The organism is Streptomyces sp. NPDC055506, from assembly GCF_053643595.1.
The window spans coordinates 55,082-112,274 of the sequence record NZ_JBSHKH010000002.1; the positions used below are offsets into that span (position 1 = coordinate 55,082).

Here is a 57,193-nt window from a genome sequence, read left to right on the forward strand (position 1 = left end):
CAGTAGGCCGAGGCCGCCGGCGCGGACGTGGCCGGTGACGCGGGCGACGACGGGCTTGGGCAGTTCGATGATCTGCCGCAGCAGGGCGACGAGTGCGTCGGGGGGCGGGGGGTCCTTGAGGTCGGCTCCGGCGCTGAAGGTGTTGCCGGTGTGGGTGAGTGCGATCGCGCGGACGTCGGTGTCCTTGCCGGCGTCGGTGAGGGCGTCGGACAGTTCGGCGACGAGGGCCGCCGACAGGGCGTTGCGGTTGTGGGGTGAGTCGAGGGTGAGGGTCTCGATCGCACGCGCGCGGGTGCGGGTGACCAGGCTCATGTGCGCTCCCTGAGCTGTCGGCGGAGGATCTTGCCGGAGGCCGCGCGGGGTACGCCGACGATGAAGGTGACGTGCCGGATCCGCTTGTAGGGGGCGACGCGTTCGGCGACGAACATCATGATCTCCGTCTCCGAGAGGCCGGCGGCGGCCGGCTGGCGGACCACGTAGGCGTGCGGGACCTCGTTGCCGTCGTCGTCGTAGCGGCCGATGACGGCGGCGTCGGCGATGCCCGGGTGGGTGAGGAGGAGGGCCTCCAGTTCGGCGGGGGCCACCTGGAAGCCCTTGTACTTGATGAGTTCCTTGACGCGGTCGACGACGAAGAGCCAGCCGTCGTCGTCGACGTGGCCTACGTCTCCGGTGTGCAGCCAGCCGTCGGGGTCGATCATCGCGGCGGTGGCGTCGGGGCGGTCGAGGTAGCCCTTCATGACCTGGGGGCCGCGGATGAGGATCTCGCCGGATTCGCCGGCGGGCAGGTCCGAGTCGGGGTCGTCCAGGGAGACGATGCGCATCTCGGTGCCGGCGATGAGCTTGCCGACGGTTCCGGGCGGTGCGTCGCGCATCGCGTCGAGGGGGACGACGTGGGTGCCGGGCGACAGTTCCGTCATGCCGTAGGCCTGGCCGACGGGCGGCAGGCCGAGCCGCTCGGAGCAGGCGGCGGCGAGGCGGGCGTCCAGGGGTGCGGCCGCGCTGAGGATGTACTTCAGGGACGACAGGTCGTACTGGGCGACGGCCGGGTGCTTGGCGAGGGCCAGGACGATCGGCGGGGCCACGTAGAGGCCGGTGATGCGGTGGTTCTGGATGGCCGCGAGGAACTGTTCCAGGTCGAAGCGGGGCAGGACGACGACGGTGGCGCCCTTTCTGAGGGGCGCGTTCATCAGTGCCGTGAGCCCGTAGATGTGGAAGAACGGCAGGACGGCGAGGATGCGGTCGCCGGGGCCCGCGGGTATCGCCCCGTCGAGCTGGGCGAGGTTGGTGGCGATCTGCCGGTGGGTGAGCAGCACGCCCTTGGGTGTGCCGGTGGTCCCGGAGGAGTACGGGAGGGCCGCCACGTCCTCGGCGGGGTCGATGTCGATCACCGGCTCGGGGGCGGTGGAGGCCAGCATGTCGATGAGGGAGCGGTGGCCGGTGGCGCTGTCGCACACGAAGATCTCGTGTACGCCGCCGGCGAGTTCGGCTGCCCGGCGGGCGATGTCGAGCAGCGGTGAGACGGTGACGATCCAGCGGGCCGCCGAGTCCGTGAGCTGCTTGGCGAACTCCTGGGCGGTGGCGAGCGGGTGCACGGTGGTGACGGTGGCGCCCGCGCGGGTGGCGGCGTAGAAGGCGGTGGGGAAGGCGATGGTGTTGGGGCTGTGCAGGGCGAGGACGTCGCCCTTGCGCACTCCGGCCTCGGCGAGCCCGGCGGCGACGCGCCGGTGGAAGCGGTCGACCTGCTCGTAGGAGAGGGTGGTGCCGTCGGTGCCGTCGATCAGCGCCGGGGTGCCGCCGAACTCCGTGGCTCTGGCGAGGACCGCCTCGTGGATGGGCAGGTCGACGGGCGGGACGTCTGCGTACTCGCTGCGGAACATGGTTCCTCCTCGCGCGCGGGGCGTCTCTGCCCGTCTCAGTACGACTTGGGCAGGCCCAGGGTCTGGTGGGAGACGTAGTTGAGAATCATCTCCCGGCTCACCGGTGCGATACGAGCCACGCGCGCGGCCGTTATCAGCCGCGCCAGGCCGTACTCGCGGGTGAGGCCGTTGCCGCCGAGGGTGTGCACGGCCTGGTCCACGGCCTTCACACAGGCCTCGCCGGCCGCGTACTTGGCCATGTTGGCGGCCTCTCCGGCGCCCGTGTCGTCGCCCGCGTCGTACAGGTGGGAGGCCTTCTGCATCATCAGGCGGGCGAGTTCGAGCTCGATGTGCGCCTGGGCCAGGGGGTGGGCGATGGCCTGGTGGGCGCCGATGGGGGTCTTCCAGACCTGCCGGTCGCGGGCGTACTCGATGGCTCGCGCGAGCGCGTAGCGGCCCATGCCGATCGCGAAGGCGGCCGTCATGATGCGCTCGGGGTTGAGGCCGGCGAAGAGTTGCAGCAGGCCCGCGTCCTCGTCGCCGACGAGGGCGTCGGCGGGCAGCCGTACGTCGTCGAGGGTCAGCTCGAACTGCTTCTCGGCGGCGTTGAGTTCCATGTCGATGGGGCGGCGGCCGAACCCGGGGGTGTCGCGCGGGACGATGAACAGGCAGGGCTTGAGACTGCCGGTGCGGGCGTCTTCGGTGCGGCCGACGATGAGGGTCGCGTCCGCGATGTCCACGCCGGAGATGAAGACCTTGCGGCCGGTGAGGATCCAGTCGCCGGTGTCCTGGTCGCGGCGGGCGGTGGTGGTGATGCGGTGGCTGTTGGAGCCGGCGTCGGGTTCGGTGATGCCGAAGGCCATGAGGCGGGAGCCGTCGGCGAGGGCGGGGAGCCATGCTTGTTTTTGGGCGGCTGTGCCGAAGCGGGCGATGACTGTGCCGCAGATTGCCGGTGAGACCACCATCATGAGGAGGGGGCAGCCGGCTGCGCCGAGCTCTTCCAGGACGAGGGAGAGTTCTGTGATGCCGCCGCCTCCTCCTCCGTAGGCCTCGGGGAGGTTGACGCCCAGGTAGCCCAGTTTGCCTGCTTCTGACCAGAGTTGGGTGGGGTCGGATCCTTGGCCGTGGCGTTTGCCCAGGGTTGAGACGGCTTGTCGTAGGGACTTGTGGTCTTCGGTGTCCATGAGGAGTCCTTTCGGGTGCGGGTGCGTTGTGGCTTGTCGCGCAGTTCCCCGCGCCCCTAAAAGCCTTCTGTTACCACTGCCAGCAACATGCCCGGCTCTACCTGTTGGCCTGGTACGGCGTGCAGCTCGCTCAGCGTTCCTGTGACCGGTGCTGTGATCTTGTGCTGCATCTTCATCGCCTCCAGCCAGAGGAGGGGGTCGCCGGCCTTGACGGGGGCTCCTGCGGTGAGGCCGTCGGCTACTCGGACGACCGTGCCCGGCATGGGGGCCAGGAGGGAGCCGGGGGCGTGCTGGGCCATTGGGTCGGGGAAGCGGGGCAGGGCCGTGAGGGCGGTGGTGTTGACGTAGACGTGGTCGTCGTAGCGGGCCACCTCGAACTTGCGCTGTACGCCGTCGACTTCCAGGAGTACGAGGTGCTTCTCGGCGTGCACCACCCGCACTCCGTCCGCCTCCAGGCCCGTGCGGGTGTGGTGGTAGCGGACCTCGTGCTCCTCCCCTGCCATCGCATAACGCTTGACCTGCGGCTGTGAAGGAACGTTGCGCCAGCCGCCGAAGCGGGAGCGCGGGCCGGTGTGGGCGTCGGCGAGGGCCGCGGCCAAGGGGGCGTGCGGGTCGGTGGCGGGGGTGGTCAGTTCCGGCAGGTGGCGGTCGTAGAAGCCGGTGTCCATGCGGGCCGCGGTGAACTCGGGGTGGCGCAGGGAGCGGACCAGGAGGTCGCGGTTGGTGACGGGGCCGTGGAGCACGGCCCGTTCCAGGGCGGAGGAGAGTTTGCGGAGGGCCTCCGCGCGTGTGGGGGCGTGTGCCACGACCTTGGCGAGCATGGGGTCGTAGTGGACGCCGATGTCGTCGCCGTCGGTGTAGCCGGTGTCCAGGCGAACGCGCTCCGGCAGGGACAGACGGTGCAGGCGGCCGGTCTGCGGGGCCCAGTGGCGGGACGGGTCCTCTGCGTACAGGCGGGCTTCGACGGCGTGGCCACGCGCGCGTGGCGGCTCGTCGTCGAGGGGGTGGCCTTCGGCGATCCGGAGCTGTTCGGCGACCAGGTCGAGGCCGAACACGGCTTCCGTCACCGGGTGTTCGACCTGGAGCCGGGTGTTCATCTCAAGGAAGTGGGCCCTGCCGTGGGCCACGAGGAACTCGACCGTGCCGGCGCCCACGTAGTCGACGGCTCGGGCGGCCCGTACGGCGAGGGTGCTCAGCTCCTCCTGGAGTTCCTCGGGGAGTCCGGGTGCCGGGGCCTCCTCGACGACCTTCTGGTGGCGGCGCTGGAGGGAGCAGTCGCGGGTGCCGAACGGCAGGATCGTGCCGTGGGTGTCGGCGAGGATCTGGACCTCGACGTGGCGGCCGTTCTCGACGTACGGCTCGACGAAGACCTCGCCGTCTCCGAAGGCGCTCGCGGCTTCGGCGCGTGCGGAGGCCAGTTCGGCTTCCAGGTCCGCGAGTCGTCGTACGACGCGCATGCCGCGTCCGCCGCCGCCCGCCGCCGCCTTCACCAGCACGGGCAGGTCGGCTTCGGTGACGTGGGTGAGGGGCTGGATGCCCATGAGCTGCTTGGCGCGGGTCTTGGACGCCATGGCCTCGATGGCCTCGGGGGGCGGGCCGATCCAGGTCAGGCCCGCGTCCTGGACGGCCCGGGCGAAGTCGGCGTTCTCGGAGAGGAAGCCGTATCCGGGGTGGACGGCGTCCGCTCCGGCCGCGACGGCGGCCTTCACGATCAGGTCGCCGCGCAGATAGGTGTCGGCGGGCGTCTCCCCCGGAAGTCGTACGCTCGCGTCGGCCACGCGCGCGTGGAGGGCGCCCTCGTCCGCGTCCGAGTGGACGGCGATGGTGCGGATGCCCAGTTCGCGGCAGGTGCGGAAGACACGGCAGGCGATCTCGCCGCGGTTCGCCACCAGTACAGAAGTGATCATCATCAGCCTCACATCCGGAAGACGCCGAAGCCACCGCGGGCGCCCTCGTACGCCGCCGTGTGGATGGCCGACAGGCACAGGCCGAGGACGGTGCGGGTGTCGCGCGGGTCGATGACGCCGTCGTCGTACAGCCGCCCGGACAGGAACATCGGCAGCGACTCGGACTCGATCTGCTGCTCCACCATGGCGCGCAGCGCCGCGTCCGCCTCCTCGTCGTACGGCTGTCCCTTCGCCGCCGCCGACTGCCGGGCGACGATGGAGAGGACACCCGCGAGCTGCTGGGGGCCCATGACGGCCGACTTGGCGCTGGGCCAGGCGAAGAGGAAGCGGGGGTCGTAGGCCCGTCCGCACATGCCGTAGTGGCCGGCGCCGTAGGAGGCGCCCAGCAGGACGGACAGATGGGGGACGCGGCTGTTGCTGACGGCGTTGATCATCATCGCGCCGTGCTTGATGATGCCGCCCTGCTCGTACTCCTTGCCGACCATGTAGCCGGTGGTGTTGTGCAGGAAGAGCAGCGGGATGTCGCGCTGGTTGGCGAGCTGGATGAACTGGGCGGCCTTCTGGGACTCCTCACTGAAGAGGACCCCTTGGGCGTTGGCGAGAACGCCGACCGGGTAGCCGTGCAGGGTGGCCCAGCCGGTGGTCAGGCTCGTGCCGTAGAGCGGTTTGAACTCGTCGAAGTCGGAGGCGTCGACGATGCGGGCGATGACCTCGCGCGGGTCGAAGGGGCTCTTCAGGTCACCGGGGACGATGCCGAGCAGTTCGTCGGCGGAGTACTTGGGGGGTTCGGCCGGGCCCGGATCGTCGTAGGCCTTGCGGTGGTTGAGGCGGGCGACCACGCGCCGGGCCTGGCGGAGCGCGTCGGGCTCGTCGACGGCGAAGTAGTCGGCGAGGCCGGACACACGCGCGTGCATCTCGGCGCCGCCCAGGGACTCGTCGTCGCTCTCCTCGCCGGTTGCCATCTTCACCAGCGGCGGGCCGCCGAGGAACACCTTCGCCCGCTCCTTGACCATGATCACGTGGTCGGACATGCCGGGGATGTAGGCGCCTCCGGCGGTGGAGTTGCCGAAGACGACGGCGACGGTCGGGATGCCGGCCGCCGAGAGCCGGGTCAGGTCCCGGAAGATCGCGCCGCCCGGGATGAAGATCTCCTTCTGGGACGGCAGATCGGCTCCCCCGGACTCCACCAGGCTGATGCAGGGGAGCCGGTTGGCGAGGGCGATGTCGTTCGCGCGCAGGGCCTTCTTCAGCGACCAGGGGTTGCTCGCTCCGCCGCGCACGGTCGGGTCGTTGGCGGTGATCAGGCACTCCACTCCCTCGACGACACCGATGCCGGTGACGAGGGAGGCGCCGACGGTGTAGTCGCTGCCCCAGGCGGCCAGCGGGGACAGCTCCAGGAAGGGCGTGTCGGGGTCGAGGAGCAGCTCGATGCGTTCGCGGGCGAGGAGTTTGCCGCGCTTGCGGTGCCGCGCCACGTACTTCTCGCCGCCGCCCGCGAGGGCCTTGGCGTGTTCGGCGGTCAGCTCGTCCAGCTTGGCGAGCATCGCCTCGCGGTTGTCCCGGTAGTCGGGGCTCTTGGGGTCGAGCGCGGAGGTCAGGACGGTCACAGCAGGGCCTCCGGTATGTCCAGGTGGCGGGAGCGCAGCCATTCGCCGAGGGCCTTGGCCTGCGGGTCGAAGCGGTGCTGGGCGGCGACGCCCGCGCCGAGGATGCCCTCGACGACGAAGTTGAGGGCGCGGAGCCGGGGCAGGACGTGCCGGGTGACGTTCAGCTCGCGGCTCTCGGGGATGAGCTGCTGGAATCTGTCGGTCGTCAGCTCGTGGGCGAGCCAGCGCCAGGCCTCGTCCGTGCGGGCCCACACACCGACGTTGGCGTTGCCGCCCTTGTCTCCGCTGCGGGCGCCCGCGACGAGGCCGAGGGGGGCGTGCCGGGTGGGGCCGGGTGGCAGGGGGGCCGGGAGCGGGGGGTCGGGCAGCCGGTCGAGTACGAGGGTGTCGTGGGGCGGCGGCACATGGACTCTGCGCCCACCATCCAGGACGGCCACGTGGTCGACGGCCCCATGGGGGACGTACACATCCTCGAAGACCCCATAGGGCGCGCCCTTCCCCGGTGGTGCCAGCACGTGGAAGCCGGGATAGCTGGCGAGCGCCAGCTCTACAGCCGCCCCGCTCAGCGCCCGCCCGACGGTCTCCTGGTCCGGGTCCCGTACGACGAGCCGCAGCAACGCGCTCGCCGACTCTTCGCTCGGAGCGTCCGGCCGGTCGGTGCGGGCCAGCTCCCAGCGCGCGTCGGCGACCTTGCCGAGGGCGGGTTCCAGTTGCTCCCGCACCAGGGCGGCCTTGGCCTCGATGTCGAGGCCGGTGAGCACGAAGACGACCTCGTTGCGGAAGCCGCCGAGCTTGTTGAGCCCGACCTTGAGGGTGGGCGGGGGCGCCTCTCCGCGCACGCCGTCGATCCGGACCCGGTCGGGCCCGTCCTGGCCGAGCCGTACGGTGTCCAGGCGGGTGGTGACGTCGGGCCCGGCGTACCGGGCGCCTGCCGTCTCGTACAGCAACTGGGCGGTGACCGTGCCGACGTCGACGAAGCCGCCGGTGCCGGGGTGCTTGGTGATGACGCAGCTGCCGTCCTCGTGCAGCTCGGCGAGCGGGAAGCCGGGGCGCCGGACGTCGCCGTCCCGGAAGAAGGCGTAGTTGCCGCCCGTGGCCTGCGCCCCGCACTCCAGGACGTGCCCGGCGACGACGGCCCCCGCGAGCCGGTCGTAGTCCGTTTCCCCCCACCCGAAGTGCGCGGCGGCGGGCCCGGTGACGAGGGCCGCGTCCGTCACCCGCCCCGTGACGACGATGTCCGCGCCCTCCCGCAGACACGCCGCGATGCCGAACCCGCCGAGGTAGGCGTGGGCGGCGAGGCTGCCGGGGTGGTCGGCGGTGAGATCATCGCCCTCGACATGGGCGACGCGTACGGGGATGCCGAGCCGGTCGGCCAAGTTCCGCACGGTGTCGGCGAGTCCGGCCGGGTTGAGCCCGCCGGCGTTGGTGACGATCCGGACGCCCCGCTCATGGGCGATGCCCAGGGAGTCCTCCAACTGCCGCAGGAACGTGCGGGCGTACCCGGCGGCCGGGTCCTTCAGCCGATCGCGACCGAGGATCAGCATGGTGAGCTCGGCGAGGTAGTCGCCGGTGAGGACGTCGAGTTCGCCGCCGGTGAGCATCTCGCGCAGGGCGTCGAAGCGGTCGCCGTAGAAGCCGGAGGCGTTGCCGATGCGCAGGGTGGTCACCCGGGCTCTCCCTTCTGCTTCGGCATACGGCCGCTGCCCGGCGGTCCCGCGAAGGCCTGCGCGAGGTCCAGCCAGCGGTCGGCGTCGGGTCCTTCGGCGCGCAGGGCGAGGTCGGCGCGGTGGGCGCGCTGGGTGACCAGGAGGCAGAAGTCGAGGGCGGGGCCGGTGACGCGCTGCGGGGCGTCCTCGGGGCCGTACGTCCACAAGTCGCCTGAGGGCGCGCGCAGTTCGACGCGGAAGGTGTCGGCCGGCGGAGTCAGCCCGTGCACGCCGTAGGCGAAGTCGCGGGTCCGTACCCCGAGCCAGGCCACATGCCGCAGCCGGTCGGTGGGTGGGCGCACCACACCCAGGGCGTCAGCCACGTCCTGCCCATGGGCCCAGGTCTCCATAAGACGGGCCGTCGCCATGGATGCGGCCGACATGGGCGGGCCGTACCAGGGGAAGCGCGCCTTGGGCGGGGCTGCCCGCAGCGCCTTGTCCAGTGCCGTACGGCCGTCACGCCACCGTGCGAGCAGCGCGGCGGGCGGGAGTCCGACGTCCTCCTCGGCTCCCTCGTCGACGAAGGAGCCCGGTGCCGCGAGCGCCTTCTCGACCAGGGCGCGGAAGCCGTCGGCGTCCGTGACGGCGAGCAGGGCCGAGCGGTCGGTCCAGGCGAGGTGGGCGATCTGGTGGGCGACGGTCCAGCCGGGGGCGGGGGTGGCCAGCGCCCAGGGCGGCGCGCTCGATCCGGCCACGAGGCGGTCGAGTTCCTCGCTCTCCTCGCGCAGGTCGTCGATCACGGGCGTCGGATCGGACACGGGCGCTCCCCTCGGGGCACGGCGGTGTGCGGGTGATGCGGGGTGGTGCGGCGTGCTGAGGAGCATGGCAGTGGGGTCAGAAACAATCAAGCATGCTTGCATGAAAATGTGCGATGGCTGAAAGCGTGCTCATTGGCGGCGCGATCAATACACTCCCAGTCGCGCTCGTTCCATTGGTCGGTCATCGGGGGAGAAGCAGTGGGCGGGATCCTGGTGCGCTGAGGCGGCTCGCGGACCCGGTCGATCTAGCCGGTGATTCGGTCTATCCGGCGATGTCGAGCGCGGTCCCGTACAGCCGGTCCACATTCAGCCGGACGACCACCCGGCGTTCGGCGACCAGTTCCTCCAGGAACGCGTCTTCGTCCTCCGGCTTCGCGCCCTGCGGGATCATCCCGAGCAGTTCCCGCCCGACCGCGTCACCGGGAACCGTCGTGACATCGGAGACCTCGGCCTCGCCTTCCGCGACGGCGAACGACCAGACGTCACCGCCCTGCACATGCAGTGCCGCGCGCGGGTCGCGTCTCAGATGCTTGACCTTGACGCGCTCGGCCGTCGTCGAGAACCGCACGATACGAGCCTCGGGGTCCCAGCTGTAGACCATGGTCGTCAGATGGGGACGGCCATCACGCTTGACACTGGCGAGCGTGCCGAACTGCTGCTTGCCGAGAAGGCCGGAGAGGGCTTCGTCGGACAGGGGGCGGGGGCCGGGGCGTTGAGTCATGGACGGGTCAACTTCGGTGTCGGCTTGGATATTTCATGGCGGACGTCAATAGGCTTACCTCACAGGGGGGTTGGTGTGAGCGTGGAGAACGGGTTGGTCGCCGTCCCGGCCGGGGCGGTCACGCTGTCCGACCGGCGGACGCAGCGGAGTTGGACGACCGAGGTCGAGGACTTCTGGATGTCGGCGTTCCCCGTCACCCAGGAGTGGTACGCCCAGGTCACCGGCGAGCGGCCCAGTACCGCTCGTGGGGAGCGGCTGCCCGTCGAGGGTGTGTCGTGGTGGGACGCGGTCGCCTTCTGCAACGCCCTCTCGGTGGCGGAGGGTTTGGCACCCGCGTATCGCACGGGTGTCGAGGCCGAGGCCGTCGAGTGGGACGCCTCCGCCGACGGGTACCGGCTGCCGACCGAGGCCGAGTGGGAGTACGCCTGCCGTGCCGGCAGTGCCGGGCCGCGTTACGGCCCGCTCGACGAGGTCGCCTGGTACCGGGGGAACTCGGACGAGCGGATCCATACCGTGGGCGGCAAGCAGGCCAACGCATGGGGCCTGTACGACATGCTGGGCAACGCCTGGGACTGGTGCTGGGACCTCTACGACGCCGAGGTCTACGGCACGTACCGGGTGTTGCGGGGCGGCGGCTGGTCCGACGAGCACTGGAGCTGCCGGGCCTCGGTGCGGCGCCGTAGCCATCCGACGTTCCGGATCGACGACGTGGGGTTCCGCGTCGCGCGCTCGGCGGTGTCGGTGAGCCGTGGGCGATAGGTTGCCGCCATGACCGAGTTAGGACCCGGCGCCTGGCCGCCCGCCCCGATGAAGACCGAACGGCTCCTGCTTCGCGAGTCCGAGGGCCGGGAACGTGCGGCGTTCATCGAGCTGTTCGCCTCGCCGGAGGTGGGCACTTACATCGGCGGGTCTCGGCCGCGTGCGGAGCTCGAACGCGCGGTGCCCGAGGTGCCCGGGCGGCGGCCCGGCCTTTTCGTGGTCGAGCTCGACGGAGTGATGGTCGGCATGATCACGCTCGACCGGCGCGACGCGGAGCGTCCGGGCCATGTGCGTCCGGACGGCGGGGAGAGCGAACTCGGTTATCTGTTCCTGCCGGAGGCGTGGGGACGCGGGTACGCCGCCGAGGCGTGCGCGGCGGTACTCGACTGGTTCGCCGGCGTGCTTCCCGGCGAGCCGGTGGTGCTCTGCACCCGGACCGCCAATGACCGCGCGATGCGTCTCGCGGCGAAGCTGGGGTTCACCGAGGTGGAGCGGTTCGAGGAGTACGGCGCCGAGCAGTGGTTCGGCGTGTGGTCCTCGGCCGCGCCGTCCGACTGAAGGAGAGAGGGGCCGGCGAGGATGCAGGCGTCAGAGATCCGGCGTGCGGTGGCCGCGGCCATGTCGACCGCCTCAGACCTTGGACTAGCGGCCGACGACGCGATCGTTCTTCATGACTCGAACAAGCTCACTCTGCGTCTGCTGCCCTGTGACGTCCTGGCCCGGGTGGCTCCGGCAGCGGATCAGATCGCCGAGTTCGAGGTCGAGCTGGCGCGGCGGCTCGCCGAAGCCGGGTGCCCGGTCGCCGCTCTCGAGCCACGAGTGGAGCCACGCCCGTATGAGCGTGCCGGCTTCGTCATCACGCTGTGGACCTACTACGAGCCCGTATCCCTTCGCGAGGTCTCGCCGGCCGACTACGCCCACGCGCTCAAGCGACTGCATACGGGCATGCGCGGGCTCGACGTCCCGACGCCGCACTTCACGGACCGGGTCGAGCAGGCCCGACGGCTCGTGGCGGACCGCGACCGCACCCCGGCGCTCGCCGACGCGGACCGGGAACTGCTCGGCGACACGTTGCGACGCATGAGGCAGGTAATCGGCGAGCGCGGCGGCGCCGAGCAGTTGCTGCACGGCGAGCCGCACCCCGGCAATCTGCTCAGCACGGGGAAAGGGCTGCTGTTCATCGACCTCGAGACGTGCTGCCGTGGGCCCGTCGAATGGGACCTCGCCCATGCGCCCGAGGAAGTCGGCGAGCACTACCCGGGTGTCGACCAGGACCTGCTGCGCCAGTGCCGGATCCTCGTGCTCGCGGTGATCACGACGTGGCGCTGGGATCGGGGCGACCAGCTTCCGGACGGGCGCCGACTGGGTGTCGAGTGGCTCGGCCAGATCCGGGCTGCACTCGATGACGAGGTCTCGCCCTAGCCCTCCAGCCCCGTGCTCTCCAGCGCCGCCGTCTTCTTGCGCCCCCGGCCCCGGCCCACCTGCGTACGCACCGCGCCCATGCTCGCCGCGACGACGAGGGCGATCGCGGCGGCCTCCATGGCGGAGAGGGCCTGGTCGAGGATGAGGAAGCCGGCCGTCGCTGCGATGGCCGGCTCCAGGCTCATCAGGATCGCGAAGGTGGAGGCGGGCAGGCGGCGCAGGGCGAGGAGTTCGAGGGTGTAGGGCAGGACCGAGGAGAGCAGGGCCACCGCCGCGCCCAGGCCCAGCGTCACCGGGTCGGCCAGCTTCGTCCCCGACTCGGCGATGCCCAGGGGCAGGAACAGCACAGCGCCGACCGCCATCGCCAGGGCCAGTCCGTCCGCCTGCGGGAAGCGGCGGCCCGTGCGGGCGCTGAAGACGATGTACGCCGCCCACATGGCGCCGGCGCCCAGGGCGAAGGCCGCTCCCGTGGGGTCGAGGCCGCTGAAGCCTCCGCCGCCGAGGAGGAAGACACCGGCGAGGGCGAGTGCCGCCCACACCAGGTTGATCGCGCGGCGGGAGGCGAGGACCGAGAGGGCGAGCGGGCCGAGGACCTCCAGGGTGACCGCGGGGCCCAGTGGGATGCGGGCGACGGCCTGGTAGAAGAGGCCGTTCATCGCGGCCATGGTGATGCCGAAGACGACGACCGTGCCCCAGTCGGTGCGCGAGTGGCCACGCAGTCGCGGACGGCAGACCAGCAGCAGGACGACCGCCGCCACGAGCAGGCGCAGCGCCACCACCCCGAGGGCGCCCGCCCTCGGCATCAGGGTCACCGCCAGCGCGCCGCCGAACTGCACGGAGATGCCGCCCGCGAGCACCAGGCCCACGGGCCCGAGGGATCCGAGACGGCCGGGGCCGCCGGACGGGGAGGGCGTGGCGGCCGTCGCGGACTGGGGTGTGGTGGCGCTGGCAGGGGTGGCTGGCGTGGTCACGGGCGGTCCTGTGCTGGTCGGGCTCCGGGTGCGGGCTGTGCGTACACCGGCCTGCACTCCACGTACATCCCGATGTACTCCTCAGTCCACAGTAATGGACTCAGTCAGGTGCGTGAAGCCCTTTTGCCTCTGTCTCGGGCTCTGAGACGTCAGCGCCGGGACAGGTAGAGGCTGAACGCCTTGTACAGCAGCCGGTTGAGGGGGTACTCCCATTCGCCGAGATACTCGACGGCCTCGCCGCCGGTGCCCACCTTGAAGCGGAGCAGGCCCAGCAGATCGCTGGACTCCTCCAGGGTGTCGGTGATGCCGCGCAGGTCGTAGACGGCGGCGCCGAGTGCGTGGGCGTCGGTCATCATGCGCCACTGCACGGCGTTGCTCGGCTGGACCTCGCGCCTGCGGCTGGTGGAGGCGCCGTAGGAGTACCAGACGTGGGCGCCGACGGTCAGCATGGTCGCGGCGGCGAGCACCTCGCCGTCGTGGTACGCGAGGTAGAGCCGCATACGGTCGGGGTGTTCGGCGGTGAGCGCCCTCCACATGCCCTGGAAGTAGGACAGCGGGCGTGGGATGAACCCGTCCCGCTCGGCGGTCTCGCCGTACAGCTCGTGGAAGGCCGGCAGATCCTCGAGGTCGCCGCGTACGACCTTCACACCGGCCTTCTCCGCCTTCTTGATGTTGCGCCGCCACTGCTGGTTCAGGCCGCGCTCGATGTCGTCGAGCGACCGGCCCGCGAACGGCACCTGGAAGACGTACCGGGGCTGCCCCGCGGCGAAGCCGCTCTCGCCGCCGGCCTCGGTCCGCTGCCAGCCCATGCGGCGCAGGTCCTCCGCGATCCGGCCGGCCCGCGGGTCGTACGACGTCGCCCGCACGTCCCGCAGCCGCCCGGCGGCCGGGTCCGCGATCCCCGCCTTGACCGCCTCGGCGCTCCAGCGGCGCACCGCGACCGGCGGGCCCATCCGCACGGCGAAGGCGCCCCGGCGTCTCAGGTGCGCGAGCATCGGCTCCAGCAGCAGCTCCAGGCCGGGCTCGTGCCAGTCGAGGAGCGGGCCCTCGGGCAGATAGGCGAGGTATCTCCGCAGCCCGGGCAGCTGCGGCCCCGGCAGCGGGCGCAGCAGGACCAGCCCCGCGCCGACGAGCCGCCCGACCGCGTCGAACCAACCCAGGCTCTCAGCCCGCCAGTCGGGCTTCACCTCGCCCCAGGACGGGACCTGTGTGTGGCTGGCGGAGGGGCGGGCCGCGACGAACGCGAGGTGCTCCTCACGGGTGATCGGCTTGACGCGGACGCTCATACGCGGGCTCCTTCGAGTGGCTGGTCCAGCGAGCCTAGGAGCGCCCCCGGCCCTCCTCCGGCTCAGACACTCGGGTCCGCCCGCCGCGTGGTCCGAACGCCTCAAGCGCGTCCGCGTTCGTCCGTGGGGGCGACTCCCCCTCCGGTCTCGTCCCCCGCCCCCTCCAGCCCCGCCGCCAGCACCTCCGCCAGATGGCTCCCCCGCACCCCCGCGAGCTGCTCCAGCTGCGTGCGGCAGGAGAAGCCGTCCGCCAGGACCACCGTGCCGTCCGGGGCGTCGCGCACCGAGGGCAGGAGCTGTTCCTCCGCACAGGCCGTGGACACCTCGTAGTGGCCCTTCTCGAAGCCGAAGTTTCCCGCCAGGCCGCAGCAGCCGCCGCTCAGTTCGCCGGAGAGCCCGGCGGCCGCACGCAGCCGGCGGTCGGCGGTGTCGCCCAGTACCGCGTGCTGGTGGCAGTGGGTCTGCCCGGCCACCGGGCGGTCGACGCGCGGCGGCGTCCAGCCGGGGGCGTGGCGTTCCAGTGTCTCCGCGAAGGTGAGGACCTTCGCGGCGAGGCGGGCCGCGCGCGGGTCGTCGTGCAGCAGCTCGGGGACGTCGGTGCGCAGGGCGGCGGCGCAGCTCGGCTCCAGGACCATGACCGGGGCGTCGGTGTCCAGCACCGGTTCCATCAGGTCGAGCGTGCGGCGCATGACGGTACGGGCGCGGTCCAGCTGGCCCGTCGACACATACGTCAGCCCGCAGCAGACGCGGCCCCGGCCCCGCAGCACCGACAGCGGATCCATCGCCACCGTCCGCCCGTCGCCCACCGGCGGTTTCACCAGCCGCAGCGTGGGCGGCAGCCCCACGCGCAGCCCGGCCGCCTCCAGCACCCGTACGGCGGCCTGTCCGACGGCGGGCGAGAGGTGCTCGGTGAAGGTGTCGGGCCACAGGATGACCAGGTCGCCCGAAGCGGGGGCCGCCTTGCCCCGGCGCCGCTCCCACCACCGGCTGAACGGCTCCCTCGCCACCCTCGGGATGTCCCGCTCGGGCGCGATACCGCCCAGCCGTTTCGCCGCCCACACGAGGGGCCGTACCCCCGAGAGCGCGTTGACCAGCCATGCCGTGCGCGTGCGGGACACCGCCCGGAGCCACACCGGGAGCCGTCCCATCGAGTGGTGCGCGGCCGGCCGGCGCCGGCCGGCGTAGTGGTGGTGGAGGAACTCCGCCTTGTACGTGGCCATGTCCACCTCGACCGGGCAGTCCGAGCGGCAGCCCTTGCAGGACAGGCACAGGTCCAGCGCGTCCCGTACCTCGGTGGAGCGCCAGCCGTCGGTCACGACCTCACCCGCGAGCATCTCGTGCAGCAGCCGGGCCCGCCCGCGCGTGGAGTGCTCCTCCGCGCCGGTCGCCCGGAAGGACGGGCACATCACGGCGGAGCCGGACACCGATGTCGTACGGCACTTGGCGACGCCCACGCAGCGTCGTACCGCCGCCGAGAAGTCACCGCCGTCGGAGGGGTAGCCGAAGGCGACGTCGACCGGTTCGCGGGGCAGGACGGCGAAGCGCAGGTCGGCGTCGAGGGGCGCGGGGCGTACGAGCATCCCGGGGTTGAGCAGGTCGTCGGGGTCCCAGACGCCCTTCGTCCGCTCGAAGAGGCCCACCATCTCCTGGCCGTACATCTTCGGCAGCAGCTCCGCCCGTGCCTGCCCGTCGCCGTGCTCCCCGGACAGCGAACCGCCGTGCGCCACCACCAGTTCCGCGAGCTCCTCCGAGAAGCGGCGGAAACGGGCGACACCCGCCTCCGTCAGCAGGTCGAAGTCGATACGGACGTGGATGCAGCCGTCCCCGAAGTGCCCGTACGGCGTGCCGCGCAGCCCGTGCCCGGTGAGCAGCGCCCGGAAGTCCCGCAGATACGCCCCGAGCCGGGCGGGCGGCACCGCGCAGTCCTCCCACCCCGGCCAGGCCTCACTGCCGTCCGGCATCCGCGTCGCCGTACCGCTCGCGTCCTCCCGGATCCGCCACAGCGCCCGCTGCCCCGCCGGGTCGGTGACCACCAGGGCGTCCACGACATCGGCCGCCCGCACGATCGCCTCCGCACGCGCGCGTGCCTCCCCCGCCGACTCCCCGCCGGTCTCCACGAAGAGCCAGGCCGCGCCCTTCGGCAGGGCCGCGGCGGACGGCACCAGGTCCGCCGACATCCCCTCCACCGTCAGCGGCCCGAGCGGCAGCAGCCCGGCAGCGGCCTCGGCCGCCGCGCTCTCGTCGGTGTAGCCCAGCACGGCCAGCGCACGCGCGCGTGGCGCCTCGACCAGTGCTACGACCGCCTCCGTCAGCACCCCCAGCGTGCCCTCGGAACCGCAGAAGGAGCGGGCGACGTCGGCGCCCCGCTCGGGCAGCAGGGCGTCCAGCGCGTACCCGGAGATGCGGCGGGGCAGCTCCGGGAAGCCCGTGCGCAACCGGGACAGCTCGCCGTCCACCAGGGCCCGCAGCCCGTCCGGCGCCCCCGCCCAGTGCTGCCCGAGCCGCAGCCGCCGCCCCCGTGCGGTGACCACGTCCAGCTCGCGCACGCTGTCCGCGGTGGTCCCCCACGCCACCGAGTGGGAACCGCACGAGTTGTTGCCGATCATGCCGCCGAGCGTGCACCGGCTGTGCGTGGACGGATCAGGGCCGAACCGCAGCCCGTGCGGAGCGGCGGCCTCCTGGAGCCGGTCCAGCACCAGCCCCGGCTGGACGACGGCGGTACGGGTCACCGGGTCGAGTGACAGGAGCCGGTTCATGTGCCGGGTGAAGTCCAGGACGACACCGGTGCCGGTGGCCTGCCCGGCGATGGACGTGCCCCCGCCGCGGGCGACCACGGGCACGCCGTGCTCCCGGCACACGGCCAGGGCGGCGGCCACGTCGTCGGCGTCCACGGGGGCGACGACCCCGCGGGGGACCCGCCGGTAGTTGGACGCGTCCATCGTGACCAGCGCGCGGTCCGTCACGCCGAACCCCACGTCACCGCGGACCGCGCCGCGAAGCTCCGCCTCAAGTTCCGACATGGGTCCATCCCATACCCACCGCCACCCCGTCTCACCCGACGGACGACGTTTCGCCCAGGTTTCTGGAAACGGCTACGCTCCCCCTCGTGGCTGAGATCCAGATTCCCGCTGACATCAAGCCCGCCGACGGACGTTTCGGCGCGGGCCCCTCCAAGGTGCGGACGGAAGCGCTGGACGCGCTGGCCGCGACCGGCACCTCCCTCATGGGCACCTCCCACCGGCAGGCCCCGGTCAAGAACCTGGTCGGCAAGGTGCGCGAGGGCGTACGTGAGCTGTTCCAGCTCCCCGACGGCTACGAGGTGGTCCTCGGCAACGGCGGCTCCACCGCGTTCTGGGACGTCGCGACGCACGGCCTGATCGAGAACAAGTCGCAGCACCTCAGCTTCGGCGAGTTCTCCTCCAAGTTCGCCAAGGCCGCCAAGCTCGCCCCCTGGCTCGCCGACCCGGACATCATCTCCAGCGACCCGGGCACGCACCCCGAGCCGGTCGCCGAGGCGGGCGTCGACGTGTACGCGTTCACGCACAACGAGACCTCCACCGGTGTCGCCGCCCCGATCAAGCGGGTGCCGGGTGCCGACGAGGGTTCCCTCGTCCTGGTCGACGCCACCTCCGGCGCCGGCGGCCTGCCCGTCGACATCGCCGAGACGGACGTCTACTACTTCGCCCCGCAGAAGTCCTTCGCCTCCGACGGCGGCCTGTGGATCGCCGTCTTCTCCCCGGCGGCGATCGAGCGCGCGGAGCGTATCCACGCGTCCGGCCGCCATGTCCCGGAGTTCTTCTCCCTGCCGACGGCGATCGACAACTCCCGCAAGAACCAGACGTACAACACCCCGGGCCTCGCCACGCTGTTCCTCCTCAACGACCAGCTGGAGTGGATCAACGGCCAGGGCGGCCTGGACTGGTCGGTCCGCCGCACGGCCACGTCCGCGCGGACGCTGTACGGCTGGGCCGAGGACGTCAAGTTCGCCAACCCGTTCGTCACCGACCCGGCCAAGCGCTCGCAGGTCATCGGCACGATCGACTTCAGCGACGAGGTCGACGCCGCCGCCGTCGCCAAGGTCCTGCGCGCCAACGGCATCGTCGACACCGAGCCGTACCGCAAGCTCGGCCGCAACCAGCTGCGCGTCGCGATGTTCCCGGCGATCGACCCGGCGGACGTCGAGGCGCTCACGAAGTGCATCGACTACGTGATCGAGAAGCTCTGACCTTCTCCCTTACGTGACGGAGGGCGCCCCGCGTGTGCGGGGCGCCCTCTCTCGTGCTCAGGCGGGCGCGCCCCTGCCGAACACCTCGAACAGCCGGGTCAGGCTGTCCTCTTCGTAGCCTGCCGCCGCCCCGCGCCGGAACGTCTCCAGCACCGCGGCGGGCAGCGCCGGGTCCACGCCCGAGTCACGCGTCGTGTGCACGACGTGGTCCAGGCTCGCCACGGCCATCGAGATCCGCTCGACGTCACCGGAGTGCCGCCCCGCCTCGATCCGCGGCGTGTAGAAGTCGAGGAACTGGCTCATCCCGCCCAGCGTCCCGGCCGCGTACGGCGTGATCTCCGAGGCCCTGATGCCGTTCGCGTCCGCCAGCGCCAGCATGTGCAGCCAGGCCGTCAGGGTCGTCCAGAACAGGTCCATCTGGAGCTGGTAGTAGAGCGCGGCCAGGCCCGGGTCCGCCCCGCGGTAGTCGGTGCCCGTGATGACCTTCAGGACGTCCTCGTACTGCTCGAAGAGGTCCCGGGGGCCGCTGTAGAAGGTGTCGAACTCCTGCGACCCGATGCCGGACGGCGGTGTCTGCACGCCGCCGGTGAGATGGCGTGCGCCGTGCTTCGCCGCCCAGGCGGCCCCCTCGCGGGCCTCTTCCGGAGTGTCCGAGCTGAGGTTGACCAGGACGCGGCCCTCCAGTGCCGCGGTGGCGGGTTCCAGGACGGCGTACATCGCGGCGTAGTCGGTGAGGCTCAGCAGGACGACCTCGTTGGCCGCCAGCGCATCCTCGACCGTGGCGGCGCGCACCGCTCCCCTGGCCACCAGTTCGTCGGCGCGGCTCGCGGTGCGGTTCCAGACGGTGACCCGGTAACCGGCGTCGAGATAGGCGGCGGCCATCGCGCGGCCCATGGGGCCGAGACCGATGACAGTGACGGAAGTGCTCACAGATGTCTCCCCGAAGATCACTGAAGCGAGGACTAGAACGAACGCTCTATCCATCGAGGAACCTAGCACAGTGACTAGAGCGATCGCTCTAGCCCGGTAAAGTGGCGGCGTGAAGACGAAGGCCCCGCACGACCTCGAGACCGCCGGCACCCGTGAGCGGATCGTCCGTACGGCCTCACGCCTGATGCAGCGCCAGGGCTACGAGGGCACGGGCATCAAGCAGATCTCCCGCGAGGCCGGGGCGACGCTCGGCTCCGTCTACCACTTCTTCCCGGGCGGGAAGCAGGAGCTCGGCACGGCCGCCGTACGGCTCGGCGACGAGGAGTTCACCGAGCTGCTGCGCGAGTCGCTCGGCGCGGAGCCGGAACCGGAGAAGGCCCTGCCGGCCCTCACCGCGTCTCTGGCCCAGGGGCTGCGTGACTCCGAATGGCTCGACGGCTGCCCGGTCACCTCCACCGTCGTGGGCACGGCGACCAGCGCCCCCGGCATCCAGCAGGCGGCCGCCGAGGCGTTCGCGCGCTGGCGGACGGTGGTCGCCGAGAACCTGGTCGCGGCGGGCTTCGCCGAGACGGACGCCGGGGACCTGGCCCACACGGTGATCGCCACCCTGGAGGGCGCCGAACTGGCGTCCCAGGTCTCCCGCAGCGAGGCGCCCCTGGAGGCGGCGGGGCGTCATCTGGCGCGTTTGATCGCGTCGTACAGATGACCTTCGGGCGTCCCGGGATCCCGGCATCCCGCCTCACCCTGACCGCGAAGGGCGCCCGGCGACGAGCACCGGGCGCCCTTCTTCTCACACAGTCCGAGGCTCAGGCGGGCATGTTCAGCCGCCGTGGCCCAGGACCCCGCTCAGGGTCTTGCCGACCGTCGTGACGGTCGACTCGGCCGTGCCCGGGGTCTTCTCCGCCGTGGCCTGCGGCTTGGGGTCGGGCAGCTTCTTGCAGACGGCGTCGGCGGTGCCGCTGCCGTGCGGCACCTTGCCGTTGGTGAGGTAGGTCGCCAGGTGCTTGTCGAGGCAGGTGTTGCCGCCCAGCGTGATGCCGTGGTTGCCGCCGCCCTGCTCCACCACCAGGCTGGAGCCCTTCAGCAGACGGTGCATGGTGACACCGCCCTGGTACGGGGTGGCCGCGTCGTCCGTCGCCTGGAACAGCAGGACCGGCGGGAGCTTGGAGTTGGCGACGTTCACGGGCTTCAGCGACTTCGTCGGCCAGAACGCGCACGGGGCGTTGTACCAGGCGTTGTTCCAGGCCATGAACGGGGCCTGCTCGTACACGGCCCAGTTGTCCTTGCGCCACTGCTTCCAGTCGCGCGGCCAGGAGGCGTCACGGCACTGCACGGAGGTGTAGACGCTGTAGCCGTTGTCGCCGGAGGCGTCGATGGCGGCGATGTCGTCGTACGCCTTGACCAGCGCGGCGGTGTCGTGCTTGTTGACGTAGGCCGCGAACGTCTGGGCGAGGGTGGGCCAGTAGGCGTTGTTGTAGCCGCCGGGTATGAAGATGTCCTCCAGTTCGGAGGCGCCGACCTTGCCGCCGGCCGGCTTCTTGGCGAGGGCCGCCCGCATGGCGTACCACTTGGCCTCGATCTTCTTCGGATCGGTGCCGAGCTTGTACGTGGAGTCGTACTTGGCCATCCACGCCATCAGCGCCTTGTGGCGCTTGTCGAAGGCGTAGTCCTGCTTGATGTTGGCGTCGTACCAGACTCCGGTCGGGTCGACGATCGAGTCCAGCACCAGGCGCCGCACCCGCTCGGGGTACGACTTGGCGTAGACCGCGCCGAGGTAGGTGCCGTACGAGTAGCCGAAGTAGTTGATCTTCTTCGCGCCGAGGGCCTTGCGGATGGAGTCCATGTCCTTCACGGCGCTGACCGTGTTGATGTACGGCAGGACGTCCTTGTACTTCGTGCCGCAGGCCTTGGCGAAGGACTTGGCGCGATCGAGGTTGGCCTTCTCGAGCGCGGGCGTGCTGGGCACGGAGTCGGGGCGCACCGGGTCGAAGTGACCCGGCTTGCAGTCCAGGGCGGGCTGGCTCTTGCCCACGCCGCGCGGGTCGAAGCCGATGACGTCGTACTGGGCCGCGACCTCCTTGGGCAGGGAGGAGGCGACGAAACCGGCCAGCGACAGGCCGCTGCCGCCGGGGCCGCCGGGGTTGACCAGCAGCGGGCCCTGGTACGTCGAGGCGGTGTGCGGCACGCGGGAGAGCGCCAGCGTGATCTGCTTCCCCTGCGGCTTCGCGTAGTCGAGCGGCACCTTCACCGACGCGCACTGCATCGTCGGGGAGTCGTCCGTGGCGCACTTCTTCCAAGTGACCTTCGCGGCCTGGGCGGTGGTCGCGGAGTGCGGCGCGTCGGCGCTGGCGGGAGCGGCGGTGAGGGTCCCGGCCAGGACGACGGTCGCGCCGCACAGTACGGCTGCGCTTCTTCTCATGGAGTTCTCTCAGAACGGTGAGGGGGGTCAGGCCCGCGTGTCACACGGGCCGTGCCGCATCGTTTCGGAAGAGCACGCCATGCAAATACGTATTCGACCAAGACTTGACCGAATCGAGTCATCCCATGCGAGCAAACCCTTTTAAAAGAGGGGTATTTGGGCCATCGGCACCCAAACACCCCTCCCCGTCGCGTGGACCAGGGAACTCACAAGGAACGGTTCAGGAGCCCGGGAAGGGCTGAAGGAAGCCACGGGCCCCTTCCTGGTCCTCCTTCGCGTCGTCGCCGCCGTCGTCGCACTGGGTCTGCGTCGTGTTGGTCTGGGGCCCGAACAGGACGGACCAGACGATGCTCTCGAGGCCCTGCCGCTGGGTGTTGGACGTGTAGCACGAGGAACTCTGGCCCTTGCCGCCGTCGGACGGCGCGGCACTCTGGGCCGCTACGGGCGCGGCGGAGGTCAGGGCCGCTCCGAGGATGATGACCGCCGCACCGGCCGAGTGCGCGAGGGATCGGGGCATATAGTGCAATCGCGGAGTTTTCATGATCACACCTTGAGCGGAAAAGTGCCCGGGAGGAAGACTCACGCCCCCTCGGCCGGGCAACTCAACCCGAACGGCCGCCCGGCCGTAGGACGCCGCCGGGGCCCGCTCAGGTCCGGCGCGTGGAGGGCTGCGGAGGCAGCATCACGTCTCCGCTGCGCTTGAGCCGCTGCCAGGGCAGCCGGTAGCCGTTGATCGCGGTCAGACAGGCCTGGGTGAGGACCAGATACATCACCTGGCGGTAGACGACCTGCTGAAGAGGGAGCGCCCACAGGGGCCACAGCCGCTCGCCGTCGAGGTGGAAGGCGTACGCGGCACAGACGGCCTGCACCGCCAGCACACCGCACCACGCGAGCACGGTGGTGAGCGGGTTCCCGAACACCAGGCCGTAGAGGGCCAGGATGTCGATCAGCGGGGCGAGCAGCGGGGTGAAGATCTGGAAGACGGCCAGCAGGGGCAGGCCGAGGCGGCCGAAGCGGCCCGCGGGGCCGCGCTCGAGCAGGGCGTGCCGGTGCTTCCACGCGGCCTGCATCGTGCCGTAGCTCCACCGGTAGCGCTGGCGCCACAGTTCCCGCAGCGAGGACGGCGCCTCGGTCCAGGCGAGCGCGTCCGGAACGTAGCGGATCTCCCACCCGGCCCGGTGCAGGGCCATGGTGAGGTCGGTGTCCTCGGCGAGGGTGTCCGCGCTGACCATCCCGGCGTCCCGCAGGGCTTCGGCGCGGAACGCCCCGACGGCACCGGGGATGGTGGGCATGCAGTGCAGCAGGTCGTACATGCGGCGGTCGAGGTTGAAGCCCATGACGTACTCGATGTGCTGCCACCGGCCGAGCAGCCGCCGCCGGTTGCCGACCTTGGCGTTGCCGGCGACCGCGCCGACGCGGGGGTCGGCGAACGGCTGGACGAGGCGGCCGACGGTCGAGGGCGCGAAGACGGTGTCGGCGTCCAGCATGACGACGAGGTCGTGGGAGGCCCGCAGGACACCGGCGTTGAGGGCGGCGGGCTTGCCGCTGTTGGGCTGCCGGACGACGGTGACGTTCTTCAGGGCGAGCGACTCCGCGAGGTCGGCGGTGCCGTCGCGGGAACCGTCGTCCACGACGATGATCTCGACGGGGTGGTCGCTCGCGGCGAGGGAGCGGAGCGTCTTGGGGATGCACAGCCTCTCGTTGTAGGCGGGGATGACGACGCTGACGGGCCGGGTGACGGGCCCGGGCCCGCCCGTGCCGGGGCGCCGTCGGTGGCGGCGGGCGTGGTGACGGGCCAGGAAGAGCAGCAGCACACACCGGGCCAGGACGAGCGAACCGACCACCAGCAGCAGCGCGCTGACGGCCGTCATCGCCGTCGCCGACACGGTGACGGCGGCCACGAAGACACGGCCGCTCCACCGGTCCGCCGTGTCGACGGGGCTGGTGAGGGTGTCGGCGCCGACGAGTTCGGCGAGCGTGGTGAAGCGATAGCCCTGGGCCTGCAGCCGGGGGATCAGGGTCTTGAGGGCCTCGACCGTCTGCGACCTGTCCCCGCCCGCGTCGTGCAGGAGGACGACCGCGCCCCTGCCCGCGGCCGGGGTGGCCGCGTCGGCGATCGCCCGGGCGCCCGGCCGCCGCCAGTCATTGGTGTCCTGGTCGATGAACGCCAGGACGTAGCCCTTCTCGCCCAGGCGGCGGACCAGGGACCACTCCGGGGCGTCGAGGGCGGCGGGGGTCGAGGAGTAGGGAATCCGCATCAGCGAGGTGTGGATGCCCGCGGCCCCGGCGAGGGCGAGCTGGGTCAGCGACAGCTCACGGTCGATGTCGCTCGCGGACCGGGTGGTGAGGTCCGGGTGGGAGAAGGTGTGCACGCCGATCTCGTGGCCAGAGCGGACCACCCGGCGCAGCACGTCCGGGTACCGGGCGGTCTGCTGCCCGGTGACGAAGAAGGTGCCGGGCGTTCCGTAGCGGTCGAGCACGGCCCGGATGCGGGGCGTCCAGGTGGGGTCGGGGCCGTCGTCGAAGGTCAGGACGACGGTCTTGTCCGGCGTGCGATAGGTGCGCGGACGGTCGTCGGTGGTGTCGACGACCGGGCCGCCGCCCGAGATCGAGCGGGGGACGCCGGTGGCCGGTCGTCCGCCGCGCCCTTCCTGGTCACCGGCGAAGCCTCTGGTGGTGTAGCCCTCGACCAGGAGGACCGAGGCGACGAAGGCCAGCAGGACCAAGGGGACGACGACACGGAAGCGGTGCCGCGGCGCCAGGGGCGCTCGGGTCCGGCGCGGACCGGGCGACCTCGATGAGCGGTCGGGTGACCGGTCGGGGCGCCGCCGCATCAGGGGGCCTCGGCCACCGTGGGGTCGGCGGGCGGGGGCGTCTCCGCGACACCGGACGGTGCCGACGGGCTGGGCGCCGGCGCTGTGGGCTCAGGTGCCGGTGGGGTGGGTGGGGCCGGTGGGGCGGGTGGGGCCGGTGGGGCGGGTGGGGCGGTGGTGGGCGGAGCGGGTGAGGGCGGGGCCGGGGGCGAGGGCTCGGTGGTGTCCGGGTCCGGTTCGGGGGCGGGCTCGTCGGGGTCGGCGGGCTGCTCCGGTGAGGGGGGCTCCTGCGTCGGTGCCTCCTGCGGTTCCGGGTTGTCGGAAGGTTCCGGTGCGCCGGGCGGCACGCTCCCGGCCACCAGGGGCGGGTCCAGGGAGGGACCGGGCCCGGTGAGCCCCGGGACGAGCAGGGCGCTGGGGCCGGCCGCGTCCGAGGCGTCGACGGGCGGTGCCAGGGGCGTCCCGCCCGGGGTCCGGTCGTTCGGCGCGGCGGGCGCCGCCACATCGCCGGGGAGCAGCGCCCCCGGCGCGAAGGGCGTCGCTCCCATCAGGCTCAGCCCCAGCACCGCCATATAGGCCGCCGCGCAGCCTGCCAGTCCGTAGCCGGCGCGGCGGAGATTGCGCGCACGCCTGCCGGAGGAGTCGACGAACACCGGGAGGCTCGGATCGCTCGACGGTTCCTGCCCTGTTTGCCCTCCATTGGCACGGTCAGGCGCCATAAATGTCAGCGTACGCCGCCGCCGGGCCGCCGGTCAGCCGAGGCGCCCGGCGAGCACCGGGCGCCCCGCTCACCCCGACGTCAGGTCGCCGTGCAGCTCACCGTCGGCACCGCTCCGCCCCCGGGCGCGCCCCCGAGGCCGAGACTCGCCGAAGCCCCCACCGGCACGCTCCCGTTGTGCGCGGCGTTCACCGCCGTCACGCTCGCCCCGCTCTGTGTGTACGAGGCGTTCCACATGCTGGTGACCTGCTGTGCGCCACTCCAGGTCCAGGCGACCTTCCACGAGGTCAGTGGCGTGCTGCCCGTGTTGGTCACCTTCACCTCGGCGTTGAAGCCGCCGCCCCAGTCGCTGCTCACCGTGTAGGCGGCGGTGCAGGCGGCCGGGCCGCCGGGGTCACCCGGCCCGCCCGGGTCCGGCCCGGAACCGCCGCCCGCGAAACCCGGCGCCTTGATCGCCTTGAGGTATCCGTCCTTCGCGGTGTCCACGGTCTGCCAGTCGTCCTTCAGGATGCCTCCCGTGTCGCCGGAGTTGGGGTTCCAGGACCAGAACGTCCAGTGGAAGCTGTCGGCGCCGTTCGCCGACGTCGACCGCAGGTACGTCACCAGCGCGGACAGCCACCTCTGGTCCACCGTCGACTGGAGCGTCGTACCGAACTCGCCGAGCCACACCGGGGCGATGTTCTGCTTGAAGATGTAGCCCCAGTACTTGTCCCAGATCCCCGGCATGTTGGCGGGGAACGACGGGTCACTGAACCAGGGCTGCTGGGCCACCGACGTGGCGTAGTCGTGGGCCGAGTACACCAGCCGGTTCGGCACGTCGAGCTGGACCGGGTACTGGGCCACGCCCATGAGGTTGCCGCCCCACCAGCCGTTCGTGCCGTTGTACGACTGCACGCCCTCGACCATGATCAGCAGCTCGGGGTTGGCCGACAGCACGGCGTTGCCCGCGCGCTGGGCGGCCAGGCGCCAGTCGCGGGAGGTGTCGCCGCAGCCCCAGCAGGCCGGGTCGTGGGGCTCGTTGTGCAGGTCGATGCCGACGACGGTGGAGTTGCCCTTGTAGCGCGTTGCGAGGGCCTTGAGGTTGGCGATCCAGGTCGACTCGGGGACCGACGCCGTGTACCAGAGGGCGGACTGGCCGGCCGCGTCCGGCCGGTGCCGGTCGAGGACGATCTTGAGTCCGGCCTGTCCGGCGTACGCCACGATCTTGTCCAGGACCTGGAGCGAGGTCAGGCCCCGCAGGTCGGTGTTCTTGCCGTCGTGATTGACGCTGTCGGGCATGGTGCCCGGCTTGAGGATGTCGTCGCTGTAGGGCATCCGGATGGTGTTGTAGCCCAGCGACTTCATCTGGTCGATCATGCTCTTGTAGTCGCGGGCCCACAGGCCGTGGACGACGTGGTTGGCGGTCTCGAAGCCGAACCAGTTGACGCCGGCGATCCGGACGGGCGCTCCGGCCGCGTCCAGGATCTGGCGCCCGCTGGTGTGCCAGTAGCCGGCTCCGGCCTTCACCTCGACGTCGGCGTCGGCGCGGGCCGACTCCATGCCGGCCAGCGGTAACAGGAGCGCCGCCGCAACACACAGCGCTCTACGCAGAGTGCGGAACATGTGGCTGCTTCCTCTCGGGGAGGCGCGGCCCCGGAATCGAATGGGAGCGCTCCCATAACGCCGCGCACCTCCCAGGAAACTGACGCACCATGAGCACGTCAAGACTCCGGGAGGTGTGCGGCGCTCGGGTCTAACGGCTCAGCTTCTTGAACCGCCGCACCGCCAGCGGCAGGAAGATCGCCGTCAGGATCACCGGCCACACCCCGGACATCAGCAGCGCGTGCTGCTCGACCCAGGTGTCACCGCCCACCGGCGTGCCGAACAGCTCGCGGGTCGCCGCCGCCGTGGAGGAGATCGGGTTCCAGACCGCCACCCAGCCCAGCCAGTCGGGCATCAGCTGCGGCGCGACGAAGATGCTGGAGATCATCGTCAGCGGGAAGGCCACCGCGAACAGGCCGCCCGCCGCCTCCGGGTTGGGCACGATCAGGCCGAGCCACACGCCGATCCAGATCAGCGAGAAGCGCAGCCACAGCAGCAGCCCGAACGCGCCGAGGAAGCCCAGTCCGCCATCCGGCCGCCAGCCCATGGCGAGCGCGGTGAGCATCATGATCGCCAACTCGGCGCAGGCGACGATCAGATCGGTGACGCCCCGCCCGGCCACCACCGCCGAGGAAGACATCGGCATCGAGCGGAAGCGGTCGATGACGCCCTTGGTGGAGTCGTAGACCACGACGGTCGCCGTGTTGATGAAGCCGAACGCCATGGTCATCGCGAACATGCCCGGCATCAGGAAGTCCTGGTAGTTCCCGCCGCCCGGGACCTTCATCGCGCTGCCGAAGACATAGCCGTAGAGCAGCACGGACAGGATCGGGAAGCCCAGCTGCCAGGCGATGTTGACGGGCTGGCGCTGGTAGTGGGTCAGGCCGCGGCGGACGATGTTCCAGCAGTCGGCGAGCAGCCAGTACGTGCCGCCGCGCGCGCTCGGCGTGCTCAGGTCGATGGCGCTCACGCCGTGGCCTCCTTCTCGGTCCGGTGTCCGGTCAGGCGCAGGAACACATCGTCGAGGCTCGGCCTGCGCAGCCCGATGTCCTCGACGCGGACACCCTCGTCCTGAAGGGTCCGCGCCACCTCGGTGAGCGCCGTGACCCGGTCTGCGACCGGGGCGTGCACCCGCAACTCGGTCTCGTCCGCCTCGGGTTCGCCGTCGGTGACCCGGGCGACCACCTTCACCACCCGCGGGATCTCGGCCCGCTCGGCGACCACGACCTCGATCCGGTCGCCGCCGACCAGGTTCTTCAGCCCGTCCGGGGTGTCGTCGGCGATGGCCCGCCCCTGGTCGATGACGGTGATGTGCGAGGCCAGCTTGTCGGCCTCCTCGAGGTACTGCGTGGTCAGCAGCACGGTGGTACCGCCCGCCACCAACGCCCGCAAGGATTCCCAGACCTCGCCACGGCTGCGGGGGTCGAGACCGGTCGTCGGCTCGTCGAGAAAGAGGACCGCGGGGGCGAGGATCATCGACGCGGCGAGGTCGAGGCGGCGCCGCATGCCGCCGCTGTACTTGCCCACGCCCTTGTCGGCGGCGTCGGCCAGGTCGAACTGCTCCAGCAGTTCACCGGCCCGGACCCTGGCCCGCTTGCCGCCCAGATGGAACAGCCGGCCGAACATCTCCAGGTTCTGCCGGCCCGTGAGCACCTCGTCCACCGCCGCGTACTGCCCGGTGAGCCCGATCCGGGCCCGGACCTCGCGCGGCTGCCGGGCCACGTCGAGACCGGCGACCGTGGCGCTGCCGCCGTCCAGCCGGATCAGCGTGGACAGGATGCGCACGGCGGTGGTCTTGCCCGCCCCGTTCGGCCCGAGCAGGCCGTGCACCGTGCCCTCGCGCACGGCCAGGTCGAAGCCGTCGAGGGCGCGTTTCTCGCCGTACCGCTTCTCCAGCGCCTCGGCCCGTACCGCGTATCCGTCCATGCCGCCCCTCCCGTGCCCGCACTTCACCGGTCTCTGAACTGAGTACAGCGTACCCGATTACGCGTACGGCGTACCCAGTTTTTGTGGCGGCCTCTAAGCTGGGCCCATGACGAGTGGTGCGGGCAGTACGGAGACCAGCGGCAGCGGCGATATCGCCCGCACCCTCGAACTGCTGTGGGACACCGGCCGCCGCCCCAGCCGGGGCCCCAAGCCGACGCTGACCTTGGACCGGATCGTGGAAGCCGCCGTCCAGGTGGCGGACACCGAGGGACTGGACGGGCTGTCCATGCGCCGCGTCGCCGCCGAACTCGGCACCGGCACCATGTCGCTGTACCGGTACGTCCCCGGCAAGGGCGAGCTGCTCGACCTCATGCTGGACCGGGTGCAGCGCCGCTCCGACAACCCGTCCGACCTCGGCGACGGCGGCTGGCGCGCCGCCCTGGAGGCACTGGGCCGCACGACCCTCGCCCTCTACCGCCGCCACCCCTGGCTGCTCCACGTCAACCAGTCCCGCCCGGTTCTCGGCCCGAGCGCCGTCGACGGCATGGAGAAGATCCTCACCCGGATCCGCCCGATGGGGCTGACCGATCCCGAGCTGGTCTCCGCGGTCATCATGATCGACGGGTACGTCGTCGGAGCCGCGCGCACACAGCTGTACGAGCGGGAGGCGGAGCGCCGGACGGGCCTGACGGACGCCGAGTTCTGGCAGGCACAGGTGCCGGTCCTGGAGAAGGCCATGGCCTCCGGCCGCTACCCGGTGATGGCCTCACTCTCCGAGGACAGCTTCGGGTCCGACTTCGACCACTTCGAGTTCGGGCTGCAGCGGATCCTGGACGGCCTCGAGGTCCTGGTGGAACGACGCGGCCGGTCGGCCACCTAGGGCCTGTCGTTTGGATCACGCCGCAGACGCGGAGCTTGGCACGCACATCTGCCGCGTTGTCGTCACTCGCCGACGCTCCGCGTCGACTCCCTCCTCCGCCTTGCAGCTGCACGCGCCAAGCCCCGCTCACCGGCGCCGAACAGCACCGTCTCTTTCCTGCGACCTGATCCAAACGACAGGCCCTAGGACTGCCGGGCTCCCCCTACCGCCGCCGTCGCCTCAGCCCCCGCAGCACGAACAGCGCGGCACCGGCCACGGCGACGGCGATGGCGCCGTTCTTGAGATTCCCGCTCAGCCCGTCACCGTCGCCACCGTCCGAGGCGGCCGAACTGCCGCTGCCGGAGGGCGAGCCGGACCCACCGGACCCGGGAGCGTCCTGCGGCTCCACGGGACTGTCGGCCCCCTCGGCGCCGTACATGAGCTTCTTCCCGTCGGCGGTGTAGGTGACGGACTCCCCCTGCCCGAGGAACGGCACCCCGAGCCGCTCTCTCTTCTTGATCTTCCCGCCGTTCCAGTCGTACGCGATCGCTCCGAAGTAGCTGCGTACGACGAGCTGTTCGGCGTCCGGGGAGAGCGTGGCGTCGGTGGCCTCCAGGTCGGGGACGGCCGCGACGGGCCGGAAGATGTTCGACCCGGAGGGGGAGAGTTCGGCCGGCCCCTCGTAGAGGTGCCCGCCCTTCTCGTTCTTGTCGACGATGTAGACGCGGCCGGTCTTCGGGTGCACGACCAGCGACTCGGCGTCCCGCGCGCCGTCGGAGTACTTCACGACGTACTGCGTGGCCCGGACGGTCTGGTCGCGCAGGTTCTTCGGCTCGGGCAGCCGGTAGATCCACACATACGGCCAGCTGCCCCCGAGGTTGTCGCCGATGTCGCCCACGTAGATCTGGTTGTCGGGCCCGATGGAGATGGCCTCGACATCGCGCGGGCTGCCCACACCGGCCATGGTGATCGTGGCGACGGTCTCGCCCGTCGCGCTGTCCACGGCGTAGAGATACGCCCCGTCGTCGCTGTCGTTGTGCGTCCAGTAGATGCCGGGGTGCTGACGGGAGGCAGCCAGGCCGCTGGACTCGGTGATGCGCGGATCCTTGATCGTGAACTCCTCGTCACCGTCGGCTGCGGAGGCGGGCACGGCGAAGGCGCCCACGAGGAGAGCCGCGGCGAGGAAGGCGAACGGTCTGCGCATGCCCCAAGACTGCCATCCCGCTCCGCGGTTCATCGGCACAACGGATCACGGGCGAGACGCATCACGGGCGAGAGGCTTCACGGACGGCCGCCGGGTCAGCCCCCGGTCCGCCGCCGTCCCGCGTGGCCCGACTCACACCCCGTCCGGCGGCCCGAGCCTCCCGTGATCCTCCATGATGAGCGGATGCTCAGGTTCATGCCCGTAGGTGACTCCATGACGATCGGAAGCACGGGCGAACACACGTGGCGCTACCGGATCTGGCAGCACCTGTGCCGTTCCTACGGCGGCCCCTTCACCCTCGTCGGCCCGCGCGAGACGCTCTACGACAAGCTCGACGAGGCCCCGACGTCGTACGCCTACGCCGAACCGGACTTCCCGCGCGCCCATCTGGCCGGCTGGGGCGAGGGCTGGCTGCACATGGCCCCGCTGATCGGCGAGGCGGTGCGCAAGCACCGCGCCGACGTTCTCCTGGTCTCCCTGGGCCTCATCGACCTGGGCTTCTACACGAACGCGGAGCAGACCGCCGAGAACGTCCGGGCCTTCGCGGCCGAGGCACGGGCGGCGAACCGGCGGGTGCGGATGGTGTGGCTGCCGGTGACCCCGAACGTACGGGCCCAGACGGACACGGCGTTCGCCACCGAGGTCGCCCGCTTCAACGAACTGCTGGCGAAGACGGCCGCGGACCTCGACGAGCCCGGCTCCCCCATCCTCCTGGCCTCGACCCCGCCGTCGTACGACATCCCCACCGACACCTACGACGGCACGCACCCGGGCTCGAGCGGCGAGCACAAGATCGCGGCGGCGTTCGCGGAGGCGATGTACCAGGCGTGGGACCTGGGCGAGCCCTACGAGGAGTAACTCCCGGTGATCGCCCGGACCAGGAACTCCGCGCAGGCCCGGGGCGCAAGGTCGTCCCAACGCTCGTCCTCCTGCCCGAGATAGACGGCTCGGGCACGGGCGAGCACGGGCCGGTGCTCGGCGGGCAGCCGCTCGAGCGCCCACACGGCCGCCGCGTCCTTGGAGCGGATGTCCCCGGTGATGAGGGTGGACCAGATCCTGGCGAGGGTGAGCAGCACGTTGCGGGTGTCGGAGTCCAGCTCGGCCATCAGATCCGGCACACCGGCGACGACGGCCCGCCTGAGGTCGGCGTGCGGCACGGGATCGAGGAGCTCGGCGGGCGGCGGCCCGTGGAGCGGGGCATCGGCGAGCAGCACCATGGTGAGGAGAGGCGCGAGGTCGGGGCTGGGCTCGCGCCCCGGGACCACCCCACGCTCGTACTCCTCCCGCAGCCAGTCGCCGTAGAGAAAGTCGCAGATGGGCGGGTAACGCCAGGGCCGCACATCGTCCCGCACGACGACGATCAACTCGACGTACCGCCGCCCGTCCACACCGGACACCTTGAGCAACTCCCCTACCACCTCCCGGCGTTGGGCGTACGTCATGGGCTCCTTCACGACGGCCAGGACGTCGATGTCACTGTGCGGGCGCAGTCCGCCGAGGGTGGCGGAGCCGTGGAGGTAGATGCCGAGGAGGGTGTCGGGGAGGGTGCGGTGGAGGAGCCGTTCGACGAGGTGCTGGGTGTCGGGCCGTTCTGGCATGTGCGCGCATCCCCTTGTCGTGGTCACCGTGCGGATCGTTGTACTGCGCGGTCCGGCGTCGCCACAGCGCCGGCCCCGACGAGACAGCACGCTGACCTACACGCGTGCTTGCCTCGAGCGCACTTCAAGACGTTGGCTTGGGCAGCATGAAGTACACGCAGCTCGGACGCACGGGACTCAAGGTCAGCCGGCTCGTCCTCGGCACCATGAACTTCGGCCCGCAGACCGACGAGGCCGACAGCCACGCCATCATGGACGCGGCGCTGGACGCGGGCATCAACTTCTTCGACACCGCCAACGTGTACGGCTGGGCCGAGAACAAGGGCCGTACCGAGAGCATCATCGGCAACTGGTTCGCCAAGGGCGAGGGACGGCGCGACAAGGTCGTCCTCGCCACGAAGGTGTACGGCAACATGGGCGCCGACGGCCCGGCCTGGCCCAACCACGACAAGCTCTCCGCCGTCAACATCCGGCGGGCCGTGGACGCCAGCCTCAAGCGGCTCCAGACCGACCACATCGACGTCTACCAGTTCCACCACATCGACCGGGACACCCCCTTCGACGAGATCTGGCAGGCGATCGACGTCCTGATCCAGCAGGGCAAGATCCTCTATGTCGGGTCCTCGAACTTCCCCGGCTACAAGATCGCCCAGGCCAACGAGATCGCCGCCCGGCGCGGCGGGACCATCGGGCTGGTCAGCGAGCAGTGCCTGTACAACCTCGCCGAGCGACGTGCCGAGATGGAGGTCATCCCGGCCGCTCAGGACTACGGTCTCGGCGTCATCCCGTGGTCGCCGCTGCACGGCGGTCTGCTGGGCGGCGTGCTCAAGAAGGAGGTCGAGGGCGGACGACGTGCCTCCGGCCGCGCGGCCGACGCCCTCGCCGACCCCGCCACCCGCGCGCAGATCCAGTCCTACGAGGACCTGCTCGACAAGCACGGTCTGGAGCCCGGCGAGGCCGCCCTGGCCTGGCTGCTCACCCGCCCGGGCGTGACCGGCCCGATCGTCGGCCCGCGCACGGCCGAGCAGCTCGCCTCCGCCCTGCGAGCGGCCGACCTCGAGCTGTCCGAGGAGCTCCTGACCGGCCTCGACGAGATCTTCCCGGGCCCGGGCCCGTCACCGGAGGCCTTCGCCTGGTAGCGCCCCTGAAAGGGGCGCGGGGAACTGCGCAACCAGCCCCCCACCGGCCCGCAGCCGGAAGGCGACCGCAGTTCCCCCCGGCGCGCCCTCCTACCTCCCCAGCGCGGAAGCCAGGGCGACAACGAGAAACATCAGCACGAGCACACCGGCCATGATCCGGTTACGGGTTTTCGGGTCCACGGCACCGAGCCTAACCGGCACCCCCGAGCGCCCACCGACCGACCGCCTCATACCGGGGCTGCTCACCCGGAACCCCCGAGGTCGGCAGATTGCTCCGCACCAGCGCCAGCTCGCCCACCGTCCAGGTCCGGCTCGTGAACCCGGCCAGGGCGTCCAGATACGCTCGTACGTCCCGCGCCTCCCGGCTCCTGGCGATCGTCAGGTGGGCCTTGTACCGCCGGTGCTCCCCCATCGGCACCCCCGCCTTCCGCGCCGCCGCCTCGGCCCGGTCGGCCAGCAGCCGCAGGGTCGCCAGATCGCCCTCGGCCCCGGCCCACAGCGCCCGGCCGTGCCCGAACTGACCGCCGCCCCGCATGGCCAGCGCAAAGGCGTCAGTACGGCGGGCGGCCTTCTCCAGCCGAGCCGACAGCTCCGGGACCAGCCCGTCGTCGACCTCGCCGTAGAAGGCGAGCGTGAAGTGCCAGCCGGCCCTCCCGGTCCAACGCATCCCGTCCGCTCCGGGGAGCTTTCGCAACCCGTCCACGACGACACCGAGTTCACGGATCACCTCATCGGGGGGCAGCACGGCGGCGAAGAGTCTCATGGCCCCAGCCTGGCACCATGAGGCCATGGAGATCAGCATCAGAGAAGGCGGTCCCGACGACATTCCCGCGATACTCGGCATGCTCGACAGCTGTGTGGAGTGGCTGGTCTCACAGGGGCGCACGGGGCAGTGGGGGACGAAGCCCCTGTCCCAGAGCCCGAAGACGGTGGAGTCGGTCGGCCGGTACATGGGCGAAGGCAGCGTGTACCTCGCCGAGGCCGACGGCGTTCCGGCCGCCACCCTCACCCTCACCGACTCGCCCGGCGCCTACCTGGCCCGTCTCGCGCCGCCCGGCGAACCCGAGCGGTACATCCACTGGCTGGCCTCCGACCGCCGTTTCAAGGGCCACGGCCTGGGCAGCGCGCTCCTCGCGCACGCCGCCGAGGAGACCCGCCGCGCCGGGGTGGGCCTCCTCCGGGTGGACTGCTACGCAGGCGACGACGGCAAGCTCGTCCGCTACTACGAGGCCAACGGCTTCACCCGCGCCGAGGCCTTCACGGTCGGCGAGAACGACTGGCCCGGGCAACTACTGGCCCGCAGGGTGTAGCCCCCGGCCCGCACGCGCCGGAGCCGGGCGTGTCCCGGTCACCGTGCGTATCGTTGTACCGCGCGGCCGGATTCATCCGCGGATGCGGCCGGGGAGGAGCGCCACGATGACCGTCCTTGACGACAGGATCGAGATGGCCGACAGCAGCGGCGAACTCACCCTCGACATGATGTTCGAGTGGGTGGAGACGATGCCGGTCCCCGAGGGCTACAAGGTCGAGATCGTCGGGGGGAACATCTTCATGGCGCCTCAGCGGGACACCCACTGGGACATCATTCTGGACATCGTCGAGCAGCTGCGGGCCAAGTATCCGCGCAAGCGCGTGAAGTCCGACGTCCGCGTCGACTACCCGGGCCACCTCAACGGCTTCGCCTCCGACGTGACCGTGATGGCGGAGGGAGCGGTGAAGAACGAGAAGGGCCTGTGGCGCTACCAGGACGTCGAGTTCGTCGCCGAGATCATCTCCAGGAAGACCGCCGCCAACGACTACGGCCCCAAGAAGGACGCCTACGCCACGGCCGGCGTGCCGGTGTACCTGATCGTGGACCCGTACACCGGCCGCTGGCATCTGCACACCAAGCCCAAGGACGGCGAGTACCGGGGCGAGCTGAGCCTGGACTTCGGGGACGAGATCGACCTGACGGGCACCGTGGTCGGGCTCGTCCTCGAGACCGGCGAGTTCCCCCGGGACTGAGGCCGGGACTACTCCGCCCTACGCCCCTACGCCGCCGGAGCCAGTGCCTCCGGCTGCTCCCGGGGGACGAACCGCACCCGCGGGTGGCCGTGGTGCCAGCCCACCGACAGGCGCAGATTGCCGACGCGGGCCAGGATCAGGCCGATCACGGCCGCGGCGGCGACCGCCATCGCACCACCGGCCGCCAGGCCGACCCGGGCGCCGTAGGTGTCGGTGATCCAGCCGACTATCGGGGCGCCGACCGGGGAGCCGCCGAGGAAGACCATCATGTAGAGGGCCATGACACGGCCGCGCATGGCCGGGTCCGTGGACATCTGGATGCTGGTGTTCGTCGTGACGTTGACCGTCATGCCGAACAGGCCCAGCGGGACCATGAGCAGGGCGAACAGCCACAATGTCGGCGTCGTCGCCGCCACGATCTCCAGCGCACCGAAGACCATGGCGGCGGCGATCAGCAGCCGCAGCCGGGCCGTACCGCGCCGCGCCGCGAGCAGGGCGCCCGCGACGGAGCCGACCGCCATCAGCGTGTTGAACATGCTGTAGGCGCCCGCGCCCGCGTGGAACACGTCGTCCGCGAAGGCCGAGAGGTAGACGGGGAAGTTGAAGGCGAAGGTGCCGACGAAGCCGACCAGGACGATCGGCCAGATCAGCTCGGGCCGGCCGGTGACATAGCGCACGCCCTCCCTCAGCTGTCCCTTGCCGCGTGGGGCGCGCTCCACGGCATGCAGCTCACGGGCGCGCATCAGCAGCAGACCGGCGAGCGGCGCGACGAAGGACAGTCCGTTGAAGAGGAAGGCGAAGCCGGTGCCGACGCCGGTGATGAGTATGCCCGCGACGGCGGGGCCGACCAGGCGGGCGGACTGGAAGTTGGCGGAGTTCAGGCTGACCGCGTTCTGCAGCTGCCCGGGGCCGACCAGCTCGGAGACGAAGGACTGCCGGGCCGGGTTGTCGACGACCGTGGCCAGACCCATCGCGAAGGCGGCGACGTACACGTGCCACACCTGGACATGGCCGGTGAGGGTGAGGACCGCGAGGGCGAGGGCGGTGAGGCCCATCGACGACTGGGTGACGAGCAGGGTGGGCCGCTTGCGCAGCCGGTCGACGAGGACACCGCCGTAGAGGCCGAAGAGCAGCATCGGCAGGAACTGCAGCGCGGTCGTTATGCCGACGGCGGCGGAGGAGCCGGTGAGGCTGAGGACCAGCCAGTCCTGGGCGATGCGCTGCATCCAGGTGCCGATGTTGGAGACGACCTGCCCCAGGAAGAACAGGCGGTAGTTCCTGACCTTCAGGGAGGAGAACATCGAGGACTTGCGCGGGAGCGGGCCGGAGGGAGGCGGGTCGGAGGCGGGCGGGGAATCGTGGGGATCAGGTGCGGGGACGGAAGCTGCTCCGGGTCCCGAACTCAAAGGGTTCGCCTCCTTGCGACATACGGCTTACAGATGCGCGAGCTTCTCCAGCACGGGGGCGGCGGCGCGGAGTTTCGCCCACTCGTCCTCGTCGAGGTCCTCGACCAGGGTGGCCAGGAACGCGTTCCGCTTGCGGCGGCTCTCCTCGAGCATCGTTTCCGCCTGCTCGGTGCGCGTCACGACCTTCTGGCGCCGGTCCTCGGGGTGCGGCTCCAGACGGACCAGCCCCTTCGCCTCCAGCAGCGCCACGATGCGGGTCATCGACGGCGGCTGGACGTGTTCCTTGCGGGCGAGCTCGCCCGGCGTGGCCCTGCCGCAGAGGGACAGGGTGCCGAGCACCGACATCTCGGTGGGGCTGAGCGACTCGTCGACACGCTGGTGCTTGAGCCGACGGGACAGCCGCATCACGGCGGATCGGAGGGAGTTCACGGCGGCTACATCGTCGCCATGGCTGAGGTCCGGCATGTTCTTTAGCGTAACTCATTACTCTCGCTAAAGACTACCGGGGACACGCGAAAACACCCGTGACCCTGGCCACTTACCCGTGACATCACTCATATGGGTGATGCGATGGCGGAACGCGACCCACCGCACCGAACGATGCCGCGACCCTCATGCCCATGGGGACCAGCGTGCTCAGCCTGCGAATAGACCACGACCTGCTCGACCGGCTCCGGCACCATGCCGCGAAAAGGGGAATGAGCGTCCAGGACTATGTCGTCCGGACGCTCATTCGAGATGACTTCGACGAACGGTTCGAGGCCGCCGTCGAGGAGACGGAGAAGTTCTACGGAGTCACCTGAGGACCCCGTCCGGTCAGGTCAGCCCCAGCGCGGGCATCAGGTAGTAGAACCCGAACACCGCCGCCACCACGTACATCGCCGTCGGGACCTCCCGGCCCCGGCCGGCCGCCAGGCGCAGCACCGCGAAGGTGATGAAGCCCATGCCGATGCCGTTGGTGATCGAGTACGTGAACGGCATCATCAGCATCGTCACGAAGGCCGGGACGGCGATCGTGTAGTCCGCCCAGTCGATCTCCTTGACCGAGCCGGAAAGGATCAGGAAGCCGACCGCGACCAGGGCCGGAGTGGCCGCCTGGGACGGCACCATCGTGGCGACCGGCGTCAGGAAGAGGGCGAGGGCGAAGAGGCCGCCGGTGACGACGTTGGCGAGGCCGGTGCGGGCACCCTCGCCGACCCCGGCGGTGGACTCGACGAAGGCGGTCGTGGCCGAGGAGGAACTGGCACCACCGGCGGCGACGGCGAAGCCGTCCACCAGCAGCACCTTGTTGATGCCGGGCATCTGCCCCTGCGCGTCCGTCAGCTTCGCCTCGTCGGAGACGCCCATGATCGTGCCCATCGCGTCGAAGAAGCACGACAGCAGCACGGTGAAGACGAACAGCACGCCGGTCAGCATGCCGACCTTCTCGAAACCGCCGAACAGACTGACCTGCCCCACCAGCCCGAAGTCAGGACTGGCAACGGGATTCCCGGGCCACTTCGGAGTGGTCAGCCCCCAGCTCGGCACATCGACCACGGCCTCGATCACCACCGCCACCACCGTCATGGCGACGATAGAGATCAGGATCGCCCCGGACACCTTGCGCACGATCAGCGCGAGCGTCAGCAGCACCCCCAGCACGAAGACCAGCACAGGCCACCCGTTGAGATGCCCGTCGCCACCCAGCTGCAGCGGCACAGTGGTCTGCGCGACATCCGGGATACGCGAGACGAACCCGGCGTCGACCAGCCCGATCAGCATGATGAACAGGCCGATACCGATGGAGATGGCCTTGCGCAGCCCGAAGGGCACGGCGTTCATGACCCGCTCGCGCAGCCCCGTGGCGACCAGCAGCATGACGACGAACCCGGCGAGAACCACCATGCCCATCGCATCCGGCCAGGACATACGCGGAGCCAGCTGAAGCGCGACAACCGAATTCACACCCAGCCCGGCGGCGAGCGCGATCGGCACATTGCCGATGACACCCATCAGCAGGGTGGTGAAGGCCGCCGTGAGGGCCGTGGCGGTGACCAGCTGGCCGTTGTCCAGCTGGTGGCCGTACATGTCCTTCGCGCTGCCGAGGATGATCGGATTCAGCACGATGATGTAGGCCATCGCGAAGAAGGTGGCGAGACCGCCCCGGACCTCGCGGGACAGGCTGCTGCCCCGCTCGGAGATCCGGAAGAAGCGGTCGAGTGCGCGGTACGTGGGCCCGGCTCCCGGCTGTTCAGGGGCGGGGACCTGGGCGGGAGCCGAGGACGACATGTGTTTGGTGGTTCCTACGAAGAGAAGTGGTCAGACACAAACCGTTTCAGTATGAACATATAAACCCCCGAACGACCATCTCCGCGCGTAGACCTGATCGCCTCGTAAGCTGTCCCCATGGCGAAGTGGACCCCCAGGCACGAGGCGCCGGAGCCCCTGGAGGGCCCCGTGGTCGCCACCATCATCGGCGGCACGATTCTGTGGTTCCTCCTCTTCCTGGTTCAGCTCCCCTTCTATGGCTGGTTCGACGACCACGGCCACACCTGGTGGCTCTGGACCTGCCTGGCCGGAGGCGGCCTAGGCCTGCTGGGCGTCTGGTACGTCCGCAAGCGCGACGCCGCGATCAAGCGGGCCGCAACGCAGGACACCCCGGAAACCCGCCCGACTCCTTCGGCCCCGTAGGCCCAAACGGGGGTCAGCGGGTACGCACCCGCACCCGCGCACGGCGAGAAGGGGCCGTGTCGGGGGGTGTCCGCCCGCAGCGGTTGTCGCGTCAACGCACAGCCAGTCGGCGTCCCACCCCATCGCGACGTTCCGAGGACGGACACCCCCCGGCGCGGCCCCGACCCACCACCACCGCGCAGGCGCGGACGCGCACCCCCACGCTCCGGCGAGACACATCCCCGCCCCCTCCCTACTCTCAAGAGGAGACGGCGAACGCCCGGAACCGGTGAGGAGCGCAGCCATGACGACGCAGAACAGCGAGGTAGAGGCCGACCGGACTCTGAAGGCCAAGCACCGGGCGATGTGGGCCCAGGGCGACTACCCGTCCCTGGCCGCCGAGGTCATCCCCGGACTGGGAGCGGTCCTGGTCGAGGCATGCGGCGTGCGCCCCGGCCAACGCGTACTGGACGTGGGCGCCGGCAGCGGCAACGCCGCGATCCCCGCGGCCCTGGCCGGTGCGGACGTCATCGCCTCCGACCTGACCCCGGAGCTGTTCGCGGCCGGCCGGCTCGCCGCCGAGAAGCAGGGCGCGGACCTCACCTGGCAGGAGGCCGACGCCGAGGCACTGCCCTTCGCCGACGCGGCATTCGACACCGTGCTGTCCTGCGTCGGCGTCATGTTCGCCCCGCACCACCAGCAGTCCGCCGACGAACTCGTCCGGGTCTGCCGGCCGGGCGGCACCATCGGCCTGCTGAGCTGGACACCCCAGGGCTTCATCGGCCGGATGTTCGCCACGATGAAGCCGTACGCGCCCCCGCCCCCGCCGGGCGCCCAGCCGCCCCCGCTGTGGGGAGACGAGAACCACGTACGCGCACTCCTCGGCGACCGGGTCACCGACGTCCGCACCGAGCGCGGGACCGCCCGGGTAGACCGCTTCGCGACGCCGGAGGCGTTCCGGGACTACTTCAAGGAGCGCTACGGCCCGACGATCGCCGTCTACAAGAACATCGCCGACGACCCCGACCGCGTCGCCGCGCTGGACCGCGACCTGGTGGAGCTCGCCCGCGACGGCGGCCTGGGAACGGACCCGAGCGGGACGGCCCTGGAGTGGGAGTACCTGCTGTTCACCGCCCGCCGGACAGGCTGACGGACGCATACAACTGCCGTACGACCAGGGCACGACGCCCATCCTCCCCAGGTCGGATCTTCCCCGCATTCAGCAGGTGAAGCGGCAAATCCGCACGTACCGTCGAATGCATGACGCATCTCGACGCGGGTGCCCGGCTCGACTCCGTCCGGCCGGCGACGGTCACCTCGCCCGTGACCGGCCTGACCGGTGCTCAGGTCGCCGAGCGCGTGGAGCGCGGGCAGATCAACGACGTGCCGGTGCGCAGCAGCCGCTCCACCGTCGACATCGTCCGCGCGAACGTCTTCACCCGCTTCAACGCGATCATCGGCGTGCTCTGGCTGATCATGCTGGTCGTCGCGCCGATCCAGGACAGCCTGTTCGGCTTCGTGATCCTCGCCAACACCGGCATCGGGATCGTCCAGGAATGGCGGGCGAAGAAGACCCTGGACTCGCTCGCGCTGATCGGCGAGGCGCGCCCAACCGTCCGCCGGGACGGAGTCGCCGCCCAGGTCAGCACCTCCGAGATCGTCCTCGACGACCTGATCGAGATCGCCCCCGGCGACAAGGTCGTCGTCGACGGTGTCTGCGCGGAGGCCGACAACCTGGAGATCGACGAGTCACTGCTCACCGGCGAGGCCGACCCGGTGGTCAAGAGCCCCGGCGACCAGGTGATGTCGGGCAGTTTCGTGGTCGCGGGCGGCGGGGCGTTCCAGGCGACGAAGGTCGGGCGTGAGGCGTACGCCGCCCAGCTCGCCGAGGAGGCCTCGCGGTTCACCCTCGTCCAGTCCGAGCTGCGCTCCGGCATCTCCACGATCCTCAAGTACGTGACGTGGATGATGGTCCCGACCGCGATCGGCCTGATCATCAGCCAGCTGTTCGTGAAGGACAACCCCTTCAAGGACTCCGTGGCGCGCACGGTCGGCGGCATCGTCCCGATGGTCCCCGAGGGGCTGGTCCTGCTCACCTCCGTCGCCTTCGCCATCGGCGTCATCCGGCTGGGCCGCAAGCAGTGCCTGGTCCAGGAGCTGCCCGCGATCGAGGGACTGGCCCGGGTCGACACCGTCTGCCTCGACAAGACCGGCACCCTCACCGAGGGCGGCATGGACGTCACCGAGTTGCGGCCGCTGGGGGACGCCGACGAGACGTACGTACGACAGGTCCTCGGCGCCCTCGGCGAGTCGGACCCGCGGCCGAACGCCTCCCTGATGGCGATCATCGACGCCTACCCGGACGGCGAGCAGTGGCGCTGCACCCAGGCGCTGCCCTTCTCCTCGGCGCGCAAGTACAGCGGCGCCGCGTTCGCCGAGGCCGGCGGGGGGACGAGCACCTGGCTGCTCGGCGCACCGGACGTCCTGCTGCCCGACGACGACCCGGCCCTCGCCGAGACCGGGCGGCTGAACGAGCAGGGCCTGCGGGTGCTGCTGCTCGCCCGGGTCGAACGCGACCTCGACGACGCCGAGGTGACCGAGGGGGCGAAGCCCACCGCCCTGGTCGTCCTGGAGCAGCGGCTGCGGCCGGACGCGGCCGACACTCTGAGCTATTTCGCCGACCAGAACGTCCGGGCGAAGGTCATCTCGGGCGACAACGCGGTGTCGGTCGGCGCGGTCGCCTCGAAACTCGGGCTGTCGGGCACCACCGTCGACGCCCGCCGGCTACCGGCCGACGAGGACGGCATGGCCCGGGCCCTCGACGACAACACGGTGTTCGGGCGGGTCACCCCGCAGCAGAAGCGGACCATGGTGGGGGCGTTGCAGTCCCGCGGGCACACGGTCGCGATGACGGGCGACGGGGTGAACGACGTCCTCGCCCTGAAGGACGCCGACATCGGCGTGGCGATGGGCTCGGGCTCGGAGGCGACCCGGGCGGTCGCGCAGATCGTGCTGCTGAACAACAGCTTCGCCACGCTGCCGTCGGTGGTGGCGGAGGGCCGCCGTGTGATCGGCAACATCACGCGCGTGGCGACGCTGTTCCTGGTCAAGACGGTCTACTCGGTGCTGCTGGCCGTCCTGGTGGTCTGCTCACAGGTCGAGTACCCGTTCCTGCCGCGCCACTTGACCCTGCTGTCGACCCTCACCATCGGCGTCCCGGCGTTCTTCCTCGCGCTCGCGCCCAACAAGGAGCGGGCCAGGCCCAACTTCGTACGGCGGGTCATGCGGTACGCGATCCCGGGCGGGGTGGTGGCCGCGGTGGCGACCTTCGCGACGTATCTGATCGCCCGACAGCACTACTCGGGCGCGGGCGCGCTGGACGCGGAGACCAGTGCGGCGACGCTCACGCTGTTCCTGATCTCGATGTGGGTCCTGGCGATCATCGCCCGGCCGTACACCTGGTGGCGTATCGGCCTGGTGGCGTCGATGGCGGGGGCGTTCCTGCTGGTCCTGGTGGTGCCGTGGCTCCAGCACTTCTTCGCGCTGAAGCTGGTCGGCATGACCATGCCGTGGATCGCGGTCGGCATCGCGGTGGTCGCGGCGGCCACCCTGGAACTCACGTGGAGGTGGGTGGACCGCCGCTTCCCGGCGTAGCCCGCTCTACCGAGAGGGCTTTTGCAGAAGCCTCTGCGTTCACGCCGGGGGATGAATGCATCTCAAGGCTGCTCTGACCTGCGCCCTGTGACAAATGCCGCTTCTGCTCGATGTACTGGCGGCCGCTCGCCTACGGTGCTCCGCCGCACGATGCGGAGTAGTACGAGGGCGACCACAGATACCTGTGCATGACGGCGCGGTTGATACGGCCGGTGAACTCTCCCCAGCCTCCGGCCGGGAGGTACCCCAGCCGTATCCGGCGAGCCGAAACGCCTTTAAGGCTGTTGAGCAGCTTCGAGACGGCGACATTTCGTCGAACACCTCACACCGCGCGAGTATCGAGTCGAACGCAGGTGCTCACATCGTGTGCAGTTCCAGTTGGATGTGATCTTTCGCCGCGACCGGCCGTGAAGCGGCCATACCGTGATCGATATGCAGCTTCGCTACAACTACCGGGCCTACCCAGACGCTCCGCAGCGCCGTGCGCTGGCGAAGGCGTTTGGATGCGCCCGTGTGGTGTGGAACGACTGCCTGCGCGACCGGAAGGAAGCGCACGCAGCGGGGCTGCCATACGTGAAGTCAGCGGATCTCTCCAAGTTGCGCATCACACAGGCCAAGCGCACCGAGGAACGCGCCTGGCTCGCCGATGTGCCGGCGGTCGCCCTGCAACATCCCTGCGGGACCTGGACACCGCCTACAAGAACTTCTTCGACAGTTGCAAGGGCAAGCGACAGGGCCGGAAAGTCGGCCCGCCTCGGTACAAGTCGAAGAGAGACACCCGGCAGTCGATCCGCCTCACCACCAGCGCCTTCTCCCTCCAGGGCAACGGCACGGTGTACGTGGCCAAGGTCGGCAATCTCAAGGTCAAGTGGTCGCGGCGGCTTCCGGCCGCGCCTACGTCCCTGACCGTCACCAAGGACAGCTGTGGCCGGTACTTCCTCAGCTTCGTCGTGGATACCGAGCCGGACTTCCTCCCCAAGGTAGAGGCCGAGTCCGGTATCGACCTGGGCCTGTCAGCCTTCGCGGTCCTGTCCGACGGCCGGAAGATCGACAGCCCTCGCTTCCTGCGCCGGGCGGAGAAGAAACTCAAACGACTTCAGCGGGAGCTGTCCCGCAAGACGAAGGGATCGAAGAACCGGGCCAAGGCCCGCATCAAGGTCGCACGCCAGCACGCGCGTGTGGCGGACCGGCGCCGGGACTGGCACCACAAGGCATCCACGCAGATCATTCGCGACAACCAAGCGGTGTACGTGGAAGACCTCGCGGTGTCCGGTCTCGGCCGCACCCGGCTCGCCAAGTCCGTGTATGACGCGGCATGGTCCGCGTTCGTACGGATGCTGGAGTACAAGGCGGCTCTGCACGGCCGCACCTTCGCCAAGGTGGACCGTGCCTTCCCGTCCTCTCAGATCTGCTCGGCCTGCGGCTTCCGGGACGGCCCCAAGCCGCTGCACGTCCGAGAATGGACGTGCAGCGCGTGCAAAACGGTGAACGACCGCGACCACAACGCAGCCCGCAACGTCCTGTTCGAAGGACGCCGTATCGTCGCCGCCGGACGGGCGGAGACGCTAAACGCCTGTGGAGCGCCGGTCAGACGGGCACACGTGCCCGCACAGCGCGGTGAAGCAGGAAGCCCCCGGAAGGGTCAGACGACCCAGGCCGGAATCCCTGCGACTCTAGGACAGGAGCACGTCAATTCACGTCGACGAAGTCGCCCGTGGCGTTGACCGCCGGGGTGGTCGTCGTGCCCGCGAAGGAGTAGCGGAAGTAGCCGTCCACGGAGGCCTTGACCGTGGTCTTCAGCTCGCCCGTGGAGTTCGACTTGATGGTCTTCACCGTGGTGTAGGTGTTGGAGGTCTTTTTACGGAACTGCAGCTTCACCGACTGGTTGGTGTAGCCGTGGTACTTGTTGTCGTCCCAGTTGGCGCGGGACAGCTTGCCGGTGACGGTGATGGTCTTGCCCTTCTTCACCGGCTCGGGCGAGGCGTTGACCGTCAGCTTGGAGTAACGCTGCACCCGGACGGCCCCGAGACCGTCCTGGACCTTGGAGTCCTCTTCGCCGGCAATGGCGAGGCCGCCCGCGTTCCACGTGCCGGCCTCGTCGCTCGACAGGTCGCCGTCAGCGGGGCGGATGGTGATAACCCCCTTGCAGCTGAGCTTGGTCGACGAGGTGGCGGTGCAGGTCGCCGGGTCGTCGCTGATCAGCACGTTGCTCGCGGTGGCCCCCGAGCTGCCCTTGTAGATGAGCGGGCCGTTGGCAAAGTTCTCGGCACTGGTGTCCAGGTCAGCGGCGTGCGTCAGGGTGTAGGTGACCTGGACGCTGACCGCGTTCGTGGTGCCGACGACTATGTTCTTGCCGCTGTTCACCTTCATGTTCGCGAAGGTGACGTCGAGGTCGGCGGCGGTGCCGGTCACGCCGTCGGCAGTGGCCGCACCGAAGGTGGTCCTACCCGACGACCACGGCACGTCGGCTGCTTGCGCGGCCGGGATAACGACGGCGGAAAGGGCCAGGGCGCCGGTAACGGCGGCCACGGTGGCTCGGATGCGCATGTGTTCCCCAGGGGGAGAAGTGATCTAGGAGTCTGACTGACTCACGTGACTTGATCAACGACACATGGGAATGGTTGTACGGTCCGATGCAGATTTGGTGAACAGCTTGGAGAAGTCGGAAGGGTTGCGTGCTGCCGAGAGCGGTCGGGCTGAGCGCGGGGCCCGGCCCTCGAAATTCGGGGACCGGGCCTCGCTCACCGTGTGAAGCAGCTAGACCGACGGCCACATGCTCTTGCCGGCCATCAGTGCGCCCTTGCCGTCGCCTGCGAACCAACGCAGATCGCCGTTCGCCTGCACAGCAGCGAGGTCGGCCTTTCCGTCACCGTTGAAGTCACCGCCGAGGACGGGGCGGTCGCTGGTCCAGCTCTTGTCGGGCCACATCAAACGGGCCTTGTCGAAGGTGCCGTCGGCCTTGCCGGGGTGGAGGTGCAGTGCCCCGTCGGCGCCGACGGCAGCGATGTCGGACCGATTGTCACCGTTGAAGTCGGCCGAGGCGATGTGCTTCTTCTTCCACGTTTTGTCCGGCCACACCGACTTCTTCTGGTTGACCAGCTTGCCGTCGGCACCCCTCTTGTACGTGTACAGGGAACCGTCCGGCCACTGGAACAGCAGGGTGTCACGGCCTGCGGCGCCCGTTCCGACCGCGGCGGCGGGCAGACCGTTCTTCCACGAGGCGTCCTTCCAGAGCTCCTCGTACCGCCAGATCTCACGGCCTGGGAGCGAACTGTGCCGCTTCCCCAGGAGAAGGTCCCCGTCCGTGCCGCCGACACTGATCACTTCAGGGCCCGACGCAGCGTCGAAGTCGCCCGCGATGATCTGCTTCTGGGTGCCTCGACCGAGGGCAGTCAGCGGGCGCCCATATTCGAGCGTGCCGTCGCGGCGGCCGTAGAAGACCAGCACAGAATCGTCCGCCATGAGTGACGCGATGTCCGTGCGCCCGTCACCGTTGAAGTCCGCGGACGTCATCACATCGGTGATGTGCTCCTTGCGCGATGTCAACCGGACCCTCTGCACCCAGTCCGCGATGTCATCGACGCGAGTGGCTACGGCACCAGTACGCGTCTCCTCGGAATTGAGGCAACCTCCGCCCCAGGCTGCGGTAACCACACCTACCACCCGACCGCTGGAGTTGAGCACCGGGGCTCCGGCATCCCCCCTGCACAGGGCGGCACCGGCCGCCCTGGGGGAAACCTCCAGGGTCGAAGGTTTCACCATGTCCACGCCGAAGGAGCCGGTATGGGCGCGGCTGGGCACCCACTCCTGGTGGGTCCGCCCGAAACCAACCGCCCTGAGCTGGTCTCCCTGGGCCGGCACGGCGGTAGCGATCGTAGCCGCGGAAACGTCAGGGAAAGGACCGTCGAGCGGGTTCCGAGGTGTGGTCAAGTCACTCAGACGCGCCATAACAAGATCGCGACTCGGGTGCGGCACCAGTTCCTGGACCCTCTGCTTCTCACGCGCCGACGCTGCAGGGCTGTTGCCGTCGAGAGTCACATCGGCCACGGTGGTTTGAGGCAAGGGAACCGACGAGAAGCAACTGGCTGCAGTAAGCACCCACTGCTGATCGACCAGCGTCCCTGAGCAGGCTCGTTCAATGTCGGGGGACGAGCTGATGTGGAGCTTCACGGCGAACTCGTCGGTTCCGCCCGCGACCTGCTCACCTCCGACGGACTGGGCTGACGAAGCGGTGAGGAGTCCAGCCGTCAGTCCGGCCGCCACCATGCCGGCGCCCCACACCATGCGCGTCCCACGTAGACGGGCACCAATCACGTTCTTCCTCACATCACGAAGACGGGTTCTGCGCAGGCAGAAGAGATTTCGAATCCGTACGCCTGGCGACGCACGGATCATGGACGACTGAGCGGATCAACGGGTCACGCGCAGTTCGACGAGCACCGACCTGGCGCCTCCGACGGTCCCCTCACCAACGGACGTCCACCCACCCTCGGGGACGACGACCGAGGTGGTCTCGCCATTGGCCGTGAGGTCGGCGTGTACTGGCTGGTCCGCAGCCTCCACCGCGAAGACCCGGGGGAGCTCCAGCGTGAGGCGGCCTGTGTCACCGAGAGCCTTGAAACAGTAGGTTCCCGCGCGCCCCTCGGCGGCATCCTCGACGGTCAGCACCCGGATCTGCTGAGCGGCTTGGTCACACTCGGCCAGCAGGATGTGCCCGTCGCCCTTCTTCAGCTTGATCCCCTTGTCGGCAAGGATCTTTGCAGCTCCGGGATAGGTGTAGTCCTCTACCGCGTTAGGCGGTGCCTCAGACGCGGGCGGCTGAGCCGCATCGTCGGCAAAGGCAATGGATACTCCTGCCGCGCCGATCAAGGAAACCAGAATCCCGGATATGACGAAACTTCGGGCACGAAAAGGCATAGAAAAATCCCTTCAGCGAGATATACGCGACCTCTGAATCGCCGTCAACGTGTACCTGAAATGCAAGCTGCCACGGCATCGCGAGCAAAAGGCGGACACACCGTAAACACGAGAGCACCCGATCGTCAACACATATTCTTCACGCCATGACCGAAAATAGCCCTGGTCAACCTACCGCAAAGGAAGGCTAATCGGGCATTCCACTAGGGCCGCTCGGCCGTCATTCAACTTTTCAGGGTGGGCCAAATATCTGATTCTCCGGTGGATACCGCAGCAGCTATGCTCACCTCTCCCTATTCGGCGACAAGCTTGGGGAGCGTCGCCGACTACCGAGACAGGTGCTCAGTGAATCGAAGAACTGACCAGCTCGAAGACGCTGGGAAAGCGACACGCGTATTACGCAGAGCAGCACTGAGATTGCTGCCTTTGACCCTGGCTGTCGGCCTGCTGGGTTCTCCGCCCGCCGCCGCTGTCGGGGGCGCCCGGGACAGCATCCGGGTCGCCGATCAGGCAGAGGTCGTCCCTTCCGACCGCGGCCGGGTCGTGGACTACTGGAAGGAGGGCGGCCCCGGTGTCAAGTCAGCCGCCGAGGCGGCGCTGACCGGCAGCGACGCCGACGTGCAAGCCTTTCTAAGGGCCGTAGAGAACTTGGCCTTCCAGGACAAGCGGGTGAGCGCCGCCCAACTCGCCTCGGTGGGCGGCCCGGAGCTGCTGACCGCGGCTCGTGCAGCGCTCGCGGGAACCCAGGAGGAGCTGAAGGCCTTCGTCAGCTGGGGCTGGGAAGGCCCGATGGAACAGGACAACCGGGTCCGGGTGGCCCAGGTTGTCGACATGGGTGGGCCCAACGTGCAGGACGCCGGACGGGCCGCGTTGAACGGCACGTCCGACGACATCCGGAAGTTCCTCGCTGAAGGCCAGTACGTCAAAGGTGAGCAGGACGAGCGGGTACAGCTCGTCCAAATAATCAGCACGGGCGGCACCAATGTACGCGCGGCTGGACGCATAGCACTGAGCGGTAGCGCTGCGGACATCCGGGAGTTCCTGCAGGTGGGCCAGTTCATCGCCCGGGCGAAAGACCAGGAGCACGCCACCGTCGCCGAACTCGCCCAGCAGGCGAAGGAGGCAGGACGGCAGGCTGCCGCACAGACGGCGGCCGCCAAGACCGAGTCCGCCAAAGCTGTGAAGGCCTCGCAGCTCGCGAAGGAAGCCGCCTTGGAGGCCAAGGCGGAGGCCGAGGCTGCCAAGGACGACACTGCCAAAGCCGCTCGAGCCGCCAAACGGGCTGCCACCGCCGCTTCCCAGGCCGCCACTTCGGCACAGCGGGCGATCGACGCTGCCAGTGCCGCGAACAACTCGGCACGCGTAGCAGCCAACGCGGCCTCCCAGGCAGCTGCGGCCGCGGCCGGCGCCTCCCAGGCAGCCTCTCGCGCCCGCAACGCCGCCGCGGACGCCGCAGTAGACGCCAAGGACGCGGAGGCGGCAAAGGTTGCGGCAAAGGCAGCCCATGCGGCTGCCGAAGGCGCCAATTTGGCCGCAGACGCCGCCGACCAGGCGGCCAAGGCCGCCGACGCGGCGGGCGACGCCGCCCACTCCGCGGCGAGCGCGGGCGCCAACGCCAACGCCGCTGCGAACGCCGCGGTCGAAGCCGGCAACTACGCAGGCCAGTCGAGCGCCGCCGCCGTGGAGGCACGGGCCGCCGCAGCCAGAGCCAAGAGCCAGGCGGCTGAGGCCAGCCGCGCCGCGACCGCAGCCGAAACCTTGGCCCGCAAGGCAGCCACGGCAGCACGTGAGGCCCGGGATGCCGCGAAGTCTGCGGCCACGCATGCCAAGAACGCAGGTGATGCCGCCCTGGAGGCGGCCAAGTACGCCGGTGACTCCGCAAAGGCGGCGGCCAGGTCCACGGACCACGCGAACGCCGCGACCGCCGCGGCGACCACTGCTACCAACGCCGTGACCAAGGCCCAGCAGATCTACACCCTCGCCCGTGAGGTCGAGACCGAGGAATTGCTCGGCCGCACCAACGCGGGCGTCGAACTGGCCAAGCAGGACAAGGCCGACGCCGATGCCCACGCAACCGCGCAAGCCGCGCATGACAAGGCCGCCAAAGACCGGGACGCCGAACGGGACCGGCTGGTGACCGAGGCGGCCAAACCCGGCGCCGACCTCGCAACCATCGCCCACAAGGGCCGTGACCTGGCCGTCCTCGTGATGAAGAGCGGCACTGCGTGGGGCCGAGCCGCGGCTGAAGCCGCCTTGGGCGGACCCGACGACGTGGTCATTGACTACCTGCGCACCGGGTGGGAGACGGCGAAGCAGCAGGACGACCGCTCCTACGTCGAGCGCCTCGCCGAAGAGAGCGCGGACAAAGCCGTGCGGGAAGCGGCCGAGGCCGCGCTCGACGGCGACGCGGCCGCCGTCACCCAGTTCGTCGAGACCGGGCAGTACCAGGTCAGCGCACAAGGCATGCGCGTCGCCATCGCACAGGTCCTCGACGGCGCAGGCCCCGTCCTCGCCGACGCTGGCCGGACCGCCCTCGACTCTGGGGACCCGACGAAGTACAGCGAGTTCCTGATTACCACGCAGCACACCGCGCGAACCCAGGACGAGCGAGTCAAGGCAGCGCAACTGATCGACAGCGGCACTCCAGAGGTGAAGTCGGCAGCCCGGATCGCGCTGGCGGGGTCTCCACAGGCACTGCACGCCTTCATCGTCTCCGGCCAGTACAAGGCACTGAGGAAGGACCACCTGTCCGCCACCCACGTGGCGCAGGTCCAGAAACTGATCGCGGACGCTGCGAAGGTCTCGGCCACTGCCCAGCAGAACGCCGCTACTGCCCAGAAGGTGGCCGCCACCGCCCGTAAGGCAGCCGCGGAAGCCACCGAGTGGGCGAAGAAGGCCGATACCTCGGCGGCCAAGGCGCAGGGCTACGCCAAGCAGGCCGACCAATACGCCAAGAACGCCGAGACATCGGCAGCGCAGGCCGCGGCCTCCGCCAAAACAGCCCGGGACGCCGCGAACCGCGCGGACGCCGACGCTGCCAGCGCCGCGAAGTCAGCGGCCGACGCCACGCTTTCCTCCGAGGCGGCTCAAGCCTCCGCGTCAACCGCGGCGCACTACGCCGACGAGGCACGCAAGTCGGCAGTCGCGGCGGGCAAGGATGCGGCAGCCGCGCTCAAGGCCGCCACCGAGGCGTTCACCGCGGCGGTCACCAAGTACCGGGAAGAGGAGGAGAAGCGACGCAAGGCCGCCGTCAAGGCCAAGGAGGAGGCGGAGAACGGGCCGAGCCCAGCCGAGCAGTACCGCTGCCAGCAGGGGTACATCCCATGTGACCAGCCAGGCTTCGCCCGCTGGTGCCAGCAGTCGGAGATCGCTTGCGACATCGTGGCGCATGGCAAGGAGTTCGGCGACGCGATGGAGGATCTCTGGAACATTGAGAAGGATCTCCTGAGCCTCAGTGGATTCGAAAAATGCCTACGAAAGAAGGACTTCGACAGCTGCAAGGGCGTCACCACGGACGTCCTGCTCAGTGGCAAGCTCAAAGCTCTGGATCGGGTGTACGACGAGCTGAAGCTGCTCAAGCGCGGCTGCAAGGTAGTCGGCAAGGCGCCGCTGCGGACGGCGACGAAGACCAGGTTCACTACCGTTCTCGCCACCGCCTCGGGCGGGGTTCCCTGCGGAGAACACAACGTGCCGGGGCTGCCCCGGGACAAGTCGATGATCACGAATGGTCCGGGTGACTGCGAGGCGTGTGCCAAGGCGATCCGGGATGGTCTGGGAGGCGGTGAGATCTTCCGGTTCGACAAGCCCGGCCCTTTCTTCGGCGACTACCGTGGCCAGTACAACAACTGGACGCACCACTATGTCGTGGTGCTCAACGGACGGGTCTACGACGCCTTCACTCCGCGGGGTGGGGAGACGATCGCCAAGTACAAGTCCGAATGGCTCTATGGCGATATGATCAACTTCGGATTCTGAGGAAGCCCCAGTGAACGACAGAGAGCTGATCGCGCAGATCCGCGCCAGGCCGGGACTCTACGGCCTGATCGGCGCGTACTACCCGACGGTCACTTTCCTCGACGGATACGACCTCGGTCGTTCGGGCGCGCTGTTGCAGGGGTTCACCGACTGGCTCGTCGCCCGCAGGGGCGAGCAGACCAGTCTTGGCTGGCAGGCCCTCGTCCTTGAGGACGCGTTCCCAGATGCCGGTATTCGGCACTGGACGGCCCTGGCCGAAGACCAGCAACAACCAGCCGTGGATCATTTGTTCACCCTGTTGCTCGCCTTCCTGGCCGAGCGGGACGCCGACTAGGCGATATAGGACGGCCGCCCCGGGGACCTCCCAGGGGCGGCCATTCGTCTGCGGTCGACCTCAGTCGAACCACCGGTCCCGCGCCAGTTCCTCCGTCCGGGACGGGTCCTCCAGCAGTGCCGCCACCTCGAACCGCCGCGGCCACTGGCCGGCCGCCCAGGCCAGTCCCGCGGCGACGCCCTCCAGGGTGGCGGCGTGCAGGACACCGTCGTGGGTCAGCCGCCAGTCGATCTCCACGCCGTCGACGACGAGTTCCTCGTGCTCGACGTAGGAGGCCGGGGTCAGCCGGCCGAGCAGCACCCGCACGGGCTCCGGTACGTCGTGCTCGACGCCCTCGGAGGTGACCTGCCCGGTGACGGACTCGCTCAGCCGCCGCACCTGGAAGAGCTCGGCCAGGTCGGCGGCCCGGGAGGGGCGGACCGGCAGCAGCGGGACGCCCGAGGTGAAGGGGAGCAGGTCCGGCGAGTCGACGACCACGGCGTCGGCCGCGTCCACGACCTCCACCCGGCCGTCGACGACCGCGCGCAGCTCGTCCGGCAGGGTCACCTGCTCGGGGTCCAGCTCGGCCAGCGCGCCGTAGAGGGCGTGCAGCTGGGCGTCCGCCACCTCGCGCTCGGGCTCGGCGAGCCGGTCGAGCAGTTCGGCGGCCCCGCCGGGCTCGTCCAGCAGCGCGGCCACGGACGTCCGTACGCCCAGCGCGCGCAGTACCTGTTCGTCCTCGAATCCGGTGGCGTCGGCCTCGTCGTACAGGCCGCGCAGCAGCGGGTCACCGCCGGCGGCCCGCAGACCGGCCGGGCGGCGGCCGTCGAGCACCGGGTTCCCGCGCAGCCACCATGCCGCGTACGGCCGTACGACCTCGTGCGTCCCGTCGTGCAGCAGGATCCGCACGGGCTGGACGATCGCGTCCCGGAAGGGCGGCTGCGACAGCAGGGCCAGGGCTTGGGCCCATTTGTCCTCGTCGACGAGGTCCAGGTCCCGGACGGCGATGATCTCCGTGGCGACCGGCGGGACCGGGCTGTCCGGGAAACGGTCGAGGATGTCCTCGCACCACACGTCGACGGCGTCCAGCAGGCCCGCGTCGTCGGGCTCGGCGAAGTCGCCCTCGCGGGGCTCCAGTTCGTCCGGGTCGAGGACGACGTCGGTGGCGCGGACGAGCGCGAAGTTCACCAGGACCCCGCAGGCGGCGAGTGGCTGCTCGCCCCACCTGCCGGCCAGTTCGGCGTCCACGGCGGCGAGTTCGCCCTCGCGCATCACCTGGGCGAAGGGGCCGCCGGGGAAGACGAGTTCGCAGGCGGGGGCCGGTTCGCCGTCCTCGTCGGGCAGGGCGAGGGCACCGAGCCAGGGCTCGTCGCCGGGCTCCAGGCCGGCGTCCCGGACCAGCGCGAGCACGGTGTCGGCCAGTTCGTCGGCGTCGAGGGTGTCCTCTTCCCAGTTCACCCCGCCCTCGTCGTCCAGGGACGCGGCGACGGCGGCCCGTACCTGCGGGGTGGTGAGCACGGCACGCGGGGTGGCGGGCAGGGCGCCGAGCTTCTCCAGGAGCGGATGGGCGGCGTCCGGGTGGGCGACCTTCAGGCCGAGCCGGGCCAGCATCTCGGGGTCGATACGGGAGGCCTCCGCGCTGGGCAGGAGGACCTGCCGGGGGCCGATCGTCGTACGGCCGTCGGCGAGCGGCACCGGGAGGCCCGACAGCCGGTCGGGGTCCACGCCGGCGAGGCTGTCGTAGAGCCGCCGCCACCAGCCTGGGTCCTTCTCGAGCCCGGCCAGCCGGTCGATCGCGTCGGTCAGCGGGACACGGGCGACGCCCAGGGTCCGCAGCTCCGCGCGCCGCTCGAGACCGCCGGGCAGCAGGGTGGGCAGCACCTCGGCGAGAACCCGCACGGTGTCCGCGCCCGCGCCCTCGACGATCTCGGCGTCACGAGGCCGCAGGGACTCGGGCAGGTCGTCGTCTTCGTGTTCCTGGGGCTCGGCGGCGGGCGGGAGGAACGAGGTCCTCGGCAGCCGCTCCAGGATCGCCTGGCGCAGGGCGCCGTCCAGCTCGCCCTTGCCGAGCGGACCGGGCACGAGGCCGATGATCCCGGTGGTCACCGGCCGCCAGTCGCCGAGGAGTTCGGCGTACGCGTCGGCCGCGCGCTGGACGAGGAAGTCGGTCAGCGGTCCCGGGGCGGCGTGCCGGCGGGTGGAGTCCAGCGGGAACGAGGCGATGAGCAGGGCCGGAACGCCGAGCGGCTCGTCGCTGGGCGTGGGCGCGTGCACGACCGGGCTGGTGCGGGGCCGGGCCGGGCTGCCGTCGCTGTCGACGGGCACGGCCCAGGTGACGGACCACCGCGGCCGCAACCGCTCCTCGACGGGCCGGTCGGCGAGCAGGTCGGGGGTGAGCGGGCCGTGTGCGACGGCGGTGCGCCAGTGGGTGACGCCGCCCTCGGAGTCGTCGACGACGGTGAAGGCCCCGTCGGTACGGCGGGTGATGGTCCTGGGGCTCTCCCCGTTGACCTCCACGACGACCTCTTCGAGGCCGGGGAGGGCGAGCAGCAGCGCGTCGTCGACGGCGTGCAGCAGCCGCTCGGCGAGGTCGGCGGCGGGGTCGTCGCGCAGGGGCAGGATGACGGCCGTGTCGTACGGGGCGGGGGCGGTGCCCTCGGCGGCGAACGGCAGCCGCAGCAGCGGTACGTGCCCGTCGCGCCGCCGGACCTCGTCCCCGAGTCCGGGGCTGTGCCGGGCGGTCTCGGCGGCCAGGTCCCGGGCCTCGGCGAGGGACCAGCGCACCCCGCCGTGCCGGCCGACGACGGCGGGCTCGTCGGTGACGGACAGGACGGCGGCGAAGCCGACACCGAAGCGTCCGACGGCCTGCTCCTGGCTCTCCCGCTTCGCGGAGGCACGCAGCGTGGACAGCGATTCGACACCGGCCGCGTCCAGGGGTGCCCCGGTGTTGGCGGCGACGAGAACGCCGTCCCGCAGGGTGAGCCGCAGCCGTCCCGGCACTCCGGCCCGGGCCGCGGCGTCGGCGGCGTTCTGGGCGAGCTCGACGACGAGCCGGTCCCGGTAGCCGCCGAGGACCAGGTCTTCCTCGGCGTTGGCGTCCTCACGGAACCGGGCGGGGCTGGTGGCCCAGGCGTCGAGGACACCGCGGCGCAGACGCGCGGTACCGAACGGATCGGCCCCCTCGGCGGCGGGCCGCACGAACTTGCTGCTCACGTTGCCGTTCCTTCTCCTCGTCGACGTGAGGACGAAGGTACCGCCTGTGGAGCGGGGGGTGTGCGCCTGCCCGGCCCGGTCACTGCCGGGCGCGCGGGCCGCTACGAGTGGCCCAGTTCCTCCGTGTCCTCGTCCGTCGTCGCCGCGACCGAACCCGAGTCCGCCGCCGGGCGCAGCGGGAAGGGGTCCACCCGGGTCTCGTCGATGACCGGGGAGGGCGGCTGCGGGGGACGGGGCATGACGGCGGCCTCGGAGTGGCCGCCGCAGCCGTAGGTGAGGGAGACGAGGCGGCCGTCAGCCGGGGAGAACTCGTTGGCGCAGACGCCGAAGGCCTGGCCGAGGGAGCCGCCGATGGGGACGAGGAAGCCGCAGGTGACGCAGGCCGCCGGGGCCGACTGGGCCATGGGGGTCTTGGGGCCGAACGCCTCCTCCCAGCGGTCGGCCGCGGTGTACAGGCCGTAGCGGGACAGGACGCGGGCCCGGCGCATGCCGAGCTCCTCCGCGACGCCGGTGATGGAGCCGCGGGTCGGGGTGACCGGGAGGAAGCCGGAGGGGGGTCCCGCGGCGACGTCCGCGTCCTCCGCCTCGACCAGGTCGGCCATCTCGTGCGACACGGGGGAATTCGGTGCCGGCTCGTCCTCGCCCGAGTAGCCGGGCTCCAGACGCAGATCCTCGGCGTCCGTGGGCAGCAGGTCGCCCGGCCCCATGTCGCCGGGGCGCAGCCGCTCGCTCCACGGCACCCACTCGGGCGCGAGCACCGCGTCCGGGCCGGGCAGCAGCGCCGCCTCGTCCACCGTGACGATCTTCGCCCGGGACGCCCGGGCCACCGTCACGGCCCACCGCCAGCCCCGGTACCCCAGCTCCCGGCACTCGAAGAAATGCGTGACAACGCGGTCCCCCTCGGAGACCGTCCCCACGTGCTCGCCGACGATCCCTGGCGCCGCGGCCTCCTCGGCTGCGGCGCGCGCGAGGTCGACGGCCTCGGCGCACAGACGGTCAGGGGTGCGGCTTCGCGTTGTCGCTGCGCTCACAGGTATCGCTTCTCTCCATACGCCGTCTCACGAGTGCGCCACTCCCAGCGCGGGGGCGGACGGAGCGGACCGGGGGACCGCGTCGACGTCCTTCATCCATTTTGCGGGATGGCTGAGATACGCACGCTACCCTTCCGCCCCACTTCGCGTACACCGACGGTCCCATGACCCGACGACCGGGCAGTCATCCGACAGTCACCCCACAGGCCCTATACAAGCGGTAATGGCACTACCCACGGCCTTCTCGGGGCACTATGACGTCGTGGCAGCCGCGAAGACGCCCGTCAAGGGAAGCAGCCGACTGAGCGGACCGGGCCGGATGAGGGGCTCCCTCCGCGCGGTCGGCCGTGCCCTGCACTTCCCGGTGACCGGAACCGCCCGCGGTATCCGCAAGGCCACCCACGCGCACGGCGCCGGCGAGTCCGGCCTCGGCAAGCTGATC

General features: G+C 70.6%; 47 protein-coding genes and 2 pseudogenes (2 of these 49 cut by a window edge). 18 read left to right on the forward strand and 31 right to left on the reverse strand.

All coding sequences use genetic code 11. From position 1 onward, the window contains the following. The 8 genes from ACWIF2_RS01095 to ACWIF2_RS01130 form a co-directional block, all read right to left on the reverse strand. Positions 1 to 312: the beginning of an enoyl-CoA hydratase family protein gene (locus ACWIF2_RS01095; RefSeq protein ID WP_454357906.1), read on the reverse strand. Its footprint begins 423 nt before the window's first position; only the first 312 of its 735 coding nucleotides appear in the window; its start codon is at positions 310 to 312; its stop codon lies off the left edge, out of view. Beyond that, positions 309 to 1,877: a 4-coumarate--CoA ligase family protein gene (locus ACWIF2_RS01100; protein WP_454357907.1), complete on the reverse strand. Its 1,569-nt coding sequence runs from the start codon at positions 1,875 to 1,877 to the stop codon at positions 309 to 311. The genes ACWIF2_RS01095 and ACWIF2_RS01100 overlap by 4 nt, the downstream gene beginning before the upstream one ends. Positions 1,878 to 1,912: 35 nt before the next feature. Next, complete coding sequence (locus ACWIF2_RS01105; protein WP_454357908.1) at positions 1,913 to 3,040, reverse strand: acyl-CoA dehydrogenase family protein; 1,128 nt, start codon at positions 3,038 to 3,040, stop codon at positions 1,913 to 1,915. A 56-nt stretch (positions 3,041 to 3,096) separates the two neighbouring features. After that, the gene (locus ACWIF2_RS01110) at positions 3,097 to 4,947 is read right to left on the reverse strand and encodes an ATP-binding protein (protein WP_454358013.1); all 1,851 of its coding nucleotides are present in this window, start codon (positions 4,945 to 4,947) and stop codon (positions 3,097 to 3,099) included. 8 nt (positions 4,948 to 4,955) lie between these two features. Continuing rightward, a complete protein-coding gene (locus ACWIF2_RS01115) occupies positions 4,956 to 6,554 on the reverse strand; it encodes an acyl-CoA carboxylase subunit beta (RefSeq protein WP_454357909.1) in 1,599 nt (532 codons plus the stop codon). Continuing rightward, on the reverse strand, positions 6,551 to 8,221 hold the full coding sequence (locus tag ACWIF2_RS01120; RefSeq protein WP_454357910.1) for an acyclic terpene utilization AtuA family protein: 1,671 nt from the start codon (positions 8,219 to 8,221) through the stop codon (positions 6,551 to 6,553). The genes ACWIF2_RS01115 and ACWIF2_RS01120 overlap by 4 nt, the downstream gene beginning before the upstream one ends. Beyond that, a complete protein-coding gene (locus ACWIF2_RS01125; protein ID WP_454357911.1) occupies positions 8,218 to 9,018 on the reverse strand; it encodes a TIGR03084 family metal-binding protein in 801 nt (266 codons plus the stop codon). The genes ACWIF2_RS01120 and ACWIF2_RS01125 overlap by 4 nt, the downstream gene beginning before the upstream one ends. A gap of 262 nt (positions 9,019 to 9,280) precedes the next feature. Then, positions 9,281 to 9,739, reverse strand: coding sequence for a PPOX class F420-dependent oxidoreductase (locus ACWIF2_RS01130; RefSeq protein ID WP_454357912.1), 459 nt, complete (start codon positions 9,737 to 9,739; stop codon positions 9,281 to 9,283). A 75-nt stretch (positions 9,740 to 9,814) separates the two neighbouring features. Between ACWIF2_RS01130 and ACWIF2_RS01135 the strand changes: the two genes are divergently transcribed. The 3 genes from ACWIF2_RS01135 to ACWIF2_RS01145 are packed head-to-tail and all read left to right on the forward strand — an operon-like array spanning position 9,815 to position 11,920. After that, positions 9,815 to 10,498 carry a formylglycine-generating enzyme family protein gene (locus ACWIF2_RS01135; protein ID WP_454357913.1) on the forward strand — a complete coding sequence of 228 codons (684 nt, stop codon included), beginning with the start codon at positions 9,815 to 9,817 and terminating at the stop codon, positions 10,496 to 10,498. Between the two features lie 9 nt (positions 10,499 to 10,507). Beyond that, on the forward strand, positions 10,508 to 11,056 hold the full coding sequence (locus tag ACWIF2_RS01140; RefSeq protein ID WP_454357914.1) for a GNAT family N-acetyltransferase: 549 nt from the start codon (positions 10,508 to 10,510) through the stop codon (positions 11,054 to 11,056). Between the two features lie 21 nt (positions 11,057 to 11,077). Further along, the gene (locus ACWIF2_RS01145) at positions 11,078 to 11,920 is read left to right on the forward strand and encodes a phosphotransferase enzyme family protein (protein ID WP_454357915.1); all 843 of its coding nucleotides are present in this window, start codon (positions 11,078 to 11,080) and stop codon (positions 11,918 to 11,920) included. Here the strand turns inward: ACWIF2_RS01145 and ACWIF2_RS01150 are convergent. From ACWIF2_RS01150 to ACWIF2_RS01160, 3 genes are all read right to left on the reverse strand, one after another. Further along, a complete protein-coding gene (locus ACWIF2_RS01150) occupies positions 11,917 to 12,891 on the reverse strand; it encodes an EamA family transporter (protein WP_454357916.1) in 975 nt (324 codons plus the stop codon). The genes ACWIF2_RS01145 and ACWIF2_RS01150 overlap by 4 nt on opposite strands. 149 nt (positions 12,892 to 13,040) lie before the next feature. After that, the gene (locus ACWIF2_RS01155) at positions 13,041 to 14,177 is read right to left on the reverse strand and encodes a lipid II:glycine glycyltransferase FemX (RefSeq protein ID WP_454357917.1); all 1,137 of its coding nucleotides are present in this window, start codon (positions 14,175 to 14,177) and stop codon (positions 13,041 to 13,043) included. A gap of 101 nt (positions 14,178 to 14,278) precedes the next feature. Next, positions 14,279 to 17,197, reverse strand: a complete 2,919-nt coding sequence (locus ACWIF2_RS01160) for an FAD-binding and (Fe-S)-binding domain-containing protein (protein ID WP_454357918.1) — start codon at positions 17,195 to 17,197, stop codon at positions 14,279 to 14,281. Between the two features lie 86 nt (positions 17,198 to 17,283). On the opposite strand from ACWIF2_RS01160, the gene serC reads away from it, so the two are divergent. Further along, on the forward strand, positions 17,284 to 18,402 hold the full coding sequence (serC, locus tag ACWIF2_RS01165; RefSeq protein ID WP_454357919.1) for a phosphoserine transaminase: 1,119 nt from the start codon (positions 17,284 to 17,286) through the stop codon (positions 18,400 to 18,402). A gap of 57 nt (positions 18,403 to 18,459) precedes the next feature. On the opposite strand, the gene ACWIF2_RS01170 is transcribed toward serC, so the two are convergent. Beyond that, positions 18,460 to 19,386: an NAD(P)-dependent oxidoreductase gene (locus ACWIF2_RS01170; RefSeq protein ID WP_454357920.1), complete on the reverse strand. Its 927-nt coding sequence runs from the start codon at positions 19,384 to 19,386 to the stop codon at positions 18,460 to 18,462. Positions 19,387 to 19,441: 55 nt separating this feature from the next. Between ACWIF2_RS01170 and ACWIF2_RS01175 the strand changes: the two genes are divergently transcribed. Further along, the gene (locus ACWIF2_RS01175; protein WP_454357921.1) at positions 19,442 to 20,038 is read left to right on the forward strand and encodes a TetR/AcrR family transcriptional regulator; all 597 of its coding nucleotides are present in this window, start codon (positions 19,442 to 19,444) and stop codon (positions 20,036 to 20,038) included. A 114-nt stretch (positions 20,039 to 20,152) separates the two neighbouring features. Here the strand turns inward: ACWIF2_RS01175 and ACWIF2_RS01180 are convergent, their stop codons facing one another. The 7 genes from ACWIF2_RS01180 to ACWIF2_RS01210 form a co-directional block, all read right to left on the reverse strand. Further along, positions 20,153 to 21,751, reverse strand: coding sequence for an alpha/beta hydrolase (locus ACWIF2_RS01180; RefSeq protein ID WP_454357922.1), 1,599 nt, complete (start codon positions 21,749 to 21,751; stop codon positions 20,153 to 20,155). Positions 21,752 to 21,971: 220 nt separating this feature from the next. Continuing rightward, positions 21,972 to 22,268 carry a hypothetical protein gene (locus ACWIF2_RS01185; RefSeq protein ID WP_454357923.1) on the reverse strand — a complete coding sequence of 99 codons (297 nt, stop codon included), beginning with the start codon at positions 22,266 to 22,268 and terminating at the stop codon, positions 21,972 to 21,974. A 130-nt stretch (positions 22,269 to 22,398) separates the two neighbouring features. Next, on the reverse strand, positions 22,399 to 24,585 hold the full coding sequence (locus ACWIF2_RS01190) for a bifunctional polysaccharide deacetylase/glycosyltransferase family 2 protein (RefSeq protein ID WP_454357924.1): 2,187 nt from the start codon (positions 24,583 to 24,585) through the stop codon (positions 22,399 to 22,401). Then, the gene (locus ACWIF2_RS01195) at positions 24,585 to 25,283 is read right to left on the reverse strand and encodes a hypothetical protein (protein ID WP_454357925.1); all 699 of its coding nucleotides are present in this window, start codon (positions 25,281 to 25,283) and stop codon (positions 24,585 to 24,587) included. The genes ACWIF2_RS01190 and ACWIF2_RS01195 overlap by 1 nt, the downstream gene beginning before the upstream one ends. Positions 25,284 to 25,363: 80 nt before the next feature. Continuing rightward, positions 25,364 to 26,884 (reverse strand): cellulase family glycosylhydrolase, encoded by a 1,521-nt coding sequence (locus tag ACWIF2_RS01200; protein ID WP_454357926.1) that lies wholly within the window; start codon positions 26,882 to 26,884, stop codon positions 25,364 to 25,366. A 130-nt stretch (positions 26,885 to 27,014) separates the two neighbouring features. Further along, the gene (locus ACWIF2_RS01205) at positions 27,015 to 27,833 is read right to left on the reverse strand and encodes an ABC transporter permease (protein WP_454357927.1); all 819 of its coding nucleotides are present in this window, start codon (positions 27,831 to 27,833) and stop codon (positions 27,015 to 27,017) included. Further along, on the reverse strand, positions 27,830 to 28,789 hold the full coding sequence (locus ACWIF2_RS01210) for an ATP-binding cassette domain-containing protein (RefSeq protein WP_454357928.1): 960 nt from the start codon (positions 28,787 to 28,789) through the stop codon (positions 27,830 to 27,832). Before ACWIF2_RS01210 ends, ACWIF2_RS01205 begins: the two co-directional genes overlap by 4 nt. Positions 28,790 to 28,895: 106 nt before the next feature. On the opposite strand from ACWIF2_RS01210, the gene ACWIF2_RS01215 reads away from it, so the two are divergent. Beyond that, on the forward strand, positions 28,896 to 29,669 hold the full coding sequence (locus tag ACWIF2_RS01215) for a TetR/AcrR family transcriptional regulator (protein ID WP_454357929.1): 774 nt from the start codon (positions 28,896 to 28,898) through the stop codon (positions 29,667 to 29,669). Between the two features lie 202 nt (positions 29,670 to 29,871). Here ACWIF2_RS01215 and ACWIF2_RS01220 read toward each other — a convergent pair whose 3' ends face one another. After that, the gene (locus ACWIF2_RS01220) at positions 29,872 to 30,852 is read right to left on the reverse strand and encodes a WD40 repeat domain-containing protein (protein ID WP_454357930.1); all 981 of its coding nucleotides are present in this window, start codon (positions 30,850 to 30,852) and stop codon (positions 29,872 to 29,874) included. Between the two features lie 183 nt (positions 30,853 to 31,035). Here ACWIF2_RS01220 and ACWIF2_RS01225 point away from each other — a divergent pair, with 183 nt between their 5' ends. Next, positions 31,036 to 31,710, forward strand: coding sequence for a GDSL-type esterase/lipase family protein (locus ACWIF2_RS01225; protein ID WP_454357931.1), 675 nt, complete (start codon positions 31,036 to 31,038; stop codon positions 31,708 to 31,710). Here ACWIF2_RS01225 and ACWIF2_RS01230 read toward each other — a convergent pair. Continuing rightward, positions 31,698 to 32,450 carry an aminoglycoside adenylyltransferase family protein gene (locus ACWIF2_RS01230; RefSeq protein ID WP_454357932.1) on the reverse strand — a complete coding sequence of 251 codons (753 nt, stop codon included), beginning with the start codon at positions 32,448 to 32,450 and terminating at the stop codon, positions 31,698 to 31,700. The two genes, ACWIF2_RS01225 and ACWIF2_RS01230, sit on opposite strands and share 13 nt — an antisense overlap. 146 nt (positions 32,451 to 32,596) lie before the next feature. On the opposite strand from ACWIF2_RS01230, the gene ACWIF2_RS01235 reads away from it, so the two are divergent. Then, on the forward strand, positions 32,597 to 33,589 hold the full coding sequence (locus ACWIF2_RS01235) for an aldo/keto reductase (protein WP_454357933.1): 993 nt from the start codon (positions 32,597 to 32,599) through the stop codon (positions 33,587 to 33,589). Between the two features lie 190 nt (positions 33,590 to 33,779). On the opposite strand, the gene thpR is transcribed toward ACWIF2_RS01235, so the two are convergent. Beyond that, on the reverse strand, positions 33,780 to 34,352 hold the full coding sequence (gene thpR, locus ACWIF2_RS01240) for an RNA 2',3'-cyclic phosphodiesterase (RefSeq protein ID WP_454357934.1): 573 nt from the start codon (positions 34,350 to 34,352) through the stop codon (positions 33,780 to 33,782). A gap of 25 nt (positions 34,353 to 34,377) precedes the next feature. Here thpR and ACWIF2_RS01245 point away from each other — a divergent pair, with 25 nt between their 5' ends. Together ACWIF2_RS01245 and ACWIF2_RS01250 are read left to right on the forward strand one after the other, a co-directional pair. Continuing rightward, positions 34,378 to 34,899, forward strand: coding sequence for a GNAT family N-acetyltransferase (locus ACWIF2_RS01245; protein WP_454357935.1), 522 nt, complete (start codon positions 34,378 to 34,380; stop codon positions 34,897 to 34,899). A gap of 106 nt (positions 34,900 to 35,005) precedes the next feature. Beyond that, positions 35,006 to 35,593, forward strand: coding sequence for a Uma2 family endonuclease (locus tag ACWIF2_RS01250; RefSeq protein ID WP_454357936.1), 588 nt, complete (start codon positions 35,006 to 35,008; stop codon positions 35,591 to 35,593). Positions 35,594 to 35,619: 26 nt separating this feature from the next. Here ACWIF2_RS01250 and ACWIF2_RS01255 read toward each other — a convergent pair whose 3' ends face one another. Continuing rightward, entirely contained in the window at positions 35,620 to 36,999 is a 1,380-nt protein-coding gene (locus tag ACWIF2_RS01255) for an MFS transporter (RefSeq protein ID WP_454357937.1), read from the reverse strand. A gap of 27 nt (positions 37,000 to 37,026) precedes the next feature. Further along, positions 37,027 to 37,464 (reverse strand): MarR family winged helix-turn-helix transcriptional regulator, encoded by a 438-nt coding sequence (locus tag ACWIF2_RS01260; RefSeq protein WP_215120700.1) that lies wholly within the window; start codon positions 37,462 to 37,464, stop codon positions 37,027 to 37,029. A 155-nt stretch (positions 37,465 to 37,619) separates the two neighbouring features. On the opposite strand from ACWIF2_RS01260, the gene ACWIF2_RS01265 reads away from it, so the two are divergent. Continuing rightward, a complete protein-coding gene (locus ACWIF2_RS01265) occupies positions 37,620 to 37,802 on the forward strand; it encodes a ribbon-helix-helix protein, CopG family (protein WP_382495174.1) in 183 nt (60 codons plus the stop codon). 13 nt (positions 37,803 to 37,815) lie between these two features. On the opposite strand, the gene ACWIF2_RS01270 is transcribed toward ACWIF2_RS01265, so the two are convergent. Further along, entirely contained in the window at positions 37,816 to 39,267 is a 1,452-nt protein-coding gene (locus ACWIF2_RS01270) for an NCS2 family permease (protein WP_454357938.1), read from the reverse strand. Positions 39,268 to 39,384: 117 nt separating this feature from the next. Here ACWIF2_RS01270 and ACWIF2_RS01275 point away from each other — a divergent pair, with 117 nt between their 5' ends. From ACWIF2_RS01275 to ACWIF2_RS01285, 3 genes are all read left to right on the forward strand, one after another. After that, a complete protein-coding gene (locus ACWIF2_RS01275; RefSeq protein ID WP_454357939.1) occupies positions 39,385 to 39,669 on the forward strand; it encodes a DUF2530 domain-containing protein in 285 nt (94 codons plus the stop codon). Positions 39,670 to 39,952: 283 nt separating this feature from the next. After that, entirely contained in the window at positions 39,953 to 40,798 is an 846-nt protein-coding gene (locus ACWIF2_RS01280; RefSeq protein WP_454357940.1) for a methyltransferase domain-containing protein, read from the forward strand. Between the two features lie 110 nt (positions 40,799 to 40,908). Continuing rightward, positions 40,909 to 43,302 (forward strand): HAD-IC family P-type ATPase, encoded by a 2,394-nt coding sequence (locus ACWIF2_RS01285; RefSeq protein ID WP_454357941.1) that lies wholly within the window; start codon positions 40,909 to 40,911, stop codon positions 43,300 to 43,302. Between the two features lie 130 nt (positions 43,303 to 43,432). On the opposite strand, the pseudogene ACWIF2_RS01290 reads toward ACWIF2_RS01285, so the two are convergent. After that, a pseudogene (locus ACWIF2_RS01290) lies at positions 43,433 to 43,609 on the reverse strand (hypothetical protein); the annotation flags it as partial. Positions 43,610 to 43,734: 125 nt separating this feature from the next. On the opposite strand from ACWIF2_RS01290, the pseudogene ACWIF2_RS01295 reads away from it, so the two are divergent. Beyond that, positions 43,735 to 45,026: pseudogene (locus tag ACWIF2_RS01295) on the forward strand (RNA-guided endonuclease InsQ/TnpB family protein). Here the strand turns inward: ACWIF2_RS01295 and ACWIF2_RS01300 are convergent. The 3 genes from ACWIF2_RS01300 to ACWIF2_RS01310 form a co-directional block, all read right to left on the reverse strand. Further along, complete coding sequence (locus ACWIF2_RS01300; RefSeq protein ID WP_454357942.1) at positions 44,992 to 45,849, reverse strand: hypothetical protein; 858 nt, start codon at positions 45,847 to 45,849, stop codon at positions 44,992 to 44,994. The pseudogene ACWIF2_RS01295 and the gene ACWIF2_RS01300 overlap by 35 nt on opposite strands. Before the next feature lie 210 nt (positions 45,850 to 46,059). Then, positions 46,060 to 47,628, reverse strand: a complete 1,569-nt coding sequence (locus ACWIF2_RS01305; RefSeq protein ID WP_454357943.1) for a trypsin-like serine protease — start codon at positions 47,626 to 47,628, stop codon at positions 46,060 to 46,062. Between the two features lie 84 nt (positions 47,629 to 47,712). Further along, positions 47,713 to 48,219: a hypothetical protein gene (locus ACWIF2_RS01310; RefSeq protein ID WP_454357944.1), complete on the reverse strand. Its 507-nt coding sequence runs from the start codon at positions 48,217 to 48,219 to the stop codon at positions 47,713 to 47,715. A gap of 426 nt (positions 48,220 to 48,645) precedes the next feature. Here ACWIF2_RS01310 and ACWIF2_RS01315 point away from each other — a divergent pair, with 426 nt between their 5' ends. Next, positions 48,646 to 52,194, forward strand: a complete 3,549-nt coding sequence (locus tag ACWIF2_RS01315; protein WP_454357945.1) for an ALF repeat-containing protein — start codon at positions 48,646 to 48,648, stop codon at positions 52,192 to 52,194. Positions 52,195 to 52,204: 10 nt separating this feature from the next. Beyond that, complete coding sequence (locus tag ACWIF2_RS01320) at positions 52,205 to 52,528, forward strand: hypothetical protein (protein WP_454357946.1); 324 nt, start codon at positions 52,205 to 52,207, stop codon at positions 52,526 to 52,528. A 60-nt stretch (positions 52,529 to 52,588) separates the two neighbouring features. Here ACWIF2_RS01320 and ACWIF2_RS01325 read toward each other — a convergent pair whose 3' ends face one another. Continuing rightward, positions 52,589 to 55,720, reverse strand: a complete 3,132-nt coding sequence (locus tag ACWIF2_RS01325; protein WP_454357947.1) for a sacsin N-terminal ATP-binding-like domain-containing protein — start codon at positions 55,718 to 55,720, stop codon at positions 52,589 to 52,591. 101 nt (positions 55,721 to 55,821) lie between these two features. Further along, entirely contained in the window at positions 55,822 to 56,751 is a 930-nt protein-coding gene (locus ACWIF2_RS01330) for a DUF3027 domain-containing protein (protein ID WP_454357948.1), read from the reverse strand. Positions 56,752 to 57,013: 262 nt separating this feature from the next. Here ACWIF2_RS01330 and ACWIF2_RS01335 point away from each other — a divergent pair, with 262 nt between their 5' ends. Further along, positions 57,014 to 57,193: the 5' end (the start) of an MFS transporter gene (locus ACWIF2_RS01335; RefSeq protein ID WP_454358014.1), read on the forward strand. 1,221 nt of this gene lie beyond the right edge of the window; the window shows 180 of its 1,401 coding nt (coding positions 1-180); it begins with the start codon at positions 57,014 to 57,016; its stop codon lies off the right edge, out of view.

Bases quoted from the DNA above. Each gene is read 5' to 3' on its own strand.
- ACWIF2_RS01100 (WP_454357907.1), bottom strand. From the start codon at position 1,877: ATGTTCCGCAGCGAGTACGCAGACGTCCCGCCCGTCGACCTGCCCATC.
- ACWIF2_RS01105 (WP_454357908.1), bottom strand. From the start codon at position 3,040: ATGGACACCGAAGACCACAAGTCCCTACGACAAGCCGTCTCAACCCTG.
- ACWIF2_RS01110 (WP_454358013.1), bottom strand. From the start codon at position 4,947: ATGATCACTTCTGTACTGGTGGCGAACCGCGGCGAGATCGCCTGCCGT.
- ACWIF2_RS01130 (WP_454357912.1), bottom strand. From the start codon at position 9,739: ATGACTCAACGCCCCGGCCCCCGCCCCCTGTCCGACGAAGCCCTCTCC.
- ACWIF2_RS01140 (WP_454357914.1), top strand. From the start codon at position 10,508: ATGACCGAGTTAGGACCCGGCGCCTGGCCGCCCGCCCCGATGAAGACC.
- ACWIF2_RS01145 (WP_454357915.1), top strand. From the start codon at position 11,078: ATGCAGGCGTCAGAGATCCGGCGTGCGGTGGCCGCGGCCATGTCGACC.
- ACWIF2_RS01155 (WP_454357917.1), bottom strand. From the start codon at position 14,177: ATGAGCGTCCGCGTCAAGCCGATCACCCGTGAGGAGCACCTCGCGTTC.
- ACWIF2_RS01160 (WP_454357918.1), bottom strand. From the start codon at position 17,197: ATGTCGGAACTTGAGGCGGAGCTTCGCGGCGCGGTCCGCGGTGACGTG.
- ACWIF2_RS01170 (WP_454357920.1), bottom strand. From the start codon at position 19,386: ATGGATAGAGCGTTCGTTCTAGTCCTCGCTTCAGTGATCTTCGGGGAG.
- ACWIF2_RS01180 (WP_454357922.1), bottom strand. From the start codon at position 21,751: ATGAGAAGAAGCGCAGCCGTACTGTGCGGCGCGACCGTCGTCCTGGCC.
- ACWIF2_RS01185 (WP_454357923.1), bottom strand. From the start codon at position 22,268: ATGCCCCGATCCCTCGCGCACTCGGCCGGTGCGGCGGTCATCATCCTC.
- ACWIF2_RS01190 (WP_454357924.1), bottom strand. From the start codon at position 24,585: ATGCGGCGGCGCCCCGACCGGTCACCCGACCGCTCATCGAGGTCGCCC.
- ACWIF2_RS01195 (WP_454357925.1), bottom strand. From the start codon at position 25,283: ATGGCGCCTGACCGTGCCAATGGAGGGCAAACAGGGCAGGAACCGTCG.
- ACWIF2_RS01200 (WP_454357926.1), bottom strand. From the start codon at position 26,884: ATGTTCCGCACTCTGCGTAGAGCGCTGTGTGTTGCGGCGGCGCTCCTG.
- ACWIF2_RS01210 (WP_454357928.1), bottom strand. From the start codon at position 28,789: ATGGACGGATACGCGGTACGGGCCGAGGCGCTGGAGAAGCGGTACGGC.
- ACWIF2_RS01215 (WP_454357929.1), top strand. From the start codon at position 28,896: ATGACGAGTGGTGCGGGCAGTACGGAGACCAGCGGCAGCGGCGATATC.
- ACWIF2_RS01220 (WP_454357930.1), bottom strand. From the start codon at position 30,852: ATGCGCAGACCGTTCGCCTTCCTCGCCGCGGCTCTCCTCGTGGGCGCC.
- ACWIF2_RS01225 (WP_454357931.1), top strand. From the start codon at position 31,036: ATGCTCAGGTTCATGCCCGTAGGTGACTCCATGACGATCGGAAGCACG.
- ACWIF2_RS01230 (WP_454357932.1), bottom strand. From the start codon at position 32,450: ATGCCAGAACGGCCCGACACCCAGCACCTCGTCGAACGGCTCCTCCAC.
- ACWIF2_RS01235 (WP_454357933.1), top strand. From the start codon at position 32,597: ATGAAGTACACGCAGCTCGGACGCACGGGACTCAAGGTCAGCCGGCTC.
- thpR (WP_454357934.1), bottom strand. From the start codon at position 34,352: ATGAGACTCTTCGCCGCCGTGCTGCCCCCCGATGAGGTGATCCGTGAA.
- ACWIF2_RS01245 (WP_454357935.1), top strand. From the start codon at position 34,378: ATGGAGATCAGCATCAGAGAAGGCGGTCCCGACGACATTCCCGCGATA.
- ACWIF2_RS01250 (WP_454357936.1), top strand. From the start codon at position 35,006: ATGACCGTCCTTGACGACAGGATCGAGATGGCCGACAGCAGCGGCGAA.
- ACWIF2_RS01260 (WP_215120700.1), bottom strand. From the start codon at position 37,464: ATGCCGGACCTCAGCCATGGCGACGATGTAGCCGCCGTGAACTCCCTC.
- ACWIF2_RS01265 (WP_382495174.1), top strand. From the start codon at position 37,620: ATGGGGACCAGCGTGCTCAGCCTGCGAATAGACCACGACCTGCTCGAC.
- ACWIF2_RS01270 (WP_454357938.1), bottom strand. From the start codon at position 39,267: ATGTCGTCCTCGGCTCCCGCCCAGGTCCCCGCCCCTGAACAGCCGGGA.
- ACWIF2_RS01275 (WP_454357939.1), top strand. From the start codon at position 39,385: ATGGCGAAGTGGACCCCCAGGCACGAGGCGCCGGAGCCCCTGGAGGGC.
- ACWIF2_RS01280 (WP_454357940.1), top strand. From the start codon at position 39,953: ATGACGACGCAGAACAGCGAGGTAGAGGCCGACCGGACTCTGAAGGCC.
- ACWIF2_RS01285 (WP_454357941.1), top strand. From the start codon at position 40,909: ATGACGCATCTCGACGCGGGTGCCCGGCTCGACTCCGTCCGGCCGGCG.
- ACWIF2_RS01300 (WP_454357942.1), bottom strand. From the start codon at position 45,849: ATGCGCATCCGAGCCACCGTGGCCGCCGTTACCGGCGCCCTGGCCCTT.
- ACWIF2_RS01310 (WP_454357944.1), bottom strand. From the start codon at position 48,219: ATGCCTTTTCGTGCCCGAAGTTTCGTCATATCCGGGATTCTGGTTTCC.